The sequence below is a fragment of the Flammeovirga agarivorans genome, from assembly GCF_012641475.1.
GTDB classification, from domain to species: Bacteria; Bacteroidota; Bacteroidia; order Cytophagales; family Flammeovirgaceae; genus Flammeovirga; species Flammeovirga agarivorans.
Genome location: NZ_JABAIL010000002.1, coordinates 312,792 through 370,462, shown reverse-complemented (window position 1 = coordinate 370,462; position 57,671 = coordinate 312,792). Strand labels below are relative to the sequence as shown.

Below are 57,671 nucleotides of genomic sequence, written 5' to 3'. Positions count from 1 at the left end.
TCTTCAAATGGTGAAGGGAGTAATGGTAATGGAGAAGTAGAGACACAAAACTGTTCAGTTGTCACATTACCAGGAATTTTAGAAGCAGAGAACTATTGCCGTATGCAAGGAGTACAAAAAGAAAACTCTTCAGAAGGTGGAGAAAATATTGGTTATGTTGATGATGGTGATTGGTTAGAATATACAATCAATGTACCATCTCCGGGTACATACACCGTAGATGTTCGCGTGGCAAGTGATGGAGGAGGAAACCAATTCCGTTTTGATCAAAATGAAGGAAATGATATCCTGGCAACATATAATGTAAATGCTACGGGTGGATGGCAAAACTGGACAACAATTTCTCAAGAAGTGACTTTTTCTACAGCAGGTGAACAAGCTCTAGGATTATATGCAATTGTCGGAGGTTTCAATGTAAATTGGATTGAATTCAAGTCAAGTTCATCTTGTCAATCAAATGGGTTGCAGAATTTATCAATTTCTCCTTCGAGTACATCAGTAAAAGTGGGAAATCAAGTTCAATTATCAGCTTCAGGTACAGATAATTGTGGCGATGCGATTAGTGTGAATCCAACTTGGTCATCCAATGCTCCTAATGGAACTTTTTATGCTTCGACAGTAGGTTCTTATACAGTTACAGCATCACAAAATGGAATTACTGCTACTGCAAATATTACGGTAACAAATGAGGATATACCTCCTACAGGAAATGGAGTGGTGTCTCAATATGGTAGATTACAAGTTGCTGGAAATAAGGTAGCTGCGGCAAATGGTCAATCAGTAGCACTTGGTGGTAATAGTTTCTTCTGGTCTAACAATGGTTGGGGTGGTGAAAAATTCTATAATGCTTCTGTAGTTTCTTCATTGAAGAATGATTTTAATTCTAAAATCGTAAGAGCTGCAATGGGTGTAGAAGATCCAGGTGGATATATCGATGATAAAGCAGGCAATAAAGCCAAAGTAGAAACAGTTGTTGATGCTGCAATTGCCAATGATATGTATGTGATTATTGACTGGCATTCGCATCATGCTGAAAATAATACTAATGAAGCAGTACAGTTCTTCACAGAAATGGCCCAGAAATATGGTAATAATGACCATGTAATCTATGAGATTTACAATGAGCCATTACAGGTGTCTTGGTCAGGAACTATTAAGCCTTATGCTCAGCAGGTAGTAAATGCAATCCGATCGATTGATCCAGATAACTTAATTATTGTAGGTACTCCTACATGGTCTCAAGATGTAGATCAAGCAGCTAATGATCCTATTCAAGATAATAACATAGCCTACACTTTGCACTTCTATGCTGGAACACACGGTCAATACTTAAGAGATAAAGGTAATTATGCTATGTCACAAGGTATTGCACTTGTTGTAACGGAGTGGGGAACTGTGAATGCCAATGGTGATGGCGGAGTAGCTTATGATGAAACTTGGGCTTGGGTAGACTGGATGGAAGCAAATGGAATTTCACATTGTAACTGGTCAGTAAACGATAAAGCGGAAGGTGCTTCAATGTTAAATCCTGGGGCATCAACAACAGGTGGTTGGTCTGATAGTGATTTGACTACAAGTGGTTTATTACTAAAAGAAATTTTAGGTACAACAACTCCACCTCCATGTACTACATGTCCTCCTCCTTCTGGAGAAACAATACGTTTAGAAGCTGAAAACTTCACATTTATGGGTGGTGTTCAAACTGAAAATTGTTCTGAGGGTGGACAAAATGTAGGTTGGATTGATGCAGGAGATTGGTTAGCTTTTCATAATGTAAATATTCCTACTTCAGGAAACTATACGATTTCTTATAGAGTTGCTTCACCTCAGAATGGAGGGAAAGTACAACTGGAAGGTAATGAAGGACAATCTGTTTACGGGAGTGTTGATGTTCCAAATACTGGTGGATGGCAAAACTGGCAAACAGTTTCACACTCTGCATACTTAAATGCAGGTAGTCAGAATTTTGGAATTGGATTTCCTTCAGGTGCATTTAACCTAAATTGGATTGAAATTTCATCATCATCTAATGGTAGACAGATTAGTTCTTCTACAGAATCTTTAGAGGCAGAACTTGTTGCTTACCCTAACCCTACTTCGAGTAGATTAACTTTAGCAAATATCTCTAACAAGTTTACTCAGTTAGAAGTGTTTACTGTTGAAGGTAAATTAAAAGGGATGTATCGATTAGATAATCAAGGATCATTTACTTTAGATGTTGGTCACTTACAAAAAGGAGTATATTTTATTCGTTTACAAGGAGATAATACATCGAAATCTGTAAGATTCATAAAGCAATAGTAGTACAAAAAATCTTATTTTTGGAGAGTCGTTCATTTTTGAGCGACTCTTTTTCTATTCTGTAAATTGTTATTTAAATTAATTGAGAACCTACTTTCTTATTTCGATTTGAAATGCAGTTTTTTATTGATATTTTTAGAATTGGGATTTAAGTTTTTAACGACGTAATTAAACTAACTGAATTAATATAAGTATGAAATTGAAGACTACGAGCTATTATTTATTTTTTCTCTCGGTATTATTCTTCCATTCAACAGTCATTGCACAAAATCAGATAATGCAATTTGATCATCTTACTGAAGAAGATGGTTTAACTTTTTCTACTGTTACATCTATTATACAGGACAATCAAGGTTTTATGTGGTTTGGCACTTTTAAAGGGCTGAATAGATATGATGGCTATGAAATGAAGACCTATATTCATCAAGAAGGTAATGATTTTGGACCTCATGATGATATGATCTCTTCGATAATTCAAGATCATTCTGGAAAACTATGGATAGGTTTATTGAATAATGGATTAAGTATTTTTGATCCTAAATCTGAAACTTTTAAACACCTAAAAGGCGGTCATGATCCAGAAAATATTGTTCCAAGTACTTCTGTAAATAGTTTATTAGAGGATAGCGATAATAATATTTGGATTGCATCAAGTAATGGGTTGTCTATCGTCAACTTTGACCGTAGTAAGTTCAAGAAATATTATCATAAAGAAGGAGAAACAAATTCTATCAACCATAATTCAGTATATGATATTGTTGAGGACCGTTGGAATAGAGTTTGGCTGGCAACAGGAAATAGAAAACTCTCGATGTATGATAAAAATACCAAAAAGTTTACTGAGGTGGAGTACACAGATCTTCCGTTGGAGAGTGTGGAAGATAATGACAAAAAGAACCTATGTATTTATCAAGATACGCTTTTATATATTGGAAGTAATAATGGCGGATTGTCAGAATATAACCTCTTAACAGGAGAACATACTTCTTACTTAGCAAGTGATGATAACTCTGGACCATCAAGTAATAATATCAGAGATATGTTAGAGGTCGACGGCAAAGTTTGGATAGCTACAGACGGTGCCGGCCTAAATGTATTTGATGTGAAGACGAAAACTTTCGAGGTCTATAAAAATGAAAAATCAAAACCCGAATCTTTATCTTCTGATGTTATCTGGTCACTATATCGAGATAATCAGAAAAACATATGGTTAGGTATTTATTTACAAGGGGTTGATAAGTACGACTCTCAGAAAAACTATTTCAGATTAGTAGGAAACACTCCTTGTGATAATAATGCATTACCAAATAAACCTGTTTTGGCACTTTACAATGACTCAAAAGGACAAAGATGGGTGGGTACCGATTGGGGTGGCTTGCATAAAATGTCAGAAAATGAACAGCATTTTTATCATTATGATATTGACGGAAGTCAGCTTCAAGATGATTATGCGGTAGATGTTTGTAAATCTATTGCAGAAGATAAATATGGCAATTTACTCGTCGGAACTTATAGTCAGGGCTTAAGAATATATGACCATAAAACAGGGAAGCAGTCCAACATTAAGAGAACTGATAGTAATAGTAGTATACCAAGTAATCATATTTGGGATATCATGACGGATTCTAGAGGTGTGACTTGGTTAGGAACACTTGGTGGAGGTATTGCTACTTTTGATCCTGACAAAAAAGACATCAAGGCATTGCCTTTAAACTACACCAATAATGCTCAGAAACATGTATACCATATTATGGAAGATTCTTATGGTAAAATATGGTTCAGTACGGATGGTGGGGCTGTTTACTATGATCCTCAAAGTAATCAGTGGAACTTCTCGGTAATACAAGAATTCTTAGACAAGGATCATAGTTTCCATTATGTAAAGGCAATTATTGAAGATAAATATCGACACATTTGGATCGGTACTGCAGCGGGTTTAATAAAATATAAGCCTGAAAGTAAACATTTTGAAGTGCTTGATAAATCCAATGGAATTCCAGACTTACCAATTCTCAATTTGGCTTCTGATGTGAATGGTGATATCATTTTAAGTACAAAAAAGTACATCTCCAAAGTCTTATTGAATGGGAATAAAATTGTAAGCTATTATATCTCTAACAACTCCTTTAATTACAATGCTGTAATCGCAATGGATAATCATGAGATTGGTATTGGAGGAACGGATGGGATTACAGTTTTTGACCCTCGAGAACTAAAAGAAAATCAGAATATACCTCCAGTTTATGTGACAGATTTTGAGCTTTTTAATGTGCCGCAACGCCCAACAGACTCAACATCATATTTAAAAGAAAACGTAACTGAAATTGATTTAATTACTTTAGATCATGATCAATCAGTTATCAATTTTAAGTATTGTGGAATTAATTATTCTGAGACGGAAAGAAATCAATACGCTTATAAATTAGAAGGATTTGATGAACAGTGGAACTATGTGGGAGATCGAAGAATGGCCACATATACCAATTTGGATCCAGGGCAGTATACTTTTAAGGTAATAGCTTCAAATAACCATGGTGTTTGGAACAAAGAAGGGACGAGTTTAGAGTTAATTATTAAAACTCCATTTTGGCAAAGCTTGTGGTTTAGAGCTTTAATGTTGATAGGGTTTTTATTACTGCTGTATCTAGTTCAAAGAGTAAGGATTATAAATGTAAAAAGACAGTTTGTTTTCGATAAGATTAGAGCTGAACGAGAGAAAATTCAAGTGCATAACGAAAAGCTTGAGCAGGAGTTGACCAGTATCAAATCTGAATTAGAGAATATTACGATCAGTCACTTACATAAGAACCAAAGTTTACAACAAATTCGAACCAAATTAGAAGATATCTCAAAAGGTTTGTCTACAGCCGAACAAAGAAAAATTAGAAGTTTGGTAAGAGATATCAATAAGGAATCTGAAGATCATGATTATTGGGATAAGTTTGAACATCAGTTTAACAAGTCACACAATAACTTCTTAGAGAGGTTCTCAAAAGAATATCCAGACTTAAGCAAGAGAGAATTACGTATCTGTGCTTATTTAAGAATGGATTTGGATAATCAAGAGATTGCAACTTTGATGAACGTTAGTGTAAGAACTCTGGAGACATCAAGGTATAGAATCAGAAAGAAAATTGGCTTAGAAAATAGAAAGTCATTGACAAAGATGATCACGCGTTTCTAACTACAATCAAATCGGATTAGTATAAAACGAATTACTTGCATTTCAGGTAATTCGTTTTTTTTATGCTGATTTTATTGTAAGTGTTTGATTATCATTTTGTAAGAGTGTTTCTGTTGTATAATTGTTGTATTAAAAACGTAAAAAAGTAATATGGATTGGTCATGTTTTATAAGATCTAATTACGATAATTGAGTGTTGACAGAAACACCTTTGAAAAAACTATGAAATGAAGAATGATTACGTGTTTTACTGAAGAAATTTCATCTGTACGATTCGTCATTCAAGAAAAGTGTAAACTAACTATTAAATGAAGGTGAATTATTAATTACCAGCCCAAGTCATACTTACGACTTGGGCTTTTTAAACTCTTTTAGAATATGAAAATTAAACTATTACTAACTTTCTTATTATGTACTTTCTCTTCTTATGCACAACTGTCTCCACATGATGCTGTAACCATGATGGGAAGAGGAATTAATTTAGGAAATACATTAGATGCCCCTTATGAAGGAGAGTGGGCATTGAAAGCTGAAGAATACTACTTTGATGATTATAAGTCAGCAGGATTTCAATCAGTGAGGATACCAGTAACATGGCATAATCATGTGAGTGAATCTACTCCTTACACCGTAGACAAGGAGTTTATGGATAGAGTAGAACAGGTAGTGGACTGGGCTTTAAGCAGAGGTTTTATGGTGATATTAAATTGTCATCATGAAGACTGGTTAAAGGAAGACTATTCATCAGCCAATATTGCTAGGTATGAGAAAATATGGGAGCAGATTGTTCAGAGATTCAAAGACAAATCTGAAAAGTTAGTATTTGAACCCTTTAATGAACCGAGGACGCTAGAGAAAAGTCTGACAATTTCACAAGCAGCCGACGCCAATAAAAGAGCGTTACATATCATCAGAAAGGAAAATCCAACAAGAAATGTTGTGATTTCAGGTACAGGCTGGTCTGCAATAAAAGACTTATTAGAAGCAAACTTCCCCAATGATGAATATATTATTGGGTACTACCACACCTATGACCCTTGGCCTTTTTCATCTGCTCAAGAGAATATTAAATGGGGATCTGAAGAGGATAGAGAATACATTGCTCAAGAATTTCAGAAGGTTAAGAATTGGAGTACTCAGAAAGGAATTCCTGTTATTATGAGTGAATTCGGTTCAGTACATCAAACAGATTATAATTCTAGAATGATACATTATGCCACGTATGTCGAAGAGGCACTAACAAGAGGAATTTCATTTATGGCTTGGGATGATGGTGGAATGTTTGAGATTTATAAAAGAAAAGATAGAGCATGGCATGATACCAAGGATATACTGATTCATTATTCTGAAAAATGTATTGATCAGTTAAAACTCTCTACTTCTTCTGACTCAATAATAAATTTCACTTGGGAAAGTAGAATAGCATTGTCAACACGTATTCAAATAAAATCTGGTAATCAGTTTATAGATATAGATACATTAGATTCAGAGTTGGAAAGTTATGCCTATTCAGGTATCACACCAGGTAAATCTTATACTTTTCGTTTGATGCAACTTGACGAATCAGATACACTATATTCTTACCCACAAAAAATATCTATACTTCCTTCAGAGAGAACACCTTATAAGAAGGTGATCAATCTACCGGGAAGTATAGAAGCTGAAGATTATGATATTGGAGGGCAAGGATTTACATATTTTGAAAAAGATGAAATCAATCAAGGAGGAGCATATAGAGACGAAGGGGTTGATATTGAAGAAAATGCTGAAGGTTTTCATGTTGGATATGCTGAAGATGGAGAATGGTTAGAATATTCTGTAGATGTACAAGAATCAGGAATATATAAGTTAACAGCACATTTGGCCTCTGCAGAGGGAGGAGGAAAACTCAGTATTTATTCAAAAAATGATAAAACAAATAAATTAGAATTCAATGCTTCAAATACTGGAGGGTGGAATGTATTTGAAGAAGTTGAAGGGTTTCTATCCCTTTCGGAAGGAGCTCAGGTCATTCGTTTATTGATTGAGTCTACTCCTGCTTATAATATCGATAAAGTTGACTTTGAGTTAACAGATAGAGAAATACTTTCTACACATCAATTAGAAAATGAAATCAGTATTTATCCAAATCCAGCATTCGATCAAGTATCATTAAAGTTGCCAATGGCGACACGAGCAATAGATATTCAAGTATTAGATGCTATTGGTAATACAATGATCATTCATCAGATTAGCCAAGATAAATTAGACATCAAATCCTTACCGAGAGGTTTATATTTTATTAGAGTAAAGGTTGGAGAAGATTTGATTTACAAAAGATTGATCAAGCAATAAAAGAGAAAATCACAAATAAATCCCTGAGATATGATAGTGATGAGATTTATGTACCTTTGGTTAAAATTTCATTTTTTCATATCTCATCTTTTTTATACTAAATGGACAAACAAAGCCTAAAACAACTAAGACAAAACCCTATGTATGTTTTTTTACTTGTACTTTCTATAGCAACTGCTTTAGGATTTCAAGGATGGCGTACGCTCTTCAATAATTTTGCGGTAGATCAGATAGGGTTAAACGGTTTAGATATTGGTGCAATACAATCTTTTCGAGAAGTACCGGGCTTCCTTGTAGTAACAGCCTTATTTTTTCTAATGTTTATTAGAGAAGATAAGTTTGCGTCAATCTCAATTATGGTAATGGGTGTTGGTATAGGAATCACAGGGCTATTCCCAACATTTTGGGGATTGATGTTTACTACATTAATTATGTCAATAGGTTTCCATTATTTTGAAACAGCCAACCAATCATTAACATTACAAAGCTTCTCAAAAAAGGATAGTCCTCTAGTGATGGCAAGGCTTCGTAGTATTATGTCATTTACCAACATTGCAATTGGTGGAGCTATTTATGGTTTGACCTTCGTCACTGACTTTAATACCATTTATATAATGATCGGTGTTGTTGTTGTTATTGCTGGTGGCTGGGCATTATTTCAAAACCCAATCCATAAAGATGCAATCCCACAGCATAAGAAGATGATTTTCAAACAGAAGTACTGGTTGTTTTATGTACTTAACTTATTAAGTGGTGCTAGACGTCAGGTGTTTGTAGTGTTCGCCGTTTTATTATTAGTAGAGAAATACAATTTTACTATACAGGAAATTACTATTCTTTTTGTATTGAATAATGTAGTATCGATGTATACTAACCCAATTATCGCAAGGCTTTTAAATAAATATGGAGAACGAAAAATGTTAAGTTTTGAGTACATCAGTCTTATCATCGTCTTCTTATGCTATGCATTAATTGAAAATAGATGGGTGGTAGCAGGCCTTTATATTATCGATCATATCTACTTTAATTTCTCAATTGGTATAAAGACGTATTTCCAAAAGCATGCAGATCCTAAAGATATTGCACCTTCTATGGCGGTAGGTTTTACTATTAACCATGTTGTAGCAGTATTCTTGCCATTATTGGGTGGTTGGATTTGGCTTAAAGATTGGACTTTGCCGTTTTATGGAGGTGCATTCTTATGTGTTCTTTCATTAATTTTCACTCAATTTATGTTGCCAACACCAGAAGAGATCGAGGAGTAGAAAGTTTAATGGTACTATATCAAGTTTATCAATAAGATCATAAAAAAAATATAGAATGTTGATCGAAATTTCATTTTGATTTAGTAGATTATGTATCGAAAAAACTAAGATTGATTGTATCAACCATAATCAATTCGACAATTTTTTTTAGATCTATATAATAACCACAACAACCTAAGATATATGGCAGAAAACCAAACAGTAGCTCAAGAGTATATTGATAATGCATTTGTTTATGATACTTACAGAGAAGCACTTGATGCCTTGCTAGCAGGAGACCCAACAATCATTAATTATGAGGATTCGTCATTAGTGGATTATACTCGTCTTAATGTCTCTAGAATGCAGAGAATTGACAAAACCAACCGTTTATTGGATGGTTTAAGAAATGCAGGAAGAGCATTGAATAGAAGTGTTTTTTGGTTGGTAATTACTGAAGGTTGGTGCGGAGATGCGGCACAAAGTATTCCGATTATTGCCGAAGCAGCTCAGGTTTCTGAAAAGATTGATTTACGATTTATCCTTAGAGATAATAACGTAGATCTAATGGAGCAATTCTTGACTAATGGTTCTAGATCTATTCCTAAACTACTCATGATATGTCAGAAAACGAATGAGGTTTTGGCGACATGGGGACCTAGGCCACAAGAATTAACAGATCTTATACCTGAGATAAAGAAGGCGGTAGGAGAAGATAAACAACAGTTTAGTATTAAAATCCAGCAATGGTATAACAAGAACAAAGGAAAAGCAATTATGAAAGACCTTGAAGCTTTATTGAACGGGATTTCATAATTAGAAAATAAATTTATTAATGAAGGCTACGATGCGTTGTGGCCTTCTTTTTTATGTACATTTTATCGTAATTCTTCTGAAATGTCATCACATCATATTGTAAAAGATGATCAAGAGCCTGCACTGCTTATTTTATCAGTTAATGAATCGAATATTGATACGATCCATAACTTATTAGAATGGAGTCCAATTGTGATCACCAATACTGCTACCTTGGAGCAATTAGTTTCTATGGATATAAAAGTAGATTGGGTTTTAATTAATCCTGAAGAGGAAGAAGAGGTGCATCAGATCATGCAATATCAAATACCATATCATATTAGAAAAAAGGAAAATACTGATATTGGAGAGGCATTACTTTGGTTGAAGGAGAAAAATCATCAAGCACTTAATATTGTTGATGATACTTTGACTAAAGAACTTAAAAGTGAGCTTTTACATCAAGAGTTAATAAAAACAGTAGTGATTTATTCTCAGAATAAGAGAATCTACAGAAGTAAAACCTCACCTTTTGATAAATGGATGAAAAGCCATCAACAATTTTCATTTGATATTGAAGTGGAAACAGAAAACTTAAAATTTGATGCCGATAATCAATCTTATTCTGTAATCAATGATGGAACAGTAACCATCAAAGCTGAAGCTCCATTTTATATTTATGAAACTTTAAGAGTCTAATTCAAGTAATTACTATTGTTGGAACAAATATTTTAATCACAACCTTTTTTTTTACAAAAGTGTGCTTAAATTCGTGATTCCATAGAATGATAATATTCAACATGAATTCATATAAAATTCCTTTCGAAACAGCAGGGTTATACGGGAAAATGTTTCTTGACTATCTTAATGGAAAAGAAGCACTGACATCCCTTTATAAATACAAACCAACTTTAGACTCATTTGATCAAATAATCTCAGACAGAAAACACTTTTCAACTGAACAGAGAATATTATTAGTAGATAGCCTAAAAGAACAATACCAGAATATTGAAGGAGCTCCGATGGCTCAAATAGATCTGTTACAACAAGAAAATACTTTTACGATTGTAACAGGTCACCAATTAAATATTTTCACTGGCCCTTTATTTTTCATCTATAAAATTGCTGCTGCAATTCATTTAGCCAATGAATTAAAGGAGAAACATCCTGAATACAATTTTGTACCTGTATACTGGATGGCTACTGAGGATCATGATTTTGAGGAAATAGCATCATTCCAACTAGGAAAGAGAAAATATACATGGGAACATCCACAAACTGGAGGACCTGTTGGACGACTTAATTTGGATGGGATAAACGATATCCTTGATCAAATTAAAGACATGCCCAACCTATTTGTTGATGCTTACAGAAAGCATGAAACATTGACTGAAGCAACTAGGTATTATGTCAATGCTCTTTTCGGAGAATATGGATTAGTGTGTATTGATGCTGATTCGCCTGAATTAAAAACACCTTTTAAAGAAGTGATGAAGAAAGAAATCTTTGATCAGAAAGGTGTTCGACAGGTAGAAAAGGCCAATCATATTATTGAAGAATTAGGTTATAAGACGCAAATTCATGCAAGAGATATTAACCTATTCTATATGGAAGATACAGAACGTCTTCGACTAGAATCTGTAGGTGATAAAATCCAAACCGTTGGAGGAGATTATCAATGGACAAAAGAGGAGATGTTGTCATTAATTGAGAATCATCCAGAAAAGTTAAGTCCTAATGTTGTCCTTCGTCCGGTATTACAAGAAATCTTATTGCCAAATTTGGCTTATTTAGGTGGTCCTGCAGAAGTAATCTATTGGTTACAACTTAAAGGAGTATTTGATATGTATGATGTCAACTTCCCAATGGTCTTACCGAGAGGTTTCAATCTGATATTAAACCAACAGTTTGCTGAACGATGGAAAAAAACGGGATGGGATTTATCGGAATTACTTCAGCCTGTACGTAAAATAGAAGAAAAAGTACTAGAGGACAATACTTCTGTAGTTACTGATATTGATGAGCAGGTGAATGAAATGAATAAGCTTTATGAGCAACTTATGATGAAAGCCAAAGCAATTTCTCCCAACTTGGAGAAACATATTTTGGCAGAACAAATACGTACTCAGAAAAGGCTAGAACATACCCATAAGAAGTTACGAAAGGAAGGTAAGCGGAAATTGAGAACAGATATAGAAAGAATTACCTGTATTCGAGAATGTTTGTTACCCAATAATGCACCACAAGAAAGGGTAGAGAATTTAATGGAGTATTGGCCTAAGCAACCAGATTTGATACCAGAATTAATAAAAGAACTCAATCCATTGTCATTTAATTTGAATGTTTTGGTTGAAGAATAATAAAAAACGGACACTTTTTCTTTTGTAGAAAAGGTGTCCGTTTGTATTTTAGTAAAGATAATAATTAAATAAGCCCAATCTAACTCTTTATTATATCCTTTAATAACTATGTCATTAGCTCAAAACAAAAAAGCAAAGACCCTTTTTGAAAACCCTATTCTTGAGAAATTAACGCATACACACGCAGCTGTTCCAATCTCTATGTATGCTATTATTGGTTCCTTCTTAGTAATATATGGAGTATATAACCAATTTTTAGGTACAATTCAGGCTATCGGGTTATACTGCTTGGGAGTACTCTTCTTCACATTCATCGAATATGCAATGCACAGGTTCGTATTTCATATGGAACCAGATACCGAATTAAAGAAAAATATCACTCATAAGTTTCATGGAGTTCATCATGATTTTCCAAAAGATAAGTCACGTTTAGCCATGCCTCCTGTTGTGAGTTTATTTCTAAGTGCAGCTTTTTTTGGATTATTCTATTATTTAATGGGAGATTATGCCTATGGATTTGGTGGTGGTTTTTTAACAGGGTATGCTATGTATCTAGGAGTGCATTATATCGTTCATGCATACAGACCTCCAAAAAACTTCTTGAAAATCCTGTGGATACATCATGGTATTCATCATTATAAGACTGATGATAAGGCGTTTGGAGTTTCATCACCTTTGTGGGATGTGATATTTCGAACAATGCCCTAAATTTGTAGTTATTATTTCAACTTAGAAATCTTTTAGAACGATTAAATTTTATGACTCCCTACATTGAACAAAACAAAGATAGATTCTTGGCAGAGCTTTTTGATTTGCTTAGAATACCATCAGTAAGTACAGACGTCACATACCAACCAGATATTAAAAAGGCAGCAGCATTTATCGCTCACCAGTTAAAAGAGGCAGGGGCTGACAATGTAGAAATTTGTGAAACAGCAGGTAATCCAGTGGTTTATGGAGAGAAATTAATTGATCCATCATTGCCAACGGTCCTAGTGTATGGTCACTATGATGTGCAACCTGCAGATCCAATCGATTTATGGGATACACCTCCATTTGAACCAACAATAAAAGGTGATAATATTTATGCAAGGGGAGCTTCTGACGATAAAGGTCAGATGTATATGCATGTAAAAGCATTCGAATCAATGATGAAAAACAACACATTGACTTGTAATGTTAAATTCATGATTGAAGGTGAAGAGGAAATTGGTTCTGTAAACCTTGGTACGTTTATCAAAGAAAGAAAAGATAGCCTGAAGGCAGATGTTATTCTTATCTCTGATACAGGTATGATTAGCGTAGACACTCCTTCAATTACAGTAGGTTTAAGAGGTCTTAGCTACATGGAAGTTGAGCTTACGGGACCAAATAGAGACCTTCACTCAGGGATGTATGGTGGAGCTGTTCAAAATCCATTAAATGCATTGGCCGAAGTAGTTGCTGCATTAAAAGATAAAGACGGTCATATTACCATTCCTGGCTTCTATGATAAAGTAGAGGTGATATCTGATGAAGATAGAGCCAAAATGGCAAAAGCACCATTCGATTTAGAAGCATATAAGAAAGCATTAGATATCGAAAAAGAATTCGGTGAAAAAGGTTTTTCTACAAACGAAAGAACGTCTATCCGTCCGACTCTTGATGTAAACGGAATGTGGGGAGGATACACAGGTGAAGGTGCAAAGACAGTTATCGCATCTAAAGCGTATGCTAAAATCTCTATGAGACTCGTTCCTCACCAGTCATGGGAAGAGATCTCAGACTTGTTTACAAAACATGTTGAATCTATTGTACCTGATGGAATCAAAGTGAAAGTTACTGCACATCATGGCGGTACTCCAGTGGTAATTCCAACGAACTCTGTAGAGTTTGAGGCGGCATCAAAAGCTTATGAAGAGGCGTTTAATAAAGAGCCAATTCCTGTAAGAAGCGGTGGTTCTATTCCAATTGTAGCTTTATTTAAAGAGGAGCTAGGGTTAGATTCTATTATGATGGGATTTGGATTAGATTCAGATGCGATCCATTCACCAAATGAAAAATTCGGTATTTTCAACTTCTTAAAAGGAATTGAGACGATCGAATTATTCTATAAACATTATGCTGCAGTAAAGAAATAATTATTATTGATTACGGTAGTATTAAGAAAGCTGTATGGGAGATGATTTTCCGTACAGCTTTTTTTCATGCCTCTGATTATAAATAAGATCTCTCTAAATCTATAGAAAAAACAAAGGGTCATCCCTTTTCCCTTCGAGACAACCCAGTTGTAAATATTAGTATTAAAAAGTTAAGGCCAAAGGTATACAGTCATGAATTTTTATACCTGGTAACTATAACATGAGGCAAATGTTACAGTTAGCAACTTTAACATTTGTAAATATAACGATTCAAAGAACATAAAGAATTTTATTAACAAGATTTTTGCTTAATTGTTTAAAAAGTCTGTGAGTTACAATTAGTTGTATTTTTTACACGTCAAAAACAGGGTTGAAAATAATAATGTATAAAATTAAGTTTGGTGGGTATTATCATTGATTTGGTTGGTTTTTTTTTATAAAGTGCCCATTTGGATTAAGTTTTTTGATGAAAATCATATTTTCTAAAATTATTCTTTTAATTTTGCAATTTAGAACCATACTAAATTAAAAAGTGTGGAGATTTACAAAACAAACAAGCAAAAAATAAGTCACATTGATTTAAAACTATCTAATAGTTTAGCTTGTTATCTAAAGTAGATCGTTTTTAAAAAATTGGTAAAAGACTTAAGTATAAGCGTATTATAACGTTGACAATATAATGAGTGCAGATCAGGACAATAAAATTTTAGAGGACTTTACGTCCAAAGAATACGAACATGGTTGGACTGTCGATATTGAGGCAGAACAAGCACCTAAGGGTCTTAATGAAGGAACTATCCGCTTTATTTCTGCTAAGAAAGAAGAGCCGGAATGGTTATTAGAGTGGAGATTGGAAGCGTTTAAAGCTTGGCAACAAATGGAATGTCCTGAATGGGCAAACGTTGTTTTTGAACAAGTGAACTACCAAGATATTATCTACTACTCAGCGCCAAAGCAAAAGGCAACTTTAGAGTCTTTAGAAGACGTTGATCCTGAGTTGTTAGCTACTTTCGAAAAATTAGGTATTTCTTTAGACGAGCAAAAAAGACTTACAGGAGTTAAAGATTCAAACATTGCAGTAGATGCGGTATTTGACTCAGTTTCTGTAGCGACTACTTTCAAAGATACTTTAGCTGAAAAGGGTATTATTTTCTGTTCTTTCTCAGAAGCAGTAAAAGATCACCCTGAGTTAGTGAAAAAATATTTAGGTTCAGTAGTACCTGTTAAAGATAACTTCTTCTCAGCATTAAACTCTGCAGTATTCTCAGACGGATCGTTCTGTTACATTCCTAAAGGCGTTCGTTGCCCAATGGAATTATCAACTTACTTCCGTATCAATGCAGCAGGTACAGGTCAGTTCGAAAGAACTTTGATCGTTGCTGAAGATGATTCTTATGTTTCTTACTTAGAAGGATGTACTGCACCTCAACGTGATGAAAACCAACTTCACGCAGCTGTAGTTGAAATTTTCGTTCATAAAGATGCTGAAGTAAAATACTCTACTGTTCAAAACTGGTACCCTGGTGATGAAGAAGGTAAAGGTGGTGTATACAACTTCGTAACAAAAAGAGGTATTTGTGATGGTGATAATGCTAAGTTATCATGGACACAAGTAGAAACTGGTTCTGCAGTAACTTGGAAGTACCCTTCTTGTATCTTAAAAGGAGATAACTCTGTAGGGGAGTTCTATTCAGTAGCTGTAACCAACAAAATGCAGCAAGCAGATACAGGTACTAAAATGGTACATATTGGTAAAAACACTAAGTCTAGAATTGTTTCTAAAGGTGTTTCTGCTGGTAAATCACAAAACTCATATAGAGGTTTAGTGAAAGTAATCAAGAATGCTGAAAACTCTCGTAACTTCTCTCAATGTGACTCATTACTAATGGGTGATAAATGTGGAGCTCATACTTTCCCTTACATTGAAGTGGATAACAACACTGCTAAGGTAGAACATGAGGCAACTACATCGAAAATTGGCGAAGACCAGATCTTCTATTGTAACCAAAGAGGTATCGATACAGAGCAAGCAGTTGCACTTATCGTAAACGGATACTGTAAAGAGGTATTGAATAAATTACCAATGGAATTTGCTGTTGAAGCACAAAAATTATTAGCTCTTTCATTAGAGGGTTCTGTAGGTTAAGCTATTCAATTTAGCGATAAACAAGGGCGTAGTACAATGTTATGTACTACGCCCTTTTTGTTTTTATTCATGATAAAATTGGAATAATATTATGGAATTGTATTGATAATCACTAAATTATAGGTAATACTACTTTTTATAAACTGGACTTTCTACAATTATGGATTATTCGAAAGAATGGTATCTATCTGTCCTAAATGCGATTAACGATTTGATTCTTGTGAAAGGTGACAAGTCCAAACTGTTATGGGCAAATAAGGCATTTTGCGACTATTATAATATGACTAACGAGCAACTAAAAGACATAATAGATAGCGAAAACAGTGATCCAGATGATACTATACAATATGTGAAAGATGATCATTATGTATTTACAAATGGCGTAACCTTAAACGTACCAAGTGAGGCCGTAACAGACAGTAAAGGAAATGTAAACTATTTCCATACCATCAAAAACCCAATTAAAGAGAAAGAGGTAATTGTTAGGACTGTGGGTGTTTCTCGTTTGATAGAAGATCATGATGCCATTGAAAAATCAAAGAAACTGCATTCTCAACAAAAAACGAGTATAAGAGACCTACGTACCTTCGTTGAGTCAATTCCGTCGCCAGCAATGATGTTGGATACTTCACAGCGTATAATTACTGTCAGTCAGGATTGGTACAGACAACTTTCTATTGAGCAAGATACTCTTGTTGGGAAAAACTTTTCTGATTTATATAGAGAAGACTTATCATTTTCTAATGAGATAGAAGATTCAATTAAGAACAATAAACGAATAGAAATTGAATTAGCCACTATCGATATAAATGATAAAGAGGTTCACTTTAAAGTGCAGATTAACCCATGGTTGTTACCTTCTGATGAGGTGGGAGGAGTGATGCTGTTGTTAAGTAATATCACTAGTCAAATAGAAAAAGAAAAGGTATTAAAACAGCATAATGAAGAGCTAAAGCAGTTTGCTTATATCACTACGCATGATGTTAAAGCTCCAATTACCAATATATCTAGCTTCTTAGCACTTTTAAGTGAAGAGGATAACCTCAATAGTGAAAAAGCACAACAGGCGATGTATTGGATGAATAAGTCCATAGAAAAGGCCCAAGAAAAAATACATGATTTAGTGAAAGTTATAGAACAAAGGGAACAAGGTGTACATCCCGAAGAAATCAATATCTATAACTTTATCGAAGAGATAATAAATGGACATACTTCAGAATTAGAAAAGATAGATGGTAAAGTAATTTTAAAAATCCCATTGAACTTAATGGTTTTAACTTCGGTTAAACAGTTGAAGACGATTTTTGAAAATCTCGTTTCTAATGCCATAAGGTATCGATACCATATCAGAAACTTGGAACTAGAAATCTCATTAAAAGAAAAGGAAAAAGGTAAAGTGAGTATTCAGTTTAAAGACAATGGAATTGGTATTGATTTGAATAAACATGAAAATAGAATTTTTGAGATGTTCAAGAGGGCCAATATGGAAGTAGAAGGGAACGGTTTAGGGTTGTATCTTACCAAGCAAGCCCTAAGTCAGATTAACGGCAAGATTGATGTAGAAAGTGAAGTGGGAATAGGTACCACCTTCACTGTAACTTTACCCTTATCACTGTAACGACATGAAAAATTTAGACATATTATTGATTGATGACGATGAGTTGTCAAATATATATACGGTTATTAAGATCAAAGAATTTACTCAGGTTCCAGAAGTTTCAATATGCTATAATGGAGAGCAGGCACTTGAATATATTAAATCAAAGATGTCGTCTGGAGCAGCACTTCCAGATTACATTTTCTTGGATATTCATATGCCCATAATGAATGGATTAGAGTTCTTGGAAGAATACCAATATGTGGAAAAGAAATCGAAAATTATTATGTTGAGTACTTCTATTTTGGAAGAAGAAAGAGCAATCGCTTTAAAATATGATTTTGTTGTAGACTTCATCAATAAACCTTTGAAAGTTGAATTAATGAAGGAAATCTTTTCAAGAAGTACTGTTCAAAAGTAATCTATTAAAATAGTAGATAAGCGCTGCCAATGCAGCCAAAATACCCACTAAGAAAGCCTATCACAGCACCTAAATAGACCTGATATGGAGTATGGGCATTTAAGTAGAGTCTAGCGGTAATAATAAGCCCTAAGGCTATAATACCTAATCCAAAAGCATCAAATAAAATGATCGGAGTATTTATTTGTTCTGTAATAAAGTAAAGGCAGATTCCAATAAATCCAGAAACACCCATACTGTGTAGGCTAATCCTCTCAATAAAATTAGCAATAGTAGTCACAAATAAAGTGAATGTGATACTGATATAAGCTACACTCATATTGTCGCTCACATTGATTTTGTGTAATAAAATAAAGCAAATCAATGCCAATGCGACAATCATAATAGATAATGCAAAAGAACGCTCATCCCTTGAGTGCATTTGTGGATCTTTGATAACACCAAAGCGCTGCATTACCAATAAACAACTGATTGGCATTATAGAGGAAATGGTAGATAACAATGTAAACAAGGACCATCTTGCTTTGGCATCTAACCACGGAGCTTCGTTGGCTCCAAAAAGAAATAACCCTGCAATAATGCAGGGTAAAAATATCGGATGGAGGACAACCGAAATTATTTGAAAGAATTTCTTAGTGTCCATTAAAGTTCTTTTCTCATTCGGGCAACAGGAATGTTCATCTGCTCTCTATATTTTGCAACAGTTCTACGAGCAATATTATATCCTTTAACACGAAGTAATTTTTCAAGTTTGTCGTCTGAAAGAGGTTTTCTTTTGTCCTCTTTGTCAATCATTTCTCTTAAAACAGATTTTACCTGTTTACTACTTACATCTTCTCCACTTTCAGTTGAAATACTTTCTGAGAAGAAATATTTAAGAGGGTAGATACCGAAGTCGGTTTCTACTACTTTACTACTGGCTACCCTAGAAACTGTAGAAATATCCATTTGGATGATTTCAGCAATATCTTTTAAGATCATTGGTTTTAATTTTCCTTCATCGCCACTTAAGAAAAATGGTGTTTGGTAATCGATGATGGCTTGCATTGTTCTTAATAAGGTATCCTGACGTTGTTTGATTGCATCAATAAACCATTTGGCAGCGTCGAGCTTCTGTTTTACAAAACGAACCTCTTCACGCATTTTTTTAGTCTTCTTTGGTGTTTTATCAAAAGCATCAAGCATATCTCCATACTGACGACTAACTCTTAAATCGGGAGCATTTTTACCGTTTAATGAGATAGTAATTCTGCCATTAACCTCTTTTACAATAAAGTCTGGTGTTAAGAATTGTGCAGATGCTACCATTGTATTCACTCCACCTGGCTTTGGGTTGAGGTGAGTAATCATATCAATGGCGTCTTTCATCTGAGTATCATCAATACCCAAACGTTTTTGAATTTTCGTATAATGCTTCTTTTTAAATTCTTCGAAACATAATACGATCATTTTTATAGCGATCTTTACTGTAGGATCATTTTGGTCTTTCTTTTTCAGTTGAATTTCAAGACATTCCTGTAAAGTTCTTGCACCGATTCCTGGAGGGTCGAAGTTCTGAATTCTCTTTAGAATTTTTTCGACTTGATCTAAATTTGTTTCTACATTTTGTAAGAAAGCAAGATCATTAACGATAGCTTCTAAAGGTCTTCTGATATATCCGTCACTTTCTATACTGCCAATTAATTGTTCACCAATTTGGTGTTCAACATCATTGAGGTTTAAAAAGCTTAGTTGTGTTAATAATGAATCTCCCAGTGTGTCCATCATTGGGATAGGTAGTTCTTTGTCTTCAGAAACATCACCATCACCATACATTTTATACCCTGCGATATCATCATTATCGACATAATCATCAATATTGACTTCATCAATAGGGTCTATATCGGGTACTTCGTCAAATTCATCGTTGACATCAAGTTCTTCTTGTGAGTTAGAATCGTCGTTCCCAAATTCGTTTTCTTCTTTATCACTATCCTTCCCTTCTTCAAGTACTGGGTTTTCTTGAAGTTCTTCTTGAATTCTTTTTTCAAGTTCGATGGTTGGTACCTGCAACAATTTAATGAATTGGATCTGTTGCGGTGATAATGTCTGTGTCTGCTTGAGCTTCTGTGCCTGTTTTAACATGGTCTTGAAGTCAGTAAAATTCCAAAAAAAGATTCAGTCTAATCAATTAGAATTGAATCATGACATTGTATAACGTTGGCGAATGGGCCAGCTGTGATCTTATTAATAGATGTAATTTTATTATTGTGCAAACAAATATTAACTTTAAGGGCACTTAAAAAAAATGATAATTACATCCATTATCATATATATACACGAAAAATAGGTTTTTTTGTTGTAGAAATGAAATTAAAATCATGCCATTATTTTTATGGTATTGAAAATCAGTAAAATATATTTAAAATGAATAATTTTTTCAGAATATCCTGTATACTTAGTGTAATTTTTTTATCACTGATTTCATCTTGTTCAAGTACAAATTCTCAAACTGAACCTCAAGTATCTGTATCTGAATTTGTTGAAGCTAGAAAAGCACATCCTGAGGCTATTATTATCGATGTGAGAACTCCCGGAGAGTACAAACAAGGTACAATGGAAGGAGCAATTAATGTAGATATTAAATCTTCTAGTTTTAAAGATCAAGTGAAGAATTTAGATCAAGAAACTACGGTAATGGTGTTTTGTAAAGGGGGAGTAAGATCTGCAAAAGCAAAGAAAGAGTTGAAGGCAATGGGTTTTTCAGATGTAATTGATTTGGAAGGCGGGTTTACAGCTTGGAAGTCTGCAGGAGGAGAAGTTGTAAAACCTTAAGTGATCGAAATAGCTTATACAGTTATTGAAAATATCAATTGGATGTTGAAGAAAGGGATGTTTATCTTTGCTTAACATTATAAAGAAGAAACAAATGAAAATAGTAATATCTCCTGCCAAAAGTCTTGATTATGAATCATCTTTTGAAACTGAATTAGAAACAACACCAAGATTTTTAAACCAATCGGAACAATTAGCTCAGTCGTTATCTAAATTATCAGCAGAAAAAATTGGTGATTTAATGTCTATTAGTCCTAAACTAGCAGACCTTAATAAAGAGCGTTTTGATGTTTGGAAGAAAGATTTTGATCCTTCAGATGCCAGACAAGCAGTTTATGCCTTTAAAGGAGATGTTTATGTAGGTTTGGATGCTTATTCATTAAATACAAATCAGCAAAATTTTTTACAAGATCATTTACGTATCTTATCTGGTCTTTATGGCGTTTTAAAGCCAATGGACTTAATGCAACCTTACCGTTTAGAGATGGGAACAAAGTGGGGAGTAAATGATAAGAAAAACTTATATGAGTTTTGGAAAGAAACAGTAACGACATCTTTAAATGAAGAATTGAAGGATGATCCTGTTTTAATCAATTTAGCCTCAAACGAATACTTTAAGTCGGTAGATAAAAAGAAATTAGAAGCGAGAATTATCACCCCAAACTTCAAAGATTTTAAAGGTGATAAATATAAAGTGATTAGTTTCTTTGCAAAAAAAGCGAGAGGACTAATGGTGAGGTATATTGTCGATAATAAGATTACGGACCCTGAGCAATTGAAAGGTTTCAATTATGAAGGATATATCTATAATGACGAATTATCTAAAGGAGATGAATGGATCTTTACAAGAGGTTAATTAATTTTCTTATAAAAAGGAGGCTATCTCAGAAACTTTATTTTGGGATAGCCTCTTTTATTTTCTACTTTTTTTTAAATTCAGTATGAGATACGTGTTCGTTTCAATATTGGAAATGAATATATTTGATTAAGAAAGGATAGTTTCCTTGAATTATAAATCTGACTTCAATCTGAACATTATGTATAGTATAACCGATTTTGAAATCGATAAATGGGGAGAAACATTAGCTTATATTCTATTATTTAGTCTGGTATTAATTTTTGCTAGAATAATATTGGGGCTGGTGACTAGATATGATGTAAATAAAGAACTTACGGATAAAGATAATGTAGCTTATAGTGTTAGTATGACAGGATACTTCATTGGAGTATCTATTGTATTTCTTGGAGCCTCAATGGGTTCATCACAAGGTTTATGGAAAGATTTATTAGTTGTTGGAGGGTATTCATTTGGAGGAGTACTAGCTATGTTTGTTTCCCGATTTATTAATGATCACCTTATTTTTCATCATATATCAAATATGACAGAAATACGGGAAAAGAAGAATATAGCGGTGGGCATAGTTCAATTGGCTTCTTATATCGCAACAGGGTTAATGATTGGGAGTGCAATAGCTGGCGATGATGGAGGTCCAGGAGAAGCCGTTTTATTTTACTTTATCGGTCAGATATTTTTAGTATCCTATACAAAAGGGTTCGTTAAATTCTCAAGGTATGATATACAATCGGATCTTAAATCCCAAAATGTTTCTATCTCACTAAGTGTTGCCGGTAAAATGATAGCTATTGGTTTGATTGTAATGATGACGTTGGGAAAAGAATTCTTGGGTTGGAAAGAAACTTTTGTGAGTATGTTTATTGATTGTTCAATCATGACTATACTTTTATTCTTCTCAACAATCCTATTTGATAAAGTAATTATACCTAAATCTGACCTCTATAATGAATTGGTAAAAGATAGAAATATAGGGGTTGGTTTGTTGGATTGTATGATGTCTATCATATATGCAATGCTGATGGTCTATTTTGTTTAATTGCGTTAAATTCTATTATTACGTATTAAAATTAACATTCTAACTGCAAACATGATTAAATAGTTTATACTTAATATTGTTTGATGTCGTATTATTTGTTGTAAACTTATACGCGAATGCTACGAAACCTGTTATTGTTAATTTTATTATCGTACGGAACATCATTATTAGCTCAGTCTCAGAAAGAACACTCTGGAAGTAGTAAACCTCCAAGTAATAATGACCGATATGAAATAGGGAAAAACATCAAAATCATTGATGGAAATGCCATTGATGCCTTAAAACTAATACCCGCTGTTGATGTAGATGCAGACGGTGTTGTAAGTTATAGAGGTAACACTGGAGTCCAAATCTTTATTAATAATAGACCTGCAAGTCAGTCTGGTGAGTATGGTCCTATATTAGAACAAATTCTCATAGATGATATTGAGTACATCGATATTATCTCTAACCCTTCTGCTCGATATGATGCTGATGGAACTGGAGGAATCATTAATATTTCCACTTTTAGTGCAAACTTAAAAAGTAGTTCGGCCAATATTTTATTGGGTACTGGAACTAATGATAAATACGATGCTGGTATAGGATTAAACAAACAAGATGGAAAGTTATCCTTAAACTTAGGATATAATTATAAACAAGAAAATAGGTACACTTCTATGGATGCTAATCTGAAAAATTTTGGAGAGGACGAACCTTTCAAAAATACAGATCAGCAATATTATGGAGATAATAATTTTGAAAAGCATAACCTTTCACTTGGCGGTCAATATGATTTTAATGAAAAGAACTCATTAAATGTAGCCGCTAACTTAGTCTGGATTGATTGGGGTAGATACGGAGACCTCACAACAATAGAAACAATTGATCAAGGTAGGCCTGATTCTTCTTCAGTTTACAATACTAATGTAGGTCAGAAGTTTAAGGTGGATGGACGTTTAGATTATCTTCATACAACGGATAGAGAAGGTGAGGAGTTAGCCATGAGTTTAGCATTTGCAGCTGGAGATGTAGATGTAGATAAAACCATGGGAACCTCCGAGTATAATAACACTACAGCTACTTTCAATAATTTTGCCTTTCAAACAGATTATTCTCGTCTATTAGGTAATGGTTTACGATTAGAAACGGGATTCAAACAGACCTACAGAGGAAAATCTCAGGGGTTGTATGTCTTAGATTATGACGAAAATACGGGAGGCTATATTCCTAATGAGGATAGAAATAATATCTTCAATTATAATGAACATGTTACAGCAGGATATGCAATGGTATCGGGTAACAAAAATAAATTTAGTTATCAGGTGGGTGTTAGAGTAGAGCAAACCTTTATTCGTTCTTACTTGGAGTCAGATCCATCAAAAGTATACGAAAATGATTACTTCAAGATCTATCCAAGTCTCAACTTAAAACAAGGCTTAGGAGAATATGACAATGTATTTTTCTCATATAGTAGAAAAGTTCAACGTCCAGGGATGAGAATGATTAATCCTTTTGAAGATACATCAAACCCGAGCTATATTCAGCAAGGTAACCCAGAGCTAGATGCCACATTTTTGGATATATTTGAGATAGGGTATGCAATAAATAAAGAAAAGTTTAATATCAAAACATCTTTATTTTACAAATTATACACAGATCCAGCAAGGTGGTATACTACAGAAGAAAATGGTGTAATGATTAATACCGTTGTAAATATGGAAAAAAGTGTAGATGCAGGTTGGGAAGTTGTAGGCGATCTTACATTAAACGATTGGTGGTCTATCAATGGTAATTTAAGTATTTACTATAATATGATTGATGGAACAAACGTCGATGAGAGTGTTTATCAGACAAGTTATAATTGGAATGCCGGGCTTTCTTCAAATATGAAGTTATGGAAAGGGAGTCAATTTTTACTGACTTATAAATACATGTCACCTTCTAAAAACCCTCAAGGAGATGTAAAAGGGAGGTATTTTATCAATGCATCGTTGTCTCAATCTATGATGAAAGGTCAAGGCAGTTTAATTCTTTCTGTTGATGATGTCTTAGATACTCAACAATATGCAATGACTAGAAATCAACCTACTTTTTCTGAAGACAAACTATATGATTGGGAGTCTAAAGTAGTCCGATTAACGTTTAGGTACAGAATAGGAGGCGGTAATAAAACAACATCAAAACAAAAGGGAAGTCAGGAGCAATTAGGAGGTGCTATTTTTAATTAATACCCTTGAACTAATTGATAGCACATGTTGTTAATTAATTTAAATAGTTAAACATTGAACAAAATATTGTCGTTCTATAACTGTATATGAAAATTAATTACTCTGTTGATACTATGAATTATATTAAATCTACCTTATTACTTCTAATTTTTACAATTGGATTTATCTCTTGTGATAATGAAGAGAATCCAATACCAAGTAACCAACCTATTGTATCGAAATCTTATAAAATGATTCAACCAGAAGAATTTACGTACAATGGTACGGTAAATTTGGAAGAAGATGAAGATGGAAAAATTATACTTAGAGTTACATTAGATCAGGCAGCCTCTGAAGAATATCAAGTGCAATTATATAATGGTTCAATTGACCTTTCGGCAACTTCTATTGAAACGCTGACACCAATTGCAGAAGGTGAAACAGAATCTATTACTGATTTATCAGAAAAATATACTTACCAAGAGTTAACTCAAATAAATGCTCACTTAAGAGTAATCAAAAAAGAAAATGACCTAAATATCGAATCCATCACAGAATTAGGGACAAATGAGTTTGATTATGATGGGGAGAAAACGTACGAAATAACGAATGCTTCTGGTGAAGTCGTAGGTTATTCTACATTCATTCCTAGAACAGACGGACCTATGTTAGTCGGAGTCAATCTTGTAAACCCGGACAATCAATATGAATATGTGATAGACCTTTATGAAGGAACTAAAAACTCTGGAGTAAAAACTGATAATCCATTTATCGAATTGGCCAACATTCCTATGTTCTCTGATAATAATAGCTATACTAATTTACCTGAGGAATATAGTACACCAGCTTCAATAGAAGATGCTTTTTTATTGATTGAAAAGAAGCCTATAGTCCAAGGTGAAGGATATTATGGTAAAGCTGATGTAGGAGGGAATGAATTAACAGGTGAAGTAATGATGTATGATTTTGCAAAACCTGGTAGTGAAGATTTTATTAATGGATGGGTGAAGTTTGAAGAGCGTGTAAATGGAAATGTACTGTTCTCTCATCAAATGACTGGAGATTCTAAGCCTTATTCATCTTTTGTGATCAATCTAAATGATGATAATTACTTTGAACAAGGTGTAATTCTAGCTCACTTGGGTAAAACAAAAGTAGATACAGATGAAGTGATCTATTTTGACCTTAGAGAGAGAAAAGACGGTACGCCAATAACATATAACGAAATTATCTCTTCTGAATATTCTGTAAGAATGAATAAAGATAGTGATCCTGAATATAATGGAACAGAATACTTCGCATTATCAGATGTAGGAACATCAGCATTAAATGGAACACATACGATCTCCGTATTTAATTTTAATCATATTGATTACTCTGGAGAAGAATTTACTATTGAGATGCATGAAAGAATCAATGGGATGGCATTTTTTAAGAGTAGCTATTCAGAGTTTTTAGAAGAAAGTGAATCATATAGAATCTATTTATATGAGGGTACAGATTATACGGATGAAAGTGCTGCTCAGGTAGCATTGGTAGGTATTTTGGATGAAAGATACAATGACCCAACATACGAAGAAGATATCATCAATGTAGATGTAAATGGAGACTCTATTAATTATGATCAATTGCTTGAAAGGGCAGGACATTATCGTCTGATTAGACAATCTGATGAAGAAGTAATTGCAAATGGTCTTCTAAAATAATATCAATTTCTATATCACCTTATACCTCATTCTTTTTATTAAGGATGAGGTGTTTTTTTATCAAGAGTTTTTTACGAATAGGAAAATTTAAAGATTAGTCACTCACAAAAGCATCGAAAATATCGATCTATTATTTGGAAATTTGGACGCTTTGGATGTTAATTTAAAATTCAGAGAAAGACTAATCATTTAAATTAACTCTTTACTCGTATTAGAAAGTTAATTTTCAAGACCTGATTTATGACAGATACAAAACCATATAATTTAAACACGACTACTGTTGATTCGATTCAAGGAGAACTTGCATTATTAGATGGGGATGAACTTAAACGATACAAACGATTTATTTCTCCGATAAAAAAAGAGGAGTTTTTAAAAGCAAGAACTTTCCTAAAACACATTCTAGCAAAAGAATTAGGACTTAAACCAAAACAAATTTCTTTTTCATACACAAAAAATGGGAAACCATTCCTCTCAAATATTTATGGAAAGAAAAACTATCACTTCAATATTTCACATAGTAACGGGTACTTAGTAGTAGTAACATCACAACAGCCAATAGGTATAGACCTAGAGCCTATTTCAAAACTGGATGAGGATAAATTGAAATGGTTTTTATCAGAACAAGAAATTAATGAGATAAAATCTATTCAAAATGAGGATGCGAGAAAAATTGCTCTTTTTCAGCTGTTTACAATGAAAGAGGCTTTCATCAAGGCAACAGATAAATCCTATTTATTAGACAATTTCAGCTTTTGGTACGTGAATGGTAAATGGCAATTACAAATTGGGGAAGATAATAACTGGGAATTTGACTTAAAAACTATCGGAAATGAAGTGGCTATTGCTATTTGTTATGCAGGTAAATAATGTAAACCTACTAATACTTCCTTTACTAACTTCCCTACAGTAATCACCATAAAGAAAGATGTTAAAATAGAAAGTGAAATGGCTTCTACTGAGCTTAAACCTAAATATTTATACCAAGAAGTGATTTTAATAGCACTGTAAATGGCAATAATGGTGATAAATGTAAGAATAATTGTTTCCATATGTGTCGAATCATTTTAAGCAATTGAAATATATTTCACAAAAATAGTTACAATGTTTCTAAAATGTATCATTTTTAAGTTAAAATTCCATATTATTAACATTAAAGTGTTTCAATAGCTTAAATACAGGACACTGTTTTTATCAATTTTGGTCATTGAAAATCATAAAAAAGTACTGTTTTATGATTTTTTAATAGTAAATTACTTCTCTTCAATTTTATATAGACTTGGTATAGAACTACACAGAAATGACCCACACTCTACGAACAATATTTTTATTACTAATTGTTTTATTAATTCCTAAAAGTCTCAAAGCAGAAGATTTTGGAAATCCATTTACAATGGAAGCAATCCAAACCCTTATCAATAAAGGGGAATTAGATCTGGCAAAGAAAAACTCTTGGGAATGGGTAGAAGCTATGCAAGCACAACATGGAGAAATGTCTATCCATGAAAACATAGCAAGGTTCTCTTTAGGTAGAGTTTGTTTAGAACGCCAAGAGTACGGAGAGGCCTTAAATCATTTTCAATATTCTGCAGATATTTTAGAAGAAACCACAGGATGGTTATACCCTGATTATGCAATTTCTTTAAATTATTTAGCGACGTGTTATATTCGATTAGGACAAGTTGAATACCCAAAGAAACTTTTAAAAGAGATTAAGATTATTATCGATAAAACGATAGGTCAAAATTCTATTAATTATGCCCATTATCTAATGAATTGGGGTATGATTTATTCTTATGAGGGAAGTTTCGAGAAGGCTGAACAATATATGCTTGATGCTAAAAGAATAGCCATAAATATGAAATATAGAAGGTCTTTTGATAAAGACTTTGAAGAGGTGGATATTCATTTGTCACATCTTTATTCTATTTCTTTTCGACATGATCAAGCAATTGATTTGATGCAGAAGACATTAAGTGAATTAGACGCAAAAAAAAGAGAGAATTCCCCTAATTATAGCAGATGTTTGTTGGTTTTGGGAGATGCTTATCGCTTAGCAGGTTTCTATGATAAAGCATTGGAAAGTTATAAAGATGCTGAATTTCATGTGAAGAAGATGGTAGGGACAAATCATTTTGCATATGCCGCAGTAGAAGAACGTATAGGTAATCTATATGCTGAAATTAGTCAATTTGATAAAGCTACTCCTTTGCTGGAATCGGCCAGTGAAATCTATAAGATGGATGAAACAGAGGTAGTCAGATATACATCTTGTTTAGTGATTTTAGCCAATGTAGCACTAAAAAGGGGAGAGTATAAACTGGCTGAGGATTATCTCAACACTATTCAACAAGCAGTAGGAGAAGAAGAGGTAAAGCAAAATGATGCTTTTCAAATAACAACTGCCCGCTTATTGATCATTAAGGGAGAATTTGTAGAATCCGAGCTGATTTTCTCTCAAACTCTAGCAAGAATGCTTGATAAGAACATGACTCATACTCGCTTCTTTTTAGAAACAAATCTCGATTACGTCGAACTTTTGGCTTACACAGGAAGAACAGATAAGGCTGAAAATATTATTAATAAAGGGATTAAGCTATTAAAGAGAATTGATCAAGATTCTACTTTAAATTTTGCTGAGACTCTGTATTGTAAAGGTTTTACTGATAGGAGAAAGGGAGCTACTAAAGAAGCTATTTCAAATCTAAAATCATCAAATGAACTCATTGATTTCTTAAACCTTGATACATCGATTTTAAAGGCATACAATAGTGAAGAACTTGCAAATATTTATTCAGAACAAGGGAAATTAGATTCAGCGAATTATTATTTCGGTATTGCATTTTCAATCTTTAAAGAAAAAGTAACTGCATATGATGTTCATTTTATTTACACCCAAATCAGTTATGCTAACCTCCTCATAAAAGAACAAAAATACCAAGACGCCTTAGATATTTTTATAGAGTTGGATGAAAAGGTGACAACGGGAACTATCTTGGATACTATGGTGAATGGTGGTATTGCCTACACTAACGCATTGTTAGGAAATTGGGATAAAGCAGAAGAGATGATTATCTCGGCCATCCAAGCACGCTTGAAATTTTATGATAATACCATGAAATATTCTAGCTCTCAAGATAAGATTAAGTACCTACACCAAACAGGAAGCTTATTTGATGTCTTCTATGATATTATGTACATGATGGGAGATAATGTAACTCCTTTGATGTTGAAAAACTGTTATGATATCCACTTAAAATTTAGAAGCTTCTTTTTGGTCGAAACAAGAGAAAGAAATAAGCACTTATACAAGTATAAAGACGATAGAGTTGCCCAAGGTTTTCCCGCTTATCTAAGTAAAATGTTATCGCTTAGAGATGGTATTGCAGCATTAAATTATATGTCGGTACAACAACGAAAAGAACTGGGAGTTGATCCTTACTTATTGTTAGATAATATCAATAACCTAGAAAAGTCTCTAGTTTTGGCGAGTAATGCTTATGTCAATCAACAGTCTGATCTTATTTATAAAGGCTGGAAGGATATCAAAAATGTATTAAAAGAAGGTGAAGTAGTTATAGAGATAGTAAAGCTACGAACATCACTAGGTAATACATCTAGATATATTGCACTAGTAGTGGATAAGAATGCAGAGTATCCTATGTATGTACCTATTGGGAAGAGTGAACAATTAGAAAATGAGGCGTTTTCAATCTACCAAAGAAAATCTACACCTTTAGGTAGAAATATGGTGATGGTAGAAGCTGAAGAAGAAAGTAGTCCCTATAAAATTTATTGGAAACCAATTTCAAACTTTCTCAAAACACGAAAGGAAAAGTACAATACAATTTATTTTATAGCTGATGGTATATACAACCTCATTAATGTAAACACACTTCAGAACGAAATGACGGAGCAATACCTTATTCAAGAAGAATATATCAAACAATTAAATGGTTCTACAGAATTACTAAGTAGTACGAGAAACCAAGAGATGCCCAGGAAGAAAAATGCTGTATTAATAGGTAATCCGGTGTTTGAAGAAAACAATCTTTCCGAGAATGGTACTAGAGCAACAAAAAGTAAAGGTCTGAAAATCCAATTAGACGAACTGCCCGGAACTGGGGAAGAGATAGAAATTTCTGAAAAGTTATTGATGAAAAATAATTGGAAAGTAGAAGTTTTTACAAGAGAAGCAGCCACCGAAGAATTAATTAAGACCTTGAAGACTTCTCCAACGGTATTGCATATAGCAACTCATGGATTCTTTCTAAATAAAATGAGGTATTCTGTCTCCAATAACCCAATGCTCCGATCAGGCTTATTCTTCTCAGAGTTTATTCAGACTGATACTAAAAGCTTAAATGAAATTTATAATTCAGGCCTTGATGGTATTTTGACTGCTTACGAAGTGGCAGGGTTAAATTTATCCAATACTGAGCTTCTGATATTGTCTGCTTGTCAATCGGGTGTTTCTGAGGTGACCGAAGGAGAAGGGATTTCCGGTTTACAATATGCGTTTTCTATTGCTGGAGTACATTCTGTTGTGATGAGTTTATGGAGTGTTGATGACAGAGCAACGAAAGAGTTAATGACAAAATTCTATGAGCATTGGAATGTAATGGGAGATCGACATAAGGCTTTTTACCAAGCTCAATTAGATATTATGGCCCGTTATAAAAGGCCTTACTTCTGGGGAGCTTTTGTGATGATAAATTAATTCGTAACTTAATTAAAGAGCAAATCACCTGATTACTATTGATGCCCCAAAAAACTATTTATAGAACTATATTACTGCTGTTTATATTCGTATCATTACATGCTTTTGGACAAGAGTTTAAGCCTGTATTTGATCATAATATTTTAAACGAATACCGTACTCAAGGTCAACTAGATAAAGCTGAAAACTATCTGATCTACAGTATAGAAAGAGTATTAAGAGAAACGGACGATGAGTATAGCATCAAGCTAGTATTGCCTTATATTTATTTAGGTAGAATCTATGTAGAGAAACAAAACTACCAAGAAGCCATTCGATATTTTAAGAAGTCACTTGATGTCATGGATAATTCGGCAGGATCAATGTATCCTGATTACTGTTTGGCGACAAATTTCCTAGTGGGTACTTATCTAATTATAGGGGAAGAAGATAAGGCCGAAATCTTATTGAGAACAATAAATACACTACACAAGAAAACAGTAGGCTATGATAACCCCATTTATAGTATGACCTTATTTAACGAAGGTTTTTTACATGGATTAAATGGAGATATAGTGTTGTCAGATCAGAAATTCAAGCAGTCATTATCCATGATGAAAGATTATAAAATTGAGCAAGATTTCTACCTTAATTTTACTAGCTATCAGATTTATTGGGCAAAAATGATGTTACAACAGGGGCGTTTCAATAAAGCAGAAACACTACTTGCTACTATAAAAAAAGACCTTGAAAAGAATGAGCTTCAAAACACATCTCAATACCTACTAATGTTAACAGTTCTAGGAGATTGTTACGCTAAAACGGAAGATTTCGAGAAGGCAATTGAAGTTTATAAACAGGCAAAAGAAAGAGCTATTCATGTCTTGGGGAAAAACCAGATTCTCTATGCAAATATTTTGAGTTTGATGGCAACGGTAAATAAAAAAATGTCTCATTATCAATTAGCTACTGAAAACCTAAAAGAAGCTCTTCAAATCTATTCTTTAAGAAATTACCATCAATCTGCATACAAAAGGGCACAACTAGAATTAGTAAATGTATATCTTATCATCGGTGAATATGAAATCGCAAGTTTTCATATGAGGGATGTGAGTAAGTACATCAAAAAAAGTGGAGACATATATTTATTTTATTTAGTTACAAAGGCGAGACAGGAGTTTCTAAATGGGAATTTTGTTCAGCATGAGATCCTTCTATCAGAGTTTTATAATCTAATGGATAACCGAATGGAGAAATACCATGATGAGTATACTATCTCAGTGAGTATTTATGTGGATTATAATTTCTTATATGGGAACCCTGTTGATGGAAGAGAAAAGCTTTTTGAGAATTATAGATATTTAGTATCCACAGGAAAAACACATACTACTGCATATTCTATCTATCAATATAATTTAGCATGGAATTTAGTTGAAAAAGGTGATTACAAGCTGGCAGAAGAAAGCTTTAAACAAGCAGAGAAAATAATATCAAAGAAATTTTCTCAGGACCATGCTTTTATGCTTATGGTTTTTGGTTTAAAAGGTTGGTCTTTATCTAAACAAGAGAAATACAGGGAAGCAATTAATTATTATGATAAAGCCATTAAAATCGCAAAAGAGAACTATTTGTCAGATACAGAAGTACATGTAGTTCGATTAAAATTCTTAAAAGCTAAAGCACTAGTTCAGTTAAAAAAATATGAAGAAGCTAAGACCATATTTAATGCGATACTCTATCGATGTGATGAAAACACAGTAATATATGCATCACTTTTGGCACATTTAGCTTATTTATATTCGATCAAAGGAGACGATGAACAAATGATTTCCTATATGAAGCAGGCCTTGCAAAACAGGTTGAGTTTCTATCAGAAGACGTTACTATATTCTAATGAACAGGAAAGGGTACTTTTTCTAAAACGAACGAACGACGTTGGAGACATTTTTAATGCAATCATTTATGATAAAGGCGAGGCAATTACACCAGAGATATTAAACTTATACATCAACTTTAATATAGCTAACAAAACGATATTGAAGTACCGTTCAAAGATCTCCAAGAAGAAATTGATCGCCCTAGAAAAGATAAAAGGTGAAGGAGCCATATTCCCTTATTTGGAGAAACTTATACAGTTACGATCGCAGTTATCTTGCTTGTATTTTATGAGCGACGAAGAACGAATACAACAAAGAGAACATCCTATTGAACTAAAACAAAGGGTAGTAGAACTTGAAAAATCATTGTTATTGGCTTCTTCAGAAATTGAAATAAACGATGAAGAATCACAAATCAAGAATTGGCATGATATACAAAATAAGCTAGAAGAATCAGAGTCTTTTGTAGAAGTGATCAAAGTATATGACTACAATAAAAAGGACGTAGAATATTTTGCAACAATTCTGATAAAGAATAAATCTTATCCATTTATAGTTAGGATAGGAGAGGAGGAAGACTTGCTACAGCTCATAGAGAAAAGTGAAGATTGGTATAAAGAAACAGAAAGACAATCAAGAGGAATAAGAATCAATAAACCTACAGGGGAGAGAGCATATGCAAGTTTATGGGAGCCAATTCAAGTAAAGTTAGATAGCCTTTTACCCAATCATTCTACTATCCTTTTTTGTCCATATGGTATTTATAATAAAGTGAACATTAATACTTTTCAAAATCCAGTAACTAAGAAATTTCTTATTCAGGAGGAGGAGATTATTTTGATGTCAACGGCTTTGGAACTCGGAGACTTTAAAAGGGAAAACACCTTTTCAAAAGATGATTATGCTGTTCTATTGGGAGCACCTGTATTTAATAATACAAGTAATAATGATGATGAAAGAGGAGCTCCAACTTTAAAAGGTGTAGGTAATATTCAAGTACCCATCACCAACTTGCCAGGCACAGAAAAGGAAATAAAAAAGATAGATGAAATTTTAGTAAACAAAGGGTGGGAAACTGAGGTTTATCTAAATAAGAAAGCAACAGAAAAAAATATCAAGCAATTAAAACGTTCCCCATATATTTTACATGTAGCTACGCATGGCTTTTTCTTACAAAGCGAAAATGTGGTAACTGATTATAACCTTCTTAGGTCGGGTCTTTTTTTATCAGAATCTTCAAACCTAAACGATACTTTGACTTTAGATTATTCTGAAGGAATAGATGGAATTTTATCCGCTTTTGAAGTAACAGGGTTAAATTTAGATAAAACAGAATTAGTGGTTTTGTCTGCGTGTAATACCGGTGTGGTTTCTAATGAAGACGATGATGGGATTACTAGCCTTCAGTATGCTTTTAGTGTTGCTGGAGCCCATACGTTTATCACAAGCTTATGGAATGTAGATGATATATTTACCGTAAAACTGATGAGTAAGTTTTATGAACTTTGGTTATTGTATGGTGATAAGTATAAGGCATTTAGAGATGCACAATTACAACTTTTATCAGAAGAACCAGATCCATATTATTGGGGAAGTTTTATTATGATTGAATAATTAATCCAAATTCTAATCGTTAAACAATAAAGATCCTTATATTATAAACTAGACATGAAAAAAATAAAGGCAATCATAACTGGAGCAACAGGGATGATCGGTCATGGAGTTCTCATTGAATGTTTGGAAAATGATCAAGTAGAAAAAGTATTGATCATTGTTCGTTCTAAGATGAATATTGATCACCCAAAACTCGAACAAGTTGTTCATGAAGATTTTTTTGATCTTACACCAATTATACCAAAACTAGTAGACTATAACGCATGTTTTTTCTGTCTAGGAATATCATCCGCAGGTATTAGTAAAGATGATTACTATAAAACTACTTATAGTCTTACTATGCATTTTGCGAGTGTATTATTACCATTAAGTCCTGATGTAACGTTCTGTTTTATCTCAGGAGCAGGAACATCAACAAATGAAAATAGCTCTCAAAATTGGGCAAACGTAAAAGGAAAAGCAGAAAATGATTTATTGACGCTACCTTTTAAAAAGCATTACATGTTTAGACCAGGCTTTATTCAGCCAATGAAGGGAGTGGAGTCTAAAGTACCAATGTATAAAAAAATCTATAAGATGCTAGGGCCATTGTACCCGGTGATTGATACCTTATTTCCAAAATATATTACTTCTACACCACGCGTAGGTAAAGCAATGATAAATGCTGCAGTAGAAGGGTATGAAAATACCTATTTAGAAAATGCAGATATTAATATCCTTGCCGGAAGATAATAGAGTGTTATATATAAAAAAGCCCTCACAGTATTTGTGAAGGGCTTTTTTGTATGGAACAATTAAAGTAAATAAGAAGACAGCTTTTTGATTATTGTTGGTTAAGAAATTCTTCTTCAGTAGTGGCATAAAATTTCTTCTCTTGTGCGTAAGGAGAATCACCACCATTAAAATAAGCTCTGATTTCTTCTATAGGAATAGTATCCTTGATAGATTCTGCAGCATGGAAAATATGATTGCCATGAAAATCATGACATTGTAAACAGGTATTCCATTGTTTTGCACCGATAAGCTCTTTATGAGAAACGTCTAAAGGATCATTCTTCATTTCTGTTTCTTCATGACAGCTTCTACAGTAACCAACATCTAATTGGGTTATTCGAACACCGTTATGTTCTTGGTGACAAGATTCACAGTTTGTAACGCCAATCTCTTTGCGGGCATTAGCAAATCGAGGTTCCTCAAACCGGTGTAATGGATGCCTGTCATTTTCTCTTTCATGACAAGCCAAACATTTATTATTATCCACATTCTCTGTACCGAAGTTAGCTTCAGAGCGTCTTAAGCCGACACTAAACATAATGTTTGCTTGCATCTGTTGGAAGACATTCCCTTTTGCAGTGGTATGGCAAGATGAACATTGAAGCTCCTCATGTCCTGTATTTAAAGGCCCTTTGGAGAGGTATTCTTCATTGGCAGGGTGAGATAGAACTACATAAGCAATACTAGTAATGAAGATACCGAAGCTCATACCGATCCATTGCCTGCGTCTTTTTCTACTAATTTTAAGCATATTCAACGACTACATCATTACTAATAGGATGACAAATACATGGGAGAATGATTCCATCATTTACTTCTTGCTCACTTAAAACGTGACCATCTCTCATAAAAACTTCTCCTTGAGCTACTTTTGCTTTGCAGCTACCACATATACCATCCATACAAACATAAGGGAGGCTGATTTTTTCATCCAATGCAGCTTCTAGGATATTACTATTAGCTTTTACAGTAAATACATGCTCTTTTCCTTTCTGAAGAAGTCTAATCTCTCTGTTTTCTAAGAAAGCCCCTGCATTTTTCATTTCCTTAGAAGTCGGAGGAGGTGCAGAAAAACGCTCGATGTGTATCGCTTTTTCATCAACATTTGCTGCTTTTAAACCTTCCTCAGCTTCTATCATCATTCCAGAAGGGCCACAAATAAAATACTCTGTAGTATCCCATTGAGGCACTTTTTTAAGGTATTCTGGAACTTGAGTTCTTTCCACTCTTCCTTTGTAGCAATCCTTAAAGTCACCTGGAGATTCTAATATATGTACCAAGTGTAATCGATCTTCAAAAACGTTTTTATACTCTGTTAATTCTTGATTGAAGATGATGGATTCAACATCTCTATTGCCATAAAATAATGAAACTATACTTTGAGGCTCTTTATGTAAGATCGATTTCAAAATAGAGATCAGAGGAGTTATACCACTTCCTGCTCCAAAAAGAACAATATGTCTTTTTTTCTCAACATCAGGTGTGATAGTAAACTCACCCATTGGATATAATACCTGAACTTTATCTCCTTTTTTTACATTATCAAATAAGAAATTAGATACTTTGCCGTCTTTAATTCTTTTGACGGTTACACTAATTGTTTTGTCAACTTTAGGTGCACTATTTAATGAATAACACCTTCTTTCCACGCGACCATTGACATTGACAAGTAGTGTTAGAAATTGTCCTGGAGTATATTTAATTTTTCGGAAGAAAGGTTGTTTAAAATGTATACTGATAGCATCTGAAGTTTCTTTCACTACATCTACTACCTTTAGTTTTAATGTTTTTTCCATCTCTTTATGATTTATGATTGAAGATCATTTTAGTTTTTAGCTATTCATTATTCATAGTAGAAAACTACCCATATATGGTAGAAGGTTAAGAAAGTAATAAAGACAGAGAAGGTTACATGTACGATCATCCATCCTTGAAAAATTAGTTGTGATCTCGTTTTTAATAGGTCAAGGTTAAACATGCCCATTACAAAATTGCTAAAGAAAGTAAGGCTGAGAATAAAAAGATAGGCGAACCCTAATTCCATGGAATGTATATAGAATAATAATGGAGTAAAGGCCCCTAACCAATTATGAATTTTATGAAAGGTGATAGACTTATGTTGCCACTTAGGTACAACCCGTACAAGACTCAAGGTCCATTGAAATAGAATAATACAGAAAAGGCCTAATCCCGACCACCTTCTGTACATCTGTTCTTGTTGTAATTGATAAAGTGCTTCCCATCTAAGTTCAAAGACATCTTGTGCCACAAAGAGGAGAAACAATATACTACCAATTACAATGTATAATTGTTTACTCATTACATGTCATTTTAAAGGTTGAGAACAGCACCTCTCGCGTAAAGAAAACTTGTTGTCTGTTTGGTGTAGAAGGTGAAAGTAAGCATAGAAAAAACCAAACTATTAGAAACAAATGAGAGGTGCGTGTTCATCAAAACTAACTAATTAAAAATTACAATTATGACATCGAAAAAAAAGTACAAACTAAATCTTTAGAATAGCGTTTAGTGTCTCCTCTGATGCAAGTTCACCTACGCTATCTAGGAAGATAGTTGGTTCAGGTAATTGGTATCCTTTTTTAGGCCAATCATCACCAACAACAGGAACATCATTATCCTTAAATGTTTTTGTTTTATCAATGTATTTTTGGAAAGTTGAAGATGCTCCATTTCTGTAAGCCATTATGATTTCTTGAAGCTCATTAAAAGAAACTGAATCTTCTGGATAGGTCCATGTAGTAGCTCCTTGAATATCACCCAATTTCCAATCACTTTTTGTTGTTTCTGGATGCTTATTATGACAACTGACACAAGCATTAGCTGAAGCAAAGTCTGGAAACATGGCAGTATATAATTGATTTTCTTCATCGTAGAAGAATTTTGGTTCTTCGTCATTTCTCATTTCTGCAAACAGTTCAGCTTGCTTACCTGTAAACTTATTTGATTTTCTGATAGGGAAATCAGAACCTAAGAAAAGTCCTAAAGGTACTTCCTTGCGCTTACGGATGTCACTTGCAATGCCTCGCAGAAATAGGGCGGGTAGTGGACCTGCCTCGATGTGGTCTTTCTCCCAGTCCTCGTCAAATTTGAGTCCCTTTTTTTTTCCTTCACCAACGATTGCCTTGGTGTAAAGTGTTCTAGCCACATCATTTTCTTTGGCTACTATTGTGAACGCTTCTTGAATAGAATATTTCTTGTCGGATGCTTTTGTAGTATCGTCTTCTGGTAATGGTTGACAGCTAAAAAAGAACTGAACTAATCCAATAATACACACAAGAGGAAAGTTTTTTCTGAAAGTCATGATTATGCTATTTTATTGTTTGAAACATGTGTTAAGTTCGGAGGAGTAAGGCAAAGGGACATAAAAATCAAGCCCCTTGCCCATCATAATACTCATGTAAGAGTTGGAATTTAAGCGATTGTCTATTTTCAATTATACAGGTTCTACTGTGGCCGCAGCCTCTTTCATAGTAGTAGCTAGCACTGTATAAACTGTGGTCCAGGCTTCTGCAACTTCATCTGTCCATGCATCTCCTAAGCCTGTTTCTAAAGTAAATAATAAAGCAGCAGCAACAGTATCGTAATGTTGATCTTCTACTTGATAGGCTACGTGTCTTTTTCCTAAATCCTGAACTACTGGTACTAATGCACCAAGGTCGTTTAAGCCATTTACCGCTGCAGCTAACATGGCCATTAATTTTTTACCTTGCTCTTTGATATCAGATTTAAAAAGAGGCTTTAACGTAGGGTCTAAGTCAAATAACTTAGTGTAAAAAATTTCAGCAGCTTTTTCCGCAATGGGAGCTACCATAGCAAAAGTTTCTTGTACAAGTTGTACCTGTCTGTCTGATACAGGGCCTTCTTGCTTTTTTTTCTTCTTACCAAATAATGATTTAAAAAAACTCATAGTATTAATTGTTTAGTTGTGATGAAATAGCCTGGGGTTGTTCAAGAGTAAAAAGTTCTTGTAATGCTTGACTTAATTCTTCTGATTCTCCTCTTAAACAGGCTTGTTTTAATTTTACTACAGGTACTTGAATAATCTTATTTAAAAGATGCATAGATACTTTTTCTGCAGCAGTTATTTCGTCTTGGTTTAAGTCTTTTTTGAAAGTAGCTAACGATGATAACCTTATCGCCTCTAATTGTTGTTTTAGTTGATGAATTGTAGGAGAGAACACTTGACTTTGTTGCCAGAGTTTAAACTGTTCTACTTCATCATGAATAATTTGCTGTACAGTATTAATTTCCTGTTTTTTCTGTGAAATGGCTTCTTTTGATAGTCGACCAATATCATCTATATTATAAAGTTTAGCACCTAATCGTTCAACCTGACTACATACACTTCTTGGCGCACCAAGGTCAATAATACATTTTGGTGGTACATGATTAAAGTGTGTGATTTTATATTGAGTGCTTTCTCCGTCTATGCACGAAATGATAAAATCAAACTTGTGTAGTTTCTGTTTATGGAGTCCAAAATCAATAGCATTAAAACCATAGTTTTTTGAGATCATTCTAGCTTTGGACATACTTCTGTTTGTGACCCATATGTTCTGTAGGTCAAATTCCGAAAGGTATTTACAGATGCTTTGTCCCATTTCACCTAAGCCTACAATTAATACTTTACTTCCAATGGTTTTTGAAAGTTCTCCTAATAGAATTTTGACAGCATTATATGCATTTGAAGTGGCTCCTTTTAGAAATAAAGTCTCATTACTTACCCTTTTATGAGTATGAAATATCACATGCATGATTCGATGTAAATAAGCACCGCACATTCCTAAATCGGCCGCTTTTTGGTAAGCATCTTTTAATTGACCGTAGATTTGTAAATCTCCCAAAATCAATGAATCTAACCCCATACCTACATTAAAGATATGTTGAATAGCTTCATCACCTTCATAGCTTTTTACAAGAGGTAGATATTGTTCAGAATATGTAATACATTTTATTGTACATAGTAATTTTAATAATTCTAATGTCAGAGGTTTGTTATTCAAATAATAAATTTCAGTTCTATTACAAGTAGATAGAATAATACATTCTTCAAGATTCAAAATCTCTTTTACTTGTAGAACCATTCGTTCATTTTCTAATGTACTTAATTTAAATTTTTCCCGATTTTCTATTGCAACATTATGATGCGCGATAGAGACAGTGTATAAGTTCATCCTTTATTAGTTAGTGAGAATTAAAGCACACAATGAGAAAGCTTTTTGTTGTTTGCTTACATCACAAAAGTAGGGGGAGTGAAAAAAGTATACTATGTGAATCAACAAGTAAACAGTAGTTTTTTAACACTAAAATTACCTGTCAAATTGCAGTTATTATTTTGTGATTATATAGCTGTATATGTGTTTGTTACGGTTTTATAATAAGTGTATGTTTATTCATTCATTTAATGTGTATTTTCATATGTTGTTTAATATTTATTAATCTTTTTTAACTAAACGATTCCAAACCAATACTTTACAACTGCCGTTAGTAAACCCAACTTCAGATAGTTTAAGAGTCAGGTTGATTCACTATCTATTTATAACTTAAAGAACTTAACTATGAATACTAAACCGTCAAATGCGTATATCGGATCCTCTTGGGTGATTTTAATTACAGGAGTATTAGGATATTTAATCGGTTTATTTAGAGCAGAAATGTTGTTAAATGAAAAAGGGTATTACTTAACTGTACTTTTATTTGCATTATATTCTGCTGTATCTGTTCAGAAATGTGTTAGAGATAAAGAAGAATTTATTCAAGTAACCAACCTTTACTATGGCTTAAGTTGGTTCTCATTAATTGCTTCCATAGCATTATTAGCAATAGGATTGATAAATGCAGATTTATTACCAAGTGAAAAAGGGTTCTACGCCTTTGGTTTTATAATGTCAATATTCGGGGCAATTACAGTACAAAAAAATACAAGAGATATACATCAATATAATAACTCATAAATTATTCACTAAGGCACTTCTGAAATAGGAGTGCCTTTCGTATTTTTAGACTCTCAGAAACCAACTAATTAAAAAATGAAAATACTCTTCAATATTACAGGGACATGCCTATTACTAGCAGTTTTCTCTTTGCCATTAGAATTTTATACCTTCCTTCGAATATTGGTTTCAGTGGCGGCAATAGCTGGTATTTATTATGAAATCAATCATTATGATAAGAATTTTACAGTAAGGTTGATCGTAGTATTCGTTTTTATTCTTTTAACCTTCAACCCTTTTATACCTCTTCATCTCAATGATAAAATGTCTTGGGTTGTGATTGACGTTATTGCCGCGATATTTTTTATTGGTTACAGAATTGGTCTTGAAAGAAAAAGATCTTTAAAAAAAAGATAGGGGCCGAAGCCCCATAGATTTATAATTTAAAACTGATTGGCATAACCAACCTTTGTTTAACGGTCTGCCCTTGATGTTCTGCAGGTTGCCAGTCCGTCATTACCTTTTGTGCTGCTCTTAAAGCTTCTTCTTCTAATAAATAGTCAGGCGACTTTAAGGCTTTCATATCAGTAAGGCTTCCATCTTGGTTAACAGTAAATTGAATATAAACTTTACCTTCAATATTTAATTCCTTAGCCTTCGTTGGATAACTAATTTCTTTTGCCAATTGAGCATATAATTTTTGCATGCCTCCTTTATAAATTGCGGGTTGATCTACCACTTCGAATACATCGTTTTTTAGTTGCTCATCAGTATATGTTTCAGACGAACCCTCCTTTAAAGTGGTAAACCTTCTAGAAGAGGGGAGTGCTTTAATTTTCTGAATTAACTCTTCACTTAATTTGTCCTTATCCATATCAGCAATCAATAAGTTATTGACATTTTCAGAGATATAAGAAGGAAATAAATTTTTGTCTTTAACCGCTTCTAATTGTTTAATAAGATCTGTTGTCTGCTCAGATTCATATCCTTGGAAAAACGTTTTCATGTTTTCACTTGTCCAATAGATTTCATTATCAATTGCATATCCAAATACAATATCACCTTGTAGATCTTTAATACGAGGATCTACGTCGGTAGTTAGTCCATCTTTAACACAAGCTTGTGCTAGGACAATAATAGAACTTAGAAAAACGATTGAAAAGATGGAATGAACTCTTTTCCACTGTGCAGAACGTTGTTGTTTTAACATGTTAATTCTAGATTTAATAGTTGAGAATTGAAATCCGTGGCCAACACTTATTGAGAGCTCATCAAAAAGTGATCGAACCATTAATTGACGATAGGAACTATCGTTCGTCATTTGATTTGCCTTTTGATCGGCAATGTATTCATGCTGCGTGCGCAGTGCAGCATCAATGATATATATAGCAGGGTGGAACCAAAAAATACATTTTAATAGTTCCATGATGAATATGTCTATGGAGTGGAAGTCTTTTACATGAGCAATTTCATGATGAAGTATTAAGTCAGCTTCATGCTTGGAAAGCTTTTTAGAATTATCCCAAAAGATATATCCTAAATAAGCAAATGTAGGGTATTGTCCGTTGGTAATAATTAGCTGCTTATTTAGCCTTTTTTCTTTTGGATTTCGAACGATAAACTTCCATAATTTCAAGTTCGAAAGTGTAAACTTTATTGTAAATAAAAATACTACTGAAGCATAAAAAAGGAGTGCAATTTCATGATCACTAAGTGTAACAGCAGAAGTAGTTGATAGAGAAAGGTCTCCTACTTGTAACACAGGTAGTGTTATCACTGGGATAGTATTCGCTATCACCGTCTGTTGCTCTTCTGGTAATATATTGAGAAGAGGAAATAGTATAGAGATCATTACCCCAATTAGAATAGTAAATCTATTTAACTGAAAGAAGGTTTCCCTTTTTAGGAAAATCAGATAAAATAGAGCGAGTAATGTTAATCCAATTGATGATATAAAGAGGTAAGAAAGCATGTTATTAATCTTTAGTGTTTGGTTTATCGTCTTCTATATCTTTTAAAAGGTCTTCTAATTCATTAAGATTAACATCTTCCTTTTTTGCAAAAAAAGAAACCATGTTTTCAAAAGAACCACTAAAGAATCTCCCTACAAAACTCTTAAGATATTGATGTGAGTATTGTTCTTTTGTTACTAATGGATAGTATTGATGCGATTTTCCAAATGTATTATGACCTACAAATTCTTTTTGTTCCAGAATACGAATAATAGTAGAAATGGTATTGTAAGCAGGTTTTGGAGCTGGTAATTGCTCTATTATTTCTTTTACAAAACCTTTGTCCAGATCCCATAAAACTTGCATGACTTGTTCTTCTGCAGTAGTAAGCTTTTTCATAATTATTTATTTGATGATGTCTGCAATGTATCAACTAAAAATTTAGTTCACAACTTTTTCAACTAAAAAATTAGTTTAATAACTAAAAGTGTAGTTGAATAACTAAGTGTTTAGTTGTTTTAGCAGTTATTTATCTAAAATAAATCTTGTAAAAGAGAGTCGGGATTTAAATTTTTTGTGATTAAAAATGAGCGGATTATATCAGCTTATTAAAAATTAAGGTTTTTTAGTTCACAATTTAGTAACATTGAAATGATGTTTACGTTACACTTTATTACTTCTAATTTCTAATTGATTAAAAACAAATATTTACGAAATGTTGGTTTTTAGCTTTTTAATTGACAATTTGAAGTCGAAGTAATGATGATGATCACTATATTTTAAAGTGTTTATCATACATTTTATAAGTGTATTAATATACCTTTGTATTACACCAATGTTAACAAAGGCATTGTTTTTTCTTTTTAAATTAAAATTATACTAACATGAAAAATATCAGAATAATTACAGCGTTTTTACTTTCTCTAACATTTGCTATTGCATCAGTAAACGCAAATAATATAGACGACGATAAACCATTATTTTCATATAAGCAGGCTTCTCCAATAAATTATGAAAGTGCAATGAGCCTTGTTACATATCCTAAAGTTGGAAAAGATTTAGCAATTGAAGGATCTGTTAAAGTTAGAGTTTACGTTAATGCTCAGGGAGAAGTAGAAAAATATACTTTTATGAAAGGTTCTGATACTCGTTTAGCGACTGGAGTAGACGAAGCAATTAAAGCATTAGAATTTGAACCAACGTTAGTTACAAATAATATTACAGGTGAAGTAGAGGCTGTACCTTCTTGGGTAATTATTCCTCTAAACTTTTCACTTGAATTCTAAGATTTCAAAATAGTATTGAAATTTAATGAATAACCCCATAGCAAATATTTGTTGTGGGGTTTATTATTTTTAGACGGATCAAAGGGTAAGCGATAGTGACTTATTCCCTAAATAAAAAAACAGCACTTAAATAAATAAGTGCTGTTTTTTTTATGTTTATCTTTTTACTTTCTTCTTCTCTTATTTCTAGAGTTTTTCTTCGAAGGAGTATTTTTATTCCCATGTTTTGAAGGAGTTGGTTTACCATTGCTTGTGGTATTGGCAAATCGCTCTTCCCTTTTTTGTTGTGCATGGTATTTTAGCAGATCCTCAGCCATTTTTGAGTTACCACTTTTTCGTAAGGTATCTCTAATCCAAGACTGGTTTTCCTTTTTATACCAGAAGAAGAATTTATTCTGATCTTTCTTTTTTCTAGGGTCCTTAACCGTATCAACAGGCTTTAAGGTATAAGGATGAACTCCAGAATAATAGATAACCGTTGCTGTTGTCATTGGGGTAGGAGTAAAATCTTGAACTTGCTCCAATTTGAAACCCATATCCTTTGTTTCCAACGCAAGGTTTGCCATATCTTTCATTTCACAACCAGGGTGTGATGAAATAAAATAAGGAATCAGTGGTTGTTTTAAACCATGTTTCTTATTGATCTGATCAAACTTCTTTTTAAAAGTATGGAAATGTTTAAAAGATGGCTTACGCATAATACGTAATACAGGATCAGAAGTATGCTCTGGAGCAACTTTTAAACGACCAGGAATATGTCTGGTAACTACCTGTTCCATGTACTCATGCAAACTCTTTGTTTCGTCAGATTTATTGTATTCACTAACTAATAAATCATAGCGAATACCACTACTAACAAAGGCTTTTTTAATCTCAGGCATTGCATCAACTTTTCTGTAAAGTTGAGTCATTGCTTTGTGAGAGGAATCCAAGTTATCACAAACAACAGGGTGAATACAAGATGGGCTGACACATTTATCGCAGATCGATTGTATCTTACCTTTCATCTTATACATGTTTGCAGAAGGTCCTCCCAAATCACTTAAATAACCTTTGAAATCAGGCATTTTTGTTACCTCTTTGATCTCATTGATAATTGATTTTTCGGATCTACTTGCAATCATTTTACCTTGGTGAGCTGAAATAGTACAGAAACTACAACCACCAAAACACCCTCTATGCATATTGATAGAGAACTTAATCATCTCGAATGCAGGGATAGGACCTCTTCCATTGTACTTTGGATGAGGAAGTCTTGTATAAGGGAGATCGAATGAAGCATCAATTTCGTTCTCCTTCATTGTTTTATAAGGAGGGTTGATCACTAATCTTTCATCACCAATTACCTGAACAAGACGGTCAGCCATCTGTTTATTTGATTCTCTTTCGATGTGCTTAAAGTTGGAAGCAAATGCAATTTTGTCTTCTAAGCATTTCTCATGAGAATTTAATTCAATTGTATTCCAATGGACACCTTTTGGTACATCTTCTTCAACAGGCTGTAAAATAGCTGTTTGTTGAATAGTCTTTAACGAACGCATAGGAACGCCCTTTTTTACCAATTTGATGATTTGCTTTAAAGGCTGTTCACCCATACCATATACCAAAATATCTGCATCAGATTCTTTTAGTATAGAAGGCATCAGCTTATCAGACCAATAATCATAGTGTGTTACTCTTCTTAATGAGGCTTCAATTCCACCAATAAGAACAGGTACTTCAGGATATAATTCCTTTAATATTTTAGTATATACTACAGTGGCATAATCAGGTCTGAAACCTGGAGCACCATCAGGAGTGTAAGCATCATTGGATCTTTTTCTCTTTGCAGCTGTATAATGATTCACCATGGAATCCATACAGCCACCAGTTACTCCAAAAAATAAATTAGGCTTTCCTAATTTCTTGAAGTCTCTTAAATCATCTCTCCAGTTAGGTTGAGGGATAATTCCTACTTTCAAACCTTCTGCTTCTACTAGGCGAGCAATCACTGCTGCACCAAAAGAAGGGTGATCTACATATGCATCACCAGAAATAATAATAACGTCAAGGCTATCCCAACCGCGAAGCTCCATTTCTTTCTTCGTAATTGGTAACCAATCAGATAATTTATGTTCTTTTTTAATCATAATTCTAAGTTCGGGGTACAAAGTTCGTAAGAAAGAACATAGAATACTGTATTTACAGACATCTATTTGTAAAATGAAAGTAAATTTTCCTAGTTATTGTTTGAAAATCAGCTGTTTTATTGAATTCTTTTATGAAAATTACATTTGTAGCTATTCTTAATAAACTGAATTGTAGTTCATTTCGGTAATCTCGACCTTTACAATAAGAAAAAGAGTACTTTCTAGTTGAACCGATTTTTTATTTACCTATTACCTAATTATCGAAAACACACATAAGACACAAAAAAAGAGCTATACCTTTTAGTGTATAGCTCTTTTCTATTGTATTAAAACCTTTTCTGAATCCATCTTGGAAGAACAATTGCACCAATCAATAGGTAAGTATAATAGGTGAAAAGCCTCCAGAACAGAGCAACAACCAATACTATACCTCCATCTTTAAAGAATTCTCTGAAAAACTCTCCAAAGAAATATTCAGCAGTTCCTGCACTACCAGGAGTCGGTGATATTAACATCACAATCCACATGATAATTTGTCGGCCAAAAATTAGAAACTGATCTAATATATCTTGAGTAGTAAGGTTGAAAATATCTATTTGTAAGAATGCATTGATTAAGCAATTCAACATGGCATATCTCGCAGACCAAATGAAAACGGTAGATAAAATTACTTTTACCCAATAGGAAGAAGTGTGTCCTTTTAGCTCTTTTGATGCAACAACCATTTCATTTCCGCTTTTTACAGCCATTCTTCTCCACCTTTTTGTAAAACTAAACGATGTAAGATACCAGAGGAATTTTTTAAAGGATTTTGGCCCAATAAATAATCCCCAAGCCATAAAAGCGGTATAAAAAGCGATTAAACTAACACTAACAGCAAATATTTGAGGTAGTCCAAGTGTAAAACCAAGCAGGTCTGTAGAATAGTCATTAGATGGGAAGATACTTCCAGGAAACAATGCAATAACAAGTAGTGAAGCAACGACAAAGAACATATTGTCTAAAATTGCTGTAAGCATCACAAAACTTAGTGATTTACCAAAGGGTATTTTCTCTCTGTTCATTATGAACACTGCAACGCTTGTTCCTCCAACTACAGAAGGAGTAATTGCAGAGGCAAACTCCCAAAGCATAATCACGAAGAAACTGGCATTCCAATCTAATTTATTGTTGGTAAGTGTACGAATTCTGTACATATACCCGATATCACGCCCAAACAGTACTACAAAAGATAGAAACACCCAAAAAAGGTTCATGTTTCCAAGGCTTTCAATAATGAGATCGAGATTTATACTATCATCAGACCAAATCATGTAAAATAGGACACTAAGACCAACTAGAATCGGAAGAAACATTTTTGTCGGACTTAGGTTTTTTAGCATTTTTTGCTCTTGAGTATCCATAAAAGAAGCTAAATAATGTAGTTGGACGTTGATTACTAAAATAAAATAACGTACAAAAATACAGTCATAATCCGATTTTCAACTACAATCTTAAATTTTTTAGGATTTGATGTTCTTTTTTTGGATATGCTTGATCAGCTTTTGTAATAATGAATCGGGTTCGAAAGGCTTAGAAGCAAAATCATCAAAACCTTTTTGATCCAAGGAAAAGACTTCTTCACTTGCTACATCTGCAGTTAATGCAATGATAGGTAGTTCTTGGTAATAGTCTTCTTCAAAACTTCTAATAATTTTAGTGGCTTCAAAACCATCCATCACAGGCATCTGAAGGTCCATTAAAACGATATCTATTTGTTGTTTTGTTCTTTTTAGTTGATCTAATGCTTCCTCTCCGTTTTTAGCTACATATAGAGTAGCATCCCATCTTTTCAGGAATTCAGAGGCAATAAGTATGTTGAAATCATTGTCGTCTACCAATAAAACACTGACCCCGTTCAAGTTTTCAATTCTAGTGATTTCTCCTTGGTTCCAGTCTTCTTCCTCATCGTTCTGATTCGCTGCAATTTCATAAGGTAGAGTAACAATAAAGTTAGTTCCTTCACCTACGTTACTATCTACCTCAAGGCTGCCTTCAAGTAAATCCACTAATTTTTTTGTGATACTTAATCCTAACCCTGTTCCTCCGAACTTTCTTGTTGTACTACTATCTTCTTGTGTAAATGCTTCGAAAATATTGTCAATTCGGTCTTGAGATATACCAATACCACTATCCTTGACACTGAATTGATATACGACACTTTTTTTGTTCTTAAATGTGCTAGTCACCGTAATATCTACTCCACCTTTATCTGTAAATTTAATGGCATTAGAGATAAGGTTTAATAGGATTTGAGATAATCGAGTAGGGTCTCCAATGATATAATTTACAGGTACCTTTTCAAGATTTAAATTTAAGCTGATGTTTTTATCTTCAGCATTATCAGTATGCATGGCAAATAAGTTTTCCATTGTTTCGATCAATGGAAAACGTATTCTTTCCAAACTTACCTTGTTGGCTTCTAGTTTATTGAAATCCAAAATTTCATTGATCAGACGTAGCAGGTTGTCAGCTGCAAATCTCATCATTTTCAATTTTTTGGACTGATAATCATCTAAAGTGGTATCTTTTAGAAGGTTAAGCGAACCAATAATTGAGTTCATTGGTGTTCGAATTTCATGACTCATAGTAGATAGAAATTCCATCTTCACTCTAGCCAATTTTTCTGCCTTGTCTTTCTCTTCCTTTAATTTGTATTCAATGGATTTCCTGCTGGTAATATCCATTCCGTAAATATTTACATAACCATATTCGGGAATAGGCTTAACGGTAAAGGAGTAAAACTTCCCGTCAATCACCTGTTCATAAACCTTCATCTCATTGGTATTTAAGGTTTTAGAGAACATGGTAGCATATGCCCATTTTAAGTCCAAAAAGTGCCCTTTTATACGTTCAGCAGGAGCATTGAAATACAGTAATTCTACGTCTTTTGTAAATCGTAAAACGGGGTAGGGGTTTTGTTGAGGGAATTTTGCCGTCATCAAAACCTCATTACTCATCGATTTAGATTTATCAATTTCTATTTCAAGCTTTAATTGATTTAGAGAAGCAATGATCGAGTTTTTAAAATGGTCAAATACTACTCTAAGTTTTTTAACTGCTTTTTTATTGATTTTTTCATCGTTGGGAATAGATGAATACAATTTGATAAAACCAAAATTGTCAAGTCGATAAAAGAAGTATGTACCTTCTTTAATGTTTATAGTTTCATGGATGACATATGGTTTCTCTACGACGAACGAATAAATATCTTCGTCAGATGAATAGGATAGAAAATGTTCTACTAATGCAGTTTGCTGTTTGTGTATTTCTTTGATCGGGTAATTTATCATGCGAATCCAGTCTGCATCATGAGTTTTTATAGGCAATAAGGTAAGTGATGACCTTTTGATTGTGCTAGCTTTTAACCATAATGATGCTGATGTTAAACTCTTACGATGTAAAAGTAATTTTATAAAGTTGTCTATATTTTCATGAAAATCTAACGTACGTCCTGTCTGAAGTGACAATTCATACAATAGCATCATGTCTTGTAAAACATCATTATTTTGGTTGGTCGATAGCATTAATTACAATAGTTTTATTGAAAAACTCTATATATTGTCCATTTCCATAGGATGAAATTTCACCCATTGATAGTGCACCTATGATATTATCATTTAACTGTTTTTCCCTCAATATCTTTTTACAGACATTAATTTCTTGCGGGTAATTTTCACCAAGGAATAAATACCTAGAAATACAATCCATCACAATAGGTTGTATGGAATTGTCTTCATTGAGCTGTAGGGTAGCGTCTTTTGTGGCTTGTTCTGCAGCTTTTATCAGATGCTCTTGTGTACTGTTTAGTATGTATAGTACACTGTTTTCTAATACCTCACCTACACAGTTTAATGCACCGTTTTTATCCACGAGGTAAGGGTCTCTGACAATATCTTCTTGTCCCTCTTTCATCATACCAAATGGATAGGATTTTGCAATTTCTAGAAAATTTTCCTCATTGATTTCTAATTGGTTGTTTTCTCTAATAAATTCTTGATACAGTTCAAATGCATTTTGCCAATTCAGCTCAACGATCTTATTTTTCTCTGTTTTTGTTGCTATTAATGGACCGTGGATTCTACTCCAACCATGTTGAATTCCTAAGTTAAAATTATCAGAAGTAGTACAGAAAATAGCACTGTCTTTCATTAACCCTTGGTTCGTAAATACACAAGGTTTTTGTACTAAAGATAAAGAACCTGCTCCACCTCCAAAATATGAGAAATTAGCTCCTAGATATTGGTAAATATCTTCGATCATCTCTTGGACTTGTAGTGAGAGACCATCTATAAATAAAAATGCGTTATTGTCTGATTTGTTGATATAATTAATATCAAAAGGGCTGTCATTATTTATGATCATTGGAGAAGAGGAACTATTGAATTTAAAAGCAATAAGCCCTTCTTCATAAAATTGATTCTCAGCAATAAGTATAGGGAAAATGGCTCCCATACAAGAAATAGAAGCAGAATTGCAGGCTTCAATCAGTGATGGAATAATTTCCTCACTAGCATCAGCTATTAAAAAAAGATACACTTCATTTTCTTGATGATCTTTTTTAATAGTTTCAACAATTATATCTATATCAGAAGTTGAGAAATACATAGTTCTTGAGTTACTGTTACAACGAATTGTAACCTAAAGATATTATCCTTCTACTTTTTTTGTAGAATCTTCATTTGCTAAACCATTCTTAAAAATTCGTTTTGCTTCATCAACCATAGGGTCCTTAGTGTTCATTACTCTATAATATCCACTGTCACCCCACATTGCTCTGGCAATAAGAACTTTAATGCGGTGTTTAATATATTCATCAGTTTTCTGGTCAAAATCAGTTTGCTTTCTTTTATGAATACCGTTTTGCTCAGAATACGTTTCTAAATTACGAATTAGATTTTTTTCTTGATCAAATTTTTCCATGAAATGGTCAATACCATTTTCTTGAAGATCAATATAGTTTTCAGTAGTATAGTCCAGAGCAAAATCTCTTAACATATCGGTATGTTCCAATGTATAATAATAAATACCAACTGATGATGTATCTAATGGAATAAAATTATCAGGAATTATACCTCCGCCACCATAAACAACTCTATTGTTATCGGTTTTAAATTGAGGCATTTTATCTGTTTTTATACTATCTCTATTAAATAATTCACCACTCTCATACCTCTGTGAGATGTCTTCATTGTATGATATACCTTCGCCGTAAGGCTTTTGTATACTTCTACCACTCGGAGTGAAATACCTTGAAATTGTTAATCTAAGTAAGGAGTTGTCTTTCAAACGAATTTGTCGTTGTACTAATCCTTTTCCATAGGTTCGTCTCCCTACCACTAATGCTCTGTCATGATCTTGTAGTGCACCTGTAACTATTTCTGAGGCAGAAGCACTTCTTTCATTCACCAAGACAACGATAGGCCCATCAAAAGAAGGGTCTCTAAGACTATATTCTTTTTCAGTGAACTCATTCCCTTTTCCTTCAGTGTAAACGATCAGATCGTCTTTTGGTAATAGGTCATCGGCTATTTTTACAGCTTGTCCTAAGAATCCACCACCATTATCTCTTAAGTCAATGACAAGGTTTTTCATACCATCTGATTTGAGTTTTAATAATGAATTGTGAAACTCATCATAGGTTTTTGTGGCAAACTTTGTGATTTTGATATATCCCGTTTCGTTATCAATCAAATAACTAGCTTCTACAGAAGGAGTAGGAACAATATCTCTTGTGATCGAGAAGGCAAGTAGCTCGTCTTGTTTTTTTCTTTTGACTTGTATATCGACAGTAGTTCCTTTCTTTCCTCTTAATTTTTTGACAATCTCTGAGTTAGCAATGGACTTACCGGCAATAGTATCTCCATTTACGGTAATAATTTTATCACCCGCTCTAACACCTGTCTTTTTTGATGGACCTCCAGGCATTACAGAAAGTACTTTAAGAGTATCATCTATAATACGAAACTCAATACCAACACCTTCAAATCCATCATCTAATCGGGAAGCCATAATGTCAGCTTCAGAAGGAGGAACATATACAGTATGAGGGTCTAGATCTTTAAGGACAATATCAATCGCTTTTTGTGTCAGCTGATCAATATCAACAGTATCTACATAATACTTATCTACATAATTAAGTAAACGTTCAAATTTTGAGGCATTAGAGTCCACCGTCAAACGTTTGTCTGTCGGACTTGGTGATCTTAAATGAGAACCAATAATGACGCCTAACCCTACAGAGACACCAATGATCAAGGGTATCCAAGCTTTTATGTTTGCGTTGTCATTATGAGATGTAGTACTTTTTTCTGTCATCGTTAATTGAATGTAATCAAAAGCTACTGAGCGGACACTTTGTTAAAGACGAAGCCTCTTTCATCTCTTCTGTCTTCAAAATCAATTTCTAAATCTAAAAGGAACATCATTTGTCTTTTTTCAATAAGCACTTTGATGCCTTTAGTTTCATATTCAATGTCGGTTTCTTTAGCTTGGTCAAAGCCTAAAGTGAATTGAGCTCCTCCACAGCCACCACCACCTTTTACACCGACTCTAAGGGCGTATCCTTCTGGAACTTTCTTCTGGGTTAATATATTGTTTATCTCTTCAGCAGCACTGTCAGTGATGCTAATCGGATTTTCGATTTTCATAGTAATAAATAATTTAAGCCTAAGATTGTTTAAAAACAAGAATGAATCCTTCAAATAGTGAAGAATATTCTGCGAATCTCGTAAAATCTTGAAAGTACACAAATATCTATCAGATTATGAAAAATGAATGATTTTTAATTTTTTCATTTCATGTTTTATAAACTAGATCGTAATCTATTGAAATTGTGATATTTCAAGAAAAAAGCCATGCATAAGCATGGCTTTGAAAATTATTTGTAATAAATATTTTTATGCAATTAATCCTTGACCTTTAGTAGGATTTTTTGCTGAACTTAATCCACTATGAAGCATACTGTTGCCTCTATCAGCAACTCGTTTATCAGCCCCGCCTTCTTGTCTGACAATTTCTTGAAGAACTTCTCTTTCATCAATCATCATAATTTGTTGTAATGAATGAAGACCTTTTTGTCTGGCAATGGCATTGATTGCATTTGAAAACATTTCTCCTGTTTTTACAATCCATTTATTTACAGTCATATCAATGGCGAATCCCAATCCCATAGCGGAGTTGATCACTTCAGTGATCAATAAATTACTTTGAGAGAACCTACCCGTATTAATATTAAGTTTAATTCCGAGAGCAGGTTTTGCATAGGCCTTTACTCCTTGTAGAATTTGGGCTTTTATTAATTCAGGGTGGAACGCAGCTCTAATAAAAGGACCATATAGTTGATGATCTCCTCTTAGTGCCTTTTCGGCTTCAATACCTTTTAATCTACCTTTTCCTGGGAAATCAATAATTAACTCCCCTTGATGGATATCATTATTACGAGTAGTGTACTCTACATCGATCCCTACACTTTGGAAAATAGATTTAAATAGAGCGGGTTGAGTCACTTTCATTCTTGCTATAAGTGGTGCCAAACCTCTACCTCCACCAGCAAATTGAATAAAGCCGTACGAGAAGAATGCTTTATCATAGCTATTAATCGCATCAAAATTACCCTCATGACTCGAAACAACTTGCATCGCTGAAGCCATAACTGGAGAAAGTCCTACATCAGTGTATACACTCAATGGAATATCTTTAGGAAGAGATTTTCCGATATATCCTACACCATCATAATATTGGTTATACCCACTGTAAACAAAGTTTTGGAACTCAGCGGTTTCAGTTTGGCCATTAACAGGATTTGGGAACTTTAATGTGAATTTAGTAAAGTCTTTTAAGAATTTGTAGGTCGCATCATGTGGACTCACTTCACCATATGTAAATTGGTTTGTACCCAACATTTGGCACCTTGCATCTGTTCCTACCCACCAATTCAGTCGGAATCTATCCTGCATTTTTCTTAATGCACTTAGAGTGTTAGGAACTCTGCTACCGGGAACCTGACCGCTATATGATTGTGCAATTTGCCTTACATTTTCACCATGAGATGAACTTAATAATCCCAATTGAATCAGACGTTTTTGCAAATTTTCTACATCATCAACAATCATATTGTACCTAGAACCAATTTTATTTCTAAGTCCATTAGCAAAGATGGTTTTGCCATCTAGTTTACTCAATTGATAAATAGAGCGTCCTTGTGCATTATGGATATTAGATGATGTATTTTGCTGTTGTGAAGGGGCACTTGTTGCACCACTTTGCTTAGGTATCATGATTTGCTGACCCACATAAATTCTTCCTTTAGGAATATGATTCGCGGCAACAATTTCCTGAGGTGTTACACCAAATTTCTTGGCAATCTTTGATAAATAATCTCCAGACTGAATAGTGTAAACATGATACCTTGGATTTTCCGGAGCTTTAGGGCTAGATGTTGGATTCGGAGCAGAAGGTTTTTGTGATTGAGGGGGAATATGAAGTATCTGACCAATATAAATTGTAGCATCAAGAGTTAACTTGTTATAAGCTAAAATTTCTGCAGGAGAAACGTTATATTTTTTTCCAATAGCATATAGAGACTCACCTCTAGAAATCTTGTGTGATGTCTTAGATGGTTTTGGAGTTTCTTTCTGTGGTGTAACTGTTGTTGTCGAGTGGGAGGAAGTACTTCCGGGTGAACTCGTTTCTTCCGTTACTTTCAGTTCTTGTCCAATTTGTATTGGAGTATTTGCATCAAACCCATTAAGCTCAAGAATTTTTTGAGGGGTTAACCCAACTTCTCTTGATATCTTGTACAATGTGTCTCCTTGTTGTACCGTGTATACTTTTGGAGGTTGTTGCTTGGGAACTGTAGAACTTTGTTTTGGTGTACTTACTGTAGATGTAGGAGCATTTGTTGAACCAGATGGAATATTCAACTCTTGTCCGATATAAATAGGTGTATTTGCAGGTAAGCCATTTGCTGCTAAAATAGCTTGAGGAGTTGTTTGATATTGTCTAGCAATACCATATAACGATTCTCCAGCATCAACCTTATGAATTTTCTGTTGTCCTGATGTATTTGGAGTAGGTGTAACTGTTGTTGTTTTCTCTTGCTCCTCACTTGGGATTTTTAAAACCTGCCCAATATATATTCCTGCATTTGTTCCTAAGTTATTTTCAGTAAGTATTCTCGCAGGGGATATATTGTATTTTCTTCCTATTGCGTACAATGAATCACCTTTAACAACAGTATGTGTTTTACCACTTGTAGCAGGTTCTACTTTTGTATTGTTTTGTGGAGTACTACTTTTTCCTACAATAATTTCTTGACCAATTTGTAAAGTGGGTACAGACGACCAATTATTTAATGAAATTAAGTCATCAGTAGATAGGTTATGTTTTCGGGCAATGCCGTATAATGTGTCTCCAGGCTGGACAGCGTAGTTCATATTATTAGGGGTATTTTGTATTTTCTTTATTTAAAACGACAGCAACAAAATCATTCAATGCTTATTTGCTTGATAAGCAATACAGTAAATTCTTAAAAATTACGTACTTTTGATATATATCACTGCATTCTTCATTTTGATATTACAATTTAAAAAAACAAAGTGATATGTGAATTGATAAACTGAAAACTTTTGTCTTACTGGATCATGAAAAAGTTACTATTACTCTTCATCGGAATAATTACGATTCATTCATTACATGCTCAGTCAATAGAAAAATTACGAAAGACATTAAATAAAGGGAAGTATGAAAAGGTAATGCATTTAGGCATGAAAGCACAGCAGAAGTATCCTGATGCAGCTTATCCTTTTTTGTATATGAGTTGGGCTGCTTGGTTCGAAGGGCAGGGACAATTGAACTATGCTAAAACACAGTGGAGATATATCAATACATCACTAAAAAACTATGAATTGTATTGTCAGAAAATTGATGACCCTCAAAAAAAAGATCGCGTATTAACTAATAAATTAAGACAATACCTTGAAGAATTTTATGATAAGTCTATCACTTTTGATCGTCCAGATGAGGCAAATTTAGCCAATAATTGGAGTATTAAATTATTTGATGAACCATTAAATATTAAAGAAGAAGCATCTCCTATTCTTACAGCGGAAGTAGAGGAAATTTCACCGTTTTCTTTTTCTTTTTCTGAAGGTATCTATGAAACTTTTTTTAAAGCGGAAGACATCAAAACTTCTCCTGAGAAAATTGCCAAAAAAGCAGACGATTATATCGGAGTTCCCTACAAAT

Annotated in this window: 43 protein-coding genes (2 of these 43 cut by a window edge); 25 read left to right on the top strand and 18 right to left on the bottom strand. The window is 33.6% G+C overall.

Going from position 1 to position 57,671, the window contains the following annotated elements:
• From HGP29_RS06275 to HGP29_RS06220, 12 genes are all read left to right on the top strand, one after another.
• Positions 1 to 2,301 carry the 3' portion of a cellulase family glycosylhydrolase gene (locus tag HGP29_RS06275; protein ID WP_168881517.1) on the top strand. It extends 975 nt beyond the left edge of the window, so only the last 2,301 of its 3,276 coding nucleotides appear in the window; its start codon lies beyond the left edge, outside the window; its stop codon occupies positions 2,299 to 2,301.
• A gap of 193 nt (positions 2,302 to 2,494) precedes the next feature.
• Positions 2,495 to 5,485, top strand: coding sequence for a two-component regulator propeller domain-containing protein (locus HGP29_RS06270; RefSeq protein WP_168881516.1), 2,991 nt, complete (start codon positions 2,495 to 2,497; stop codon positions 5,483 to 5,485).
• A gap of 377 nt (positions 5,486 to 5,862) precedes the next feature.
• Positions 5,863 to 7,818, top strand: a complete 1,956-nt coding sequence (locus HGP29_RS06265) for a cellulase family glycosylhydrolase (RefSeq protein ID WP_168881515.1) — start codon at positions 5,863 to 5,865, stop codon at positions 7,816 to 7,818.
• Between the two features lie 101 nt (positions 7,819 to 7,919).
• Entirely contained in the window at positions 7,920 to 9,083 is a 1,164-nt protein-coding gene (locus HGP29_RS06260; RefSeq protein WP_168881514.1) for an MFS transporter, read from the top strand.
• 183 nt (positions 9,084 to 9,266) lie between these two features.
• Complete coding sequence (locus tag HGP29_RS06255) at positions 9,267 to 9,878, top strand: thioredoxin family protein (RefSeq protein ID WP_168881513.1); 612 nt, start codon at positions 9,267 to 9,269, stop codon at positions 9,876 to 9,878.
• Between the two features lie 81 nt (positions 9,879 to 9,959).
• Entirely contained in the window at positions 9,960 to 10,556 is a 597-nt protein-coding gene (locus tag HGP29_RS06250) for a hypothetical protein (protein WP_168881512.1), read from the top strand.
• 101 nt (positions 10,557 to 10,657) lie between these two features.
• Entirely contained in the window at positions 10,658 to 12,217 is a 1,560-nt protein-coding gene (gene bshC, locus HGP29_RS06245) for a bacillithiol biosynthesis cysteine-adding enzyme BshC (RefSeq protein WP_168881511.1), read from the top strand.
• A 108-nt stretch (positions 12,218 to 12,325) separates the two neighbouring features.
• On the top strand, positions 12,326 to 12,925 hold the full coding sequence (locus tag HGP29_RS06240; RefSeq protein ID WP_168881510.1) for a sterol desaturase family protein: 600 nt from the start codon (positions 12,326 to 12,328) through the stop codon (positions 12,923 to 12,925).
• A gap of 50 nt (positions 12,926 to 12,975) precedes the next feature.
• Positions 12,976 to 14,337 carry a dipeptidase gene (locus HGP29_RS06235; RefSeq protein WP_168881509.1) on the top strand — a complete coding sequence of 454 codons (1,362 nt, stop codon included), beginning with the start codon at positions 12,976 to 12,978 and terminating at the stop codon, positions 14,335 to 14,337.
• Between the two features lie 679 nt (positions 14,338 to 15,016).
• Positions 15,017 to 16,483, top strand: a complete 1,467-nt coding sequence (gene sufB / locus HGP29_RS06230) for a Fe-S cluster assembly protein SufB (protein ID WP_168881508.1) — start codon at positions 15,017 to 15,019, stop codon at positions 16,481 to 16,483.
• A gap of 160 nt (positions 16,484 to 16,643) precedes the next feature.
• Positions 16,644 to 18,101 carry a PAS domain-containing sensor histidine kinase gene (locus tag HGP29_RS06225; protein ID WP_168881507.1) on the top strand — a complete coding sequence of 486 codons (1,458 nt, stop codon included), beginning with the start codon at positions 16,644 to 16,646 and terminating at the stop codon, positions 18,099 to 18,101.
• Positions 18,102 to 18,105: 4 nt separating this feature from the next.
• Positions 18,106 to 18,501 carry a response regulator gene (locus HGP29_RS06220; RefSeq protein ID WP_168881506.1) on the top strand — a complete coding sequence of 132 codons (396 nt, stop codon included), beginning with the start codon at positions 18,106 to 18,108 and terminating at the stop codon, positions 18,499 to 18,501.
• 4 nt (positions 18,502 to 18,505) lie between these two features.
• On the opposite strand, the gene HGP29_RS06215 is transcribed toward HGP29_RS06220, so the two are convergent.
• Together HGP29_RS06215 and rpoN are read right to left on the bottom strand one after the other, a co-directional pair.
• The gene (locus tag HGP29_RS06215) at positions 18,506 to 19,144 is read right to left on the bottom strand and encodes a phosphatase PAP2 family protein (protein ID WP_168881505.1); all 639 of its coding nucleotides are present in this window, start codon (positions 19,142 to 19,144) and stop codon (positions 18,506 to 18,508) included.
• Positions 19,144 to 20,625: an RNA polymerase factor sigma-54 gene (rpoN, locus tag HGP29_RS06210; protein WP_168881504.1), complete on the bottom strand. Its 1,482-nt coding sequence runs from the start codon at positions 20,623 to 20,625 to the stop codon at positions 19,144 to 19,146. The genes HGP29_RS06215 and rpoN overlap by 1 nt, the downstream gene beginning before the upstream one ends.
• 282 nt (positions 20,626 to 20,907) lie before the next feature.
• Here rpoN and HGP29_RS06205 point away from each other — a divergent pair, with 282 nt between their 5' ends.
• From HGP29_RS06205 to HGP29_RS06180, 6 genes are all read left to right on the top strand, one after another.
• Positions 20,908 to 21,315: a rhodanese-like domain-containing protein gene (locus HGP29_RS06205; RefSeq protein WP_168881503.1), complete on the top strand. Its 408-nt coding sequence runs from the start codon at positions 20,908 to 20,910 to the stop codon at positions 21,313 to 21,315.
• A 94-nt stretch (positions 21,316 to 21,409) separates the two neighbouring features.
• Complete coding sequence (yaaA, locus tag HGP29_RS06200; protein ID WP_168881502.1) at positions 21,410 to 22,171, top strand: peroxide stress protein YaaA; 762 nt, start codon at positions 21,410 to 21,412, stop codon at positions 22,169 to 22,171.
• 181 nt (positions 22,172 to 22,352) lie between these two features.
• Positions 22,353 to 23,207: a DUF350 domain-containing protein gene (locus HGP29_RS06195; protein WP_168881501.1), complete on the top strand. Its 855-nt coding sequence runs from the start codon at positions 22,353 to 22,355 to the stop codon at positions 23,205 to 23,207.
• A 116-nt stretch (positions 23,208 to 23,323) separates the two neighbouring features.
• Positions 23,324 to 25,417, top strand: coding sequence for a TonB-dependent receptor domain-containing protein (locus HGP29_RS06190; RefSeq protein ID WP_168881500.1), 2,094 nt, complete (start codon positions 23,324 to 23,326; stop codon positions 25,415 to 25,417).
• Positions 25,418 to 25,530: 113 nt separating this feature from the next.
• Complete coding sequence (locus tag HGP29_RS06185) at positions 25,531 to 27,102, top strand: hypothetical protein (RefSeq protein WP_168881499.1); 1,572 nt, start codon at positions 25,531 to 25,533, stop codon at positions 27,100 to 27,102.
• A gap of 240 nt (positions 27,103 to 27,342) precedes the next feature.
• Positions 27,343 to 27,972, top strand: a complete 630-nt coding sequence (locus HGP29_RS06180) for a 4'-phosphopantetheinyl transferase family protein (protein WP_168881498.1) — start codon at positions 27,343 to 27,345, stop codon at positions 27,970 to 27,972.
• Here HGP29_RS06180 and HGP29_RS06175 read toward each other — a convergent pair.
• The gene (locus HGP29_RS06175; protein WP_168881497.1) at positions 27,957 to 28,154 is read right to left on the bottom strand and encodes a hypothetical protein; all 198 of its coding nucleotides are present in this window, start codon (positions 28,152 to 28,154) and stop codon (positions 27,957 to 27,959) included. The two genes, HGP29_RS06180 and HGP29_RS06175, sit on opposite strands and share 16 nt — an antisense overlap.
• Positions 28,155 to 28,402: 248 nt before the next feature.
• Between HGP29_RS06175 and HGP29_RS06170 the strand changes: the two genes are divergently transcribed.
• From HGP29_RS06170 to HGP29_RS06160, 3 genes are read left to right on the top strand one after another with little or no spacing between them, the layout of a single operon-like run.
• Positions 28,403 to 31,822, top strand: coding sequence for a CHAT domain-containing protein (locus HGP29_RS06170; protein WP_168881496.1), 3,420 nt, complete (start codon positions 28,403 to 28,405; stop codon positions 31,820 to 31,822).
• Positions 31,823 to 31,863: 41 nt separating this feature from the next.
• Positions 31,864 to 35,292, top strand: coding sequence for a CHAT domain-containing protein (locus HGP29_RS06165; RefSeq protein ID WP_168881495.1), 3,429 nt, complete (start codon positions 31,864 to 31,866; stop codon positions 35,290 to 35,292).
• A 54-nt stretch (positions 35,293 to 35,346) separates the two neighbouring features.
• Positions 35,347 to 36,024, top strand: a complete 678-nt coding sequence (locus tag HGP29_RS06160; RefSeq protein WP_168881494.1) for a Rossmann-fold NAD(P)-binding domain-containing protein — start codon at positions 35,347 to 35,349, stop codon at positions 36,022 to 36,024.
• A gap of 91 nt (positions 36,025 to 36,115) precedes the next feature.
• Here the strand turns inward: HGP29_RS06160 and HGP29_RS06155 are convergent, their stop codons facing one another.
• The 6 genes from HGP29_RS06155 to hemA all read right to left on the bottom strand — a co-directional run bounded on the left by HGP29_RS06155 (position 36,116) and on the right by hemA (position 41,258).
• Positions 36,116 to 36,817, bottom strand: coding sequence for a cytochrome c3 family protein (locus HGP29_RS06155; protein ID WP_168881493.1), 702 nt, complete (start codon positions 36,815 to 36,817; stop codon positions 36,116 to 36,118).
• Complete coding sequence (locus tag HGP29_RS06150) at positions 36,810 to 37,862, bottom strand: ferredoxin--NADP reductase (protein ID WP_168881492.1); 1,053 nt, start codon at positions 37,860 to 37,862, stop codon at positions 36,810 to 36,812. Before HGP29_RS06150 ends, HGP29_RS06155 begins: the two co-directional genes overlap by 8 nt.
• A gap of 47 nt (positions 37,863 to 37,909) precedes the next feature.
• Positions 37,910 to 38,386, bottom strand: coding sequence for a hypothetical protein (locus tag HGP29_RS06145; RefSeq protein ID WP_168881491.1), 477 nt, complete (start codon positions 38,384 to 38,386; stop codon positions 37,910 to 37,912).
• Between the two features lie 183 nt (positions 38,387 to 38,569).
• Positions 38,570 to 39,385, bottom strand: coding sequence for a c-type heme family protein (locus HGP29_RS06140; RefSeq protein WP_168881490.1), 816 nt, complete (start codon positions 39,383 to 39,385; stop codon positions 38,570 to 38,572).
• 132 nt (positions 39,386 to 39,517) lie between these two features.
• A complete protein-coding gene (locus HGP29_RS06135; protein ID WP_168881489.1) occupies positions 39,518 to 39,991 on the bottom strand; it encodes a globin family protein in 474 nt (157 codons plus the stop codon).
• Positions 39,992 to 39,995: 4 nt separating this feature from the next.
• A complete protein-coding gene (gene hemA, locus HGP29_RS06130) occupies positions 39,996 to 41,258 on the bottom strand; it encodes a glutamyl-tRNA reductase (RefSeq protein ID WP_168881488.1) in 1,263 nt (420 codons plus the stop codon).
• 384 nt (positions 41,259 to 41,642) lie between these two features.
• Here hemA and yiaA point away from each other — a divergent pair, with 384 nt between their 5' ends.
• Positions 41,643 to 42,038: an inner membrane protein YiaA gene (gene yiaA, locus HGP29_RS06125; protein ID WP_168881487.1), complete on the top strand. Its 396-nt coding sequence runs from the start codon at positions 41,643 to 41,645 to the stop codon at positions 42,036 to 42,038.
• A gap of 75 nt (positions 42,039 to 42,113) precedes the next feature.
• The gene (locus tag HGP29_RS06120) at positions 42,114 to 42,434 is read left to right on the top strand and encodes a DUF6804 family protein (protein WP_168881486.1); all 321 of its coding nucleotides are present in this window, start codon (positions 42,114 to 42,116) and stop codon (positions 42,432 to 42,434) included.
• A 19-nt stretch (positions 42,435 to 42,453) separates the two neighbouring features.
• On the opposite strand, the gene HGP29_RS06115 is transcribed toward HGP29_RS06120, so the two are convergent.
• A complete protein-coding gene (locus tag HGP29_RS06115; RefSeq protein ID WP_168881485.1) occupies positions 42,454 to 43,989 on the bottom strand; it encodes a TonB family protein in 1,536 nt (511 codons plus the stop codon).
• 4 nt (positions 43,990 to 43,993) lie between these two features.
• Positions 43,994 to 44,368, bottom strand: a complete 375-nt coding sequence (locus HGP29_RS06110; protein ID WP_168881484.1) for a BlaI/MecI/CopY family transcriptional regulator — start codon at positions 44,366 to 44,368, stop codon at positions 43,994 to 43,996.
• 485 nt (positions 44,369 to 44,853) lie between these two features.
• On the opposite strand from HGP29_RS06110, the gene HGP29_RS06105 reads away from it, so the two are divergent.
• Positions 44,854 to 45,255, top strand: coding sequence for a TonB family protein (locus HGP29_RS06105; RefSeq protein ID WP_168881483.1), 402 nt, complete (start codon positions 44,854 to 44,856; stop codon positions 45,253 to 45,255).
• 164 nt (positions 45,256 to 45,419) lie between these two features.
• Here HGP29_RS06105 and HGP29_RS06100 read toward each other — a convergent pair whose 3' ends face one another.
• The 7 genes from HGP29_RS06100 to HGP29_RS06070 form a co-directional block, all read right to left on the bottom strand.
• On the bottom strand, positions 45,420 to 47,384 hold the full coding sequence (locus HGP29_RS06100; protein WP_168881482.1) for a YgiQ family radical SAM protein: 1,965 nt from the start codon (positions 47,382 to 47,384) through the stop codon (positions 45,420 to 45,422).
• A gap of 326 nt (positions 47,385 to 47,710) precedes the next feature.
• The gene (locus tag HGP29_RS06095; protein ID WP_168881481.1) at positions 47,711 to 48,787 is read right to left on the bottom strand and encodes a lysylphosphatidylglycerol synthase transmembrane domain-containing protein; all 1,077 of its coding nucleotides are present in this window, start codon (positions 48,785 to 48,787) and stop codon (positions 47,711 to 47,713) included.
• A gap of 99 nt (positions 48,788 to 48,886) precedes the next feature.
• Positions 48,887 to 50,950 (bottom strand): ATP-binding protein, encoded by a 2,064-nt coding sequence (locus HGP29_RS06090; RefSeq protein WP_168881480.1) that lies wholly within the window; start codon positions 50,948 to 50,950, stop codon positions 48,887 to 48,889.
• On the bottom strand, positions 50,928 to 52,031 hold the full coding sequence (locus tag HGP29_RS06085; RefSeq protein WP_168881479.1) for an FIST signal transduction protein: 1,104 nt from the start codon (positions 52,029 to 52,031) through the stop codon (positions 50,928 to 50,930). The genes HGP29_RS06090 and HGP29_RS06085 overlap by 23 nt, the downstream gene beginning before the upstream one ends.
• 42 nt (positions 52,032 to 52,073) lie before the next feature.
• Positions 52,074 to 53,741 carry a S41 family peptidase gene (locus HGP29_RS06080; RefSeq protein ID WP_168881478.1) on the bottom strand — a complete coding sequence of 556 codons (1,668 nt, stop codon included), beginning with the start codon at positions 53,739 to 53,741 and terminating at the stop codon, positions 52,074 to 52,076.
• Positions 53,742 to 53,764: 23 nt separating this feature from the next.
• Complete coding sequence (locus HGP29_RS06075; RefSeq protein WP_211093215.1) at positions 53,765 to 54,073, bottom strand: HesB/IscA family protein; 309 nt, start codon at positions 54,071 to 54,073, stop codon at positions 53,765 to 53,767.
• 249 nt (positions 54,074 to 54,322) lie between these two features.
• Positions 54,323 to 56,860 carry a LysM peptidoglycan-binding domain-containing protein gene (locus tag HGP29_RS06070; protein ID WP_168881477.1) on the bottom strand — a complete coding sequence of 846 codons (2,538 nt, stop codon included), beginning with the start codon at positions 56,858 to 56,860 and terminating at the stop codon, positions 54,323 to 54,325.
• Positions 56,861 to 57,067: 207 nt separating this feature from the next.
• On the opposite strand from HGP29_RS06070, the gene HGP29_RS06065 reads away from it, so the two are divergent.
• Positions 57,068 to 57,671: the 5' portion of a C40 family peptidase gene (locus tag HGP29_RS06065; protein ID WP_168881476.1), read on the top strand. 362 nt of this gene lie beyond the right edge of the window; 604 of the gene's 966 nt are visible here — the first part of the coding sequence; it begins with the start codon at positions 57,068 to 57,070; the stop codon falls past the right edge of the window.

Coding starts and splice junctions, on each gene's coding strand:
- HGP29_RS06085 (WP_168881479.1), bottom strand. CDS start 52,031: ATGTATTTCTCAACTTCTGATATAGATATAATTGTTGAAACTATTAAA.
- HGP29_RS06080 (WP_168881478.1), bottom strand. CDS start 53,741: ATGACAGAAAAAAGTACTACATCTCATAATGACAACGCAAACATAAAA.
- HGP29_RS06240 (WP_168881510.1), top strand. CDS start 12,326: ATGTCATTAGCTCAAAACAAAAAAGCAAAGACCCTTTTTGAAAACCCT.
- HGP29_RS06090 (WP_168881480.1), bottom strand. CDS start 50,950: ATGCTATCGACCAACCAAAATAATGATGTTTTACAAGACATGATGCTA.
- HGP29_RS06195 (WP_168881501.1), top strand. CDS start 22,353: ATGTATAGTATAACCGATTTTGAAATCGATAAATGGGGAGAAACATTA.
- HGP29_RS06145 (WP_168881491.1), bottom strand. CDS start 38,386: ATGAGTAAACAATTATACATTGTAATTGGTAGTATATTGTTTCTCCTC.
- HGP29_RS06225 (WP_168881507.1), top strand. CDS start 16,644: ATGGATTATTCGAAAGAATGGTATCTATCTGTCCTAAATGCGATTAAC.
- HGP29_RS06250 (WP_168881512.1), top strand. CDS start 9,960: ATGTCATCACATCATATTGTAAAAGATGATCAAGAGCCTGCACTGCTT.
- HGP29_RS06180 (WP_168881498.1), top strand. CDS start 27,343: ATGACAGATACAAAACCATATAATTTAAACACGACTACTGTTGATTCG.
- HGP29_RS06075 (WP_211093215.1), bottom strand. CDS start 54,073: ATGAAAATCGAAAATCCGATTAGCATCACTGACAGTGCTGCTGAAGAG.
- HGP29_RS06235 (WP_168881509.1), top strand. CDS start 12,976: ATGACTCCCTACATTGAACAAAACAAAGATAGATTCTTGGCAGAGCTT.
- HGP29_RS06255 (WP_168881513.1), top strand. CDS start 9,267: ATGGCAGAAAACCAAACAGTAGCTCAAGAGTATATTGATAATGCATTT.
- HGP29_RS06175 (WP_168881497.1), bottom strand. CDS start 28,154: ATGGAAACAATTATTCTTACATTTATCACCATTATTGCCATTTACAGT.
- rpoN (WP_168881504.1), bottom strand. CDS start 20,625: ATGTTAAAACAGGCACAGAAGCTCAAGCAGACACAGACATTATCACCG.
- hemA (WP_168881488.1), bottom strand. CDS start 41,258: ATGAACTTATACACTGTCTCTATCGCGCATCATAATGTTGCAATAGAA.
- HGP29_RS06135 (WP_168881489.1), bottom strand. CDS start 39,991: ATGAGTTTTTTTAAATCATTATTTGGTAAGAAGAAAAAAAAGCAAGAA.
- HGP29_RS06260 (WP_168881514.1), top strand. CDS start 7,920: ATGGACAAACAAAGCCTAAAACAACTAAGACAAAACCCTATGTATGTT.
- bshC (WP_168881511.1), top strand. CDS start 10,658: ATGAATTCATATAAAATTCCTTTCGAAACAGCAGGGTTATACGGGAAA.
- HGP29_RS06070 (WP_168881477.1), bottom strand. CDS start 56,860: ATGAACTACGCTGTCCAGCCTGGAGACACATTATACGGCATTGCCCGA.
- HGP29_RS06095 (WP_168881481.1), bottom strand. CDS start 48,787: ATGGATACTCAAGAGCAAAAAATGCTAAAAAACCTAAGTCCGACAAAA.
- HGP29_RS06105 (WP_168881483.1), top strand. CDS start 44,854: ATGAAAAATATCAGAATAATTACAGCGTTTTTACTTTCTCTAACATTT.
- HGP29_RS06270 (WP_168881516.1), top strand. CDS start 2,495: ATGAAATTGAAGACTACGAGCTATTATTTATTTTTTCTCTCGGTATTA.
- HGP29_RS06185 (WP_168881499.1), top strand. CDS start 25,531: ATGAATTATATTAAATCTACCTTATTACTTCTAATTTTTACAATTGGA.
- HGP29_RS06205 (WP_168881503.1), top strand. CDS start 20,908: ATGAATAATTTTTTCAGAATATCCTGTATACTTAGTGTAATTTTTTTA.
- HGP29_RS06120 (WP_168881486.1), top strand. CDS start 42,114: ATGAAAATACTCTTCAATATTACAGGGACATGCCTATTACTAGCAGTT.
- yaaA (WP_168881502.1), top strand. CDS start 21,410: ATGAAAATAGTAATATCTCCTGCCAAAAGTCTTGATTATGAATCATCT.
- yiaA (WP_168881487.1), top strand. CDS start 41,643: ATGAATACTAAACCGTCAAATGCGTATATCGGATCCTCTTGGGTGATT.
- sufB (WP_168881508.1), top strand. CDS start 15,017: ATGAGTGCAGATCAGGACAATAAAATTTTAGAGGACTTTACGTCCAAA.
- HGP29_RS06160 (WP_168881494.1), top strand. CDS start 35,347: ATGAAAAAAATAAAGGCAATCATAACTGGAGCAACAGGGATGATCGGT.
- HGP29_RS06150 (WP_168881492.1), bottom strand. CDS start 37,862: ATGGAAAAAACATTAAAACTAAAGGTAGTAGATGTAGTGAAAGAAACT.
- HGP29_RS06100 (WP_168881482.1), bottom strand. CDS start 47,384: ATGATTAAAAAAGAACATAAATTATCTGATTGGTTACCAATTACGAAG.
- HGP29_RS06155 (WP_168881493.1), bottom strand. CDS start 36,817: ATGCTTAAAATTAGTAGAAAAAGACGCAGGCAATGGATCGGTATGAGC.
- HGP29_RS06220 (WP_168881506.1), top strand. CDS start 18,106: ATGAAAAATTTAGACATATTATTGATTGATGACGATGAGTTGTCAAAT.
- HGP29_RS06190 (WP_168881500.1), top strand. CDS start 23,324: ATGCTACGAAACCTGTTATTGTTAATTTTATTATCGTACGGAACATCA.
- HGP29_RS06215 (WP_168881505.1), bottom strand. CDS start 19,144: ATGGACACTAAGAAATTCTTTCAAATAATTTCGGTTGTCCTCCATCCG.
- HGP29_RS06115 (WP_168881485.1), bottom strand. CDS start 43,989: ATGCTTTCTTACCTCTTTATATCATCAATTGGATTAACATTACTCGCT.
- HGP29_RS06165 (WP_168881495.1), top strand. CDS start 31,864: ATGCCCCAAAAAACTATTTATAGAACTATATTACTGCTGTTTATATTC.
- HGP29_RS06265 (WP_168881515.1), top strand. CDS start 5,863: ATGAAAATTAAACTATTACTAACTTTCTTATTATGTACTTTCTCTTCT.
- HGP29_RS06110 (WP_168881484.1), bottom strand. CDS start 44,368: ATGAAAAAGCTTACTACTGCAGAAGAACAAGTCATGCAAGTTTTATGG.
- HGP29_RS06170 (WP_168881496.1), top strand. CDS start 28,403: ATGACCCACACTCTACGAACAATATTTTTATTACTAATTGTTTTATTA.
- HGP29_RS06140 (WP_168881490.1), bottom strand. CDS start 39,385: ATGACTTTCAGAAAAAACTTTCCTCTTGTGTGTATTATTGGATTAGTT.